This window comes from Rhizobium sp. AN68 (assembly GCF_030758035.1).
GTDB classification, from domain to species: Bacteria; Pseudomonadota; Alphaproteobacteria; order Rhizobiales; family Rhizobiaceae; genus Agrobacterium; species Agrobacterium tumefaciens.
Map to the genome: position 1 here is coordinate 1,813,697 of NZ_JARWMI010000002.1, position 57,671 is coordinate 1,871,367.

Sequence of the window (57,671 nt, forward strand, 5' to 3'; positions counted from 1 at the left end):
AGCAATTTTTAATTATTGGAACAATGTTCCATATGGACTGATGTTTCGTCAAGTGGTAATTCAGGTTGAACACGAGAATTGGAATGCAGCGGGAGGAATGCATGTTGCAGAAGAAAAATGACAGGAAGGCCTATGAGCCGGGCGTGTTGCTGGAGGGCGTCAGCAAATATTTCGGCCATGCCGATGCGCCGGTCGTGGCGCTTGAGAAGCTTGACCTGACGATCGGCGACGGGGAGTTCGTGGCCGTTGTCGGCCCTTCCGGCTGCGGCAAGTCAACAATGATGCGGCTGATCTCCCGACTTTCTCAGGCCAGCACAGGCCAGATATCCGTCTTTGGTGACGTGTCAAAGGATCCGCCGCGCGGCATGAGCATCGTCTTCCAGAATCACGTGCTTCTGGCCTGGAGAACGATTATCGACAACGTGCTTTTCCCGGCTGAAATGACCGGCAGGAACCGTGAGGAACTGAGACCCCACGCGTTGGCGCTTCTTGAATCCGTTGGCCTTAAAGACTTTGCCAACCGATATCCGCACGAACTGTCCGGCGGCATGAAGCAGCGCGCATCCATTGCGCGCGCGCTGCTGCTTCAGCCCAGGCTTTTGCTGATGGATGAGCCTTTTGGCGCGCTGGATGCACTGACGCGCGAACAGATGCGTATCGATCTCGAAGCGCTCTGGCTGAAAAATCGCATGACGGTGGTGTTCATCACCCATTCCATCGACGAGGCGGTACTTCTGGCAGACCGCGTCATCGTCATGACGCCGCGGCCTGGCCGGATTGAAAAAGTGCTGGAGATCGACATGCCGCGTCCACGCGGACTAGCGGCACGGCGCGAGCCGGAATTTATCGAAAAGTCCGAGGAGATTACCGAGATATTCCTTTCGCGCGGCATCTTGCAGCGCCATGCCTGAACCGGCAGCGTCTCTTGTCTTCCGGTAGAAGAAAGAGACGCTGCAAAAACCCATTTGCGCACAGCTCCGGATTTTCTCCGGATAGTGGCCGTGCACCTGCGACCGGAGAATGAGATGGACAGGACGATCAATGTACCAAGCGGCGGCGTCGAGCGGACGATCGCCATGCTGGAGCTTCTCGCCCTGGCCGAGGAGCCGCTGAAGCTTTCCGATGTCGCTCATCAGCTGGATATTCCCAAAAGCGCGTGCCACCGTATCCTGACGTCGCTTATCGAGAACGGCTGGGCGTGGCAGAGCCCGGAAAGCGATTGTTATGCGTTGACAATGCGCATGGCGCTCGTTGGCCAGAAACAACTGGCCCGACTGCAGGTTTCAGATCTGCGCCAGCCGATCCTCAACGATCTCGCGGAGCGCACCCGTGAACTCGTTCGCCTGACCGCCGTGCAGAACAACACACTCGTCTGGGTCGGGTCGGCGCGCGGGCGTCGTTCAGGTCTGGTCTTCGAACCCGATATGAGCGCCGGTATCGTTCCATATGCTACGGCGAACGGCAAAATATGGCTTGCAGGCCTCGACAGGGAGCGGGCGCTCAGGATCGCTCTCGACGCCGGATTGGGTCAACCCGGCCAGCAGGCCGTGAACGCCATCAACACCATCGAGGCACTGAACAAGGAACTGGATGCCGTCTCCCGCCTCGGTTACGGCCGCGCGGTTGGCGAGGCCGAGGAGGGTGTGGGGGCAATCGCGGTTGCCATCCGTCAGGGGAAGGACGTCGTCGGCACAATGAGCGTTGCCGCGCCGCTGACCCGGTTGACCGATGAACGCGTTGCGGAAATTCTGCCTCTTCTCGTCAGGGCAGCGAGCGATATGGAAATCGCCTGGTAATCGGCATGACCTGCCGAATAAAATGAATACGAAAGCTTAATAAGGATCGGGCGGCAATGCCGCCCGATAATTGTTTGACTTAGGCTACGTCCGCGTCGAACTGGATGCTGTGCAAGCGCTTGTAGAGACCATCCGTCGCTAGCAACTCGCGACGGCTTCCCTGCTCCACAACCTGACCATTATCCATGACGACGATCTTGTCGGCGCGGTTGATCGTGGAGAGCCGGTGAGCAATGACAATCGATGTCTTGTTAAACGTCAACCGCTCAAGCGCGTCCCGGACAAGCGCTTCGGATCGGAATCGAGCGCGCTCGTTGCTTCGTCGAGGATCAATATGTCCGCATCTCTCAGCATGGCGCGGGCGATGGCAACACGCTGACGCTGGCCACCGGACAGACCGGAACCGTTTTCGCCAAGCTTGCTGTCATAACCATCAGGCATGCTCATGATGAAATCATGTGCGTTGGCCGCTTTGGCCGCAGCGATGATTTCCTCATCGGTAGCGTTGTCACGACCGACAGAAATGTTGTGCTTCACCGTTCCCGAGAAGAGGAAGGTTTCCTGACCCACGTAAGAAACATGCTCGCGCAGGCTTGCGAAGGACACATCGCGCAAATCCATTCCGTTGATCTCGACCGAACCGCTTTGCGGATCATAAAGACGCATTATGAGGTTGATGATCGTCGACTTGCCGCTGCCGGAAGGCCCGACCAGCGCAGTCATCTTGCCACCCTCGAAGAGGACACTGACGTCCTTCAGAACCGGCTGGTTAGCAACATACTCGAAGCTGACGTTCTTGAGTTCCACATTGCCGCTTGCCTTGGGGAGCGGCTGGGCATCCTTCTTTTCGGCAAGTGTCAACGGAGCGTCCAGAACCTCGAACATCATACGCACGCCGATCATGCCGCCCTCGATCTGGACACGCATGCGTGCCAGACGCTTGGCTGGCTCATAGGCGAGAAGCAGGGCAGTAATGAAGGCCATCAGGTCGCCCGGCGAACCACCTTTTTCAAGAACAGTGTAACCGGATACGGCGATGACAACTGCAATGGCGAGACCGGACAGTGTCTCCATGATCGGGCTGGTCGCCGCTTCAAGCTTCGCAATGCCATTGGCGCGTTGCTCGACATCGGATACCGCCTTGTTCATGCGCTGGCGCATCAGCTTTTCAAGCGAAAACGCCTTGATAACGCGAACCCCAATGCTGGTTTCCTGCACGACGTTGACGATCTCGCCGAGCGAAGCAAGTTCCGCTTCCATGATGTGGCGCACACGCCGCAAAACCAGGCGAACACTGAAAATCGCCAGCGGTCCTATGATCATCGAGATCGCGCTCAGAAGGAAATTCTGGGCGAACATTACGATGATCAAACCGATGAGCGAAAGAAGATCGCGTATAAAGGATGTGACAATGGTATCGATGACGCTACGGGCAGCCTGCGCGTTATAGGTAACGCGAACGAGCAATTCCGACGATGGCAGGTTCTGAAAGAACGAAACGCCCTGCTTTAGAAGCCTGTCGTAGATTTTGCGCTGCTGTTCGGCAACAATACTGTTGCCTGCCTTGCTGAGATAGTAGCTCTGTACGAAGGTGGCGAGACCTTTGACAATGAAGATTGCAGCCACTGCAAACGCAATCTCCAGAACAACGTCAAAACCCTGCTTCAGATAAACACTGTTGACGATATCGCGCATGATCCATGCGCTGAGAGAGGTCGTGCCGGCAACGACAACCATCGCCACAATTGCCGCACTGTACCAACCGACATGTTTTTTGAAGTTCTCTTTGAAAAGCCGCACCAGCAACTTCTTGTCGTTTGGCGACAAAAACGATCCGATCACAGAAATATCCTTATTTGGTGTCGACGCCCACACAGATTCCAAATTGCACATTCAGCTGCATGTTATTCATGCGGGATGGCTTTCTCAGTTTCCACTCGCTGCCGTGCCAAGCTCGATAATCTCTCTCGCGCCCGAGCAAAAATGCGCGAAAGGCTCTGGTAGGTAAAGAGCCCGACTGATTTGAGACCACGCCAATAAGCCTAGCGATCTAAAGTGTCAACATTGAGCGTTGATGCGGCCATGAAAAGGCGTGACCGGAAGATAAGTAAGGATGAGCGAATATCGTTACTCAGAGCAACAGATTGGGAGGAACTGCGCCTGACGAACCCGCAATGTACGTCTACAAGGCGCTGGCAATTCCAAGTGCGGCATTTTTCCAACCGTAATGTGGCTCCGGGCGTTTGACCGGCTGCGTGATTGACAAGCTGGCTGGCTAAAATCTATATCGACGCGAAGTCGCGAAAGCTCTCGCCTGAAACGTTCTGGCTTATTGGTGAACGGTGCATTATCCCATTCACTGATTGCAGGAGAATTTTTAGTTGCATCCCCGATGACCGTCGTCGGGCCAGTTCAAAGCAGGCAGGTCAGTGAATGTCCGATGTATTTTTTGATTTATCAGAACTGTATTTGAATTCCGGTGTGAAATTCAAATATTACGGTATAGCGCGAACCGTAATGGAAGTTGCATACGAGCTTACAAAGCTTGATGCGTCCATTCGATACGTCATATACTCACCGTTGCATCGGCGTTTCCTTGAGGTTTTCCCACGCGTAGGCGATGCGTCTCCAACGGGCGTACTTGATCCGAATATTCCTTCTTCGGCAACGCCTTTGCGCCTTCGTCAAAATTTATATGATAAAAACGCCATTAAAAACGCGCTTTACCGGATTCTGCACAAGATCGTTCAGCATCGCAACAGGAAGCGCTGGGCTACCGTTCCCGTTGGGGCGGTTAAGGATGTAGACCTCGACGGGCAAATCCTGATTGCGCTTGGGCGTCCGAAGATAATGTCAGACTATCTGATGGCTCTCGCTGAAAATGGCACCAAGCCGATTTTCATCCCGCTTCTTCACGACATGATCCCCTTGCATGATTTCACCCATCGAAATCAGTTTTCGTTCCCGAGAAACTTTATTTATGACAATCAGGTTGCGATCACGGCTGCGACAATGGTTCTGACCAACTCGGAGTTTACCGCGTCAGAAGTCCGGCATTTTTCGGAAGCCGGGATTTTGCCGGCCGTGTCATCTGTTGTTGCCGTTCCCTTATGTCATGAATTGCGCCCGACTAACGAGCCGGTTGATAAACATGGCCCGGAAAAGCCATATCTCTTATGCGTGGGTATCTACAACGGACGGAAAAACCTTGAGTGCGTCGTCGAAGCGATGCTCTCCTTGCATCAACGGGGCATTCAGGTGCCTGAACTCGTCTTGGCGGGTGCGCGGCGTAAAAGAGTGGAAAAATTTCTTAAAAAAGAGAAATTTGCGCCGCTATCCGGAAAGTTTCATTTCGTTTTCAATCCCAACCAGGCGGAATTGCGCGCGCTGTATGAAAAGGCTTATGCGCTTCTTTTGCCCAGTCGAATGGAAGGCTGGGGTCTGCCGGTAAGTGAAGCATTGTGGTGTGGAACGCCGGCTCTGGCTGCAGATGTTCCTGCACTCCGAGAGGCAGGGGGAGATTTGGCGCGCTATTTCGATCCAGAAAGACCGGAAGAACTAGCGGGTCAGCTTCAGAATCTTCTGGAAAATCCTGCTGAATATTCGGAATGGAAAAAAACTATCGCGCTTTCCCGTCCACAAATGCGGACCTGGAAAGATGTTGCGCAAGGAATTCTTGAGGCAATCAAACCCGTACGCTCTTGATACAGGCAAATATGCTCAAGAATTATCAGACCCGTTTAAATGCAATGCTGCCCGGGGATATTGTTTTCCAAGGCATATGGTCGACCGTTTTTTCGATGTTCCTGATGGTTTTTTAGGCGTGACGGCCAATATGGTTGGCCTTTTGCTTTTGTAAATTTTCATTTACGACAAGCAAATGTTCGATTCATCGAGGTTGAAGGGTAGCTTTAAAAATTGTGATAATCATGCCCTTTTAAATGTCTTAAGCGCAATTGGGGCACATTGGGCAGCTAATTCGATTCAGTTGAATCGTCTCGGGGGCGATGGCAGTTCTGCAATTTGCAGAGCAGTTGAATTGGGCATTCCGTTTTGCGTGTGTTGTGGCTCACGTGTAGGACAGCGACAGGATGAATAACTGGTGATGTTGGACTATTTGAGATTTTCTGAAGTTAAGGTTCTCTGCATTGGCGATGTAATGCTGGACTGCTTTATTTCCGGCGATGTCGGCCGCATTTCCCCGGAAGGCCCGGTCCCGGTTATGTGCGCGCGATCAGAGGAATATTTTGCCGGTGGCGCAGCTAACGTCGCGCGCAACATATCTTCTCTTGGAGCAAGTTGTACATTGCTGGGAGCGGTGGGCAAAGACAACAATGGCAGCAAACTGCTTGAGTTGCTGAACAATGTCCATGGCGTTTCGGCGCCCTTCGTGACATTGGATGAGCGCCCGACAACTATCAAGACGCGTTTCCTCGGTCACGGCCAGCAAATGTTGCGCGTTGATTTTGAGGATGCCTCTCCGATTTCCCACGAGGAAGAGGATCGTGTCATCTCTACTGCGCTTTCCTTGATCTCATCTCACAGCGTTGTCATTTTGTCGGACTATGCCAAAGGTCTGTTAAGCGAAAGGGTTGTGAAAGCAATTATTGCTGCGTGCCGGACTGAGGGAAAACCGGTCATTATCGATCCAAAAACGTCTGATTTTACCCGCTATGCAGGTTCCGCGATTGTAACACCCAATCAAAAGGAAACGCAGGCCGTAACGGGTGTATGGCCGGATACCGATGAGGAAGCTGAATTGGCTGGCGAGTTGATCTTGTCGCGCTTCGACATCGAGGCGGTCCTCATAACGCGAGCGGAAAAAGGGATGACCCTTGTTGAGCGAGGCCATCCGCCTTTCCATATTCGCACGGAAGCTAAAGAAGTGTTCGATGTCGTTGGTGCCGGCGACACGGTAATTGCGACGCTCGCCGTTGGCCTGGGCTCGCAAACTTCACGTGCCGATGCAGCACGGATTGCAAATGCAGCTGCTGGCATCGTGGTTGGTAAAAAAGGCACGGCAACTGTTTCTGCTGCCGAACTCCGAGATGCCTTGTCTCACGACACCTCGTCGGGGGAAGTCAGCCCTTCGGACAAGCTTTTTGACAGGCAAGATGTTCAGGCGCTGGCAGAGGATTGGCGGGGCGATAATCTGAAGGTCGGCTTTACGAACGGTTGCTTCGATATCCTGCACGTTGGCCACATCAGGCTTTTGCAGTTTGCGAGGGATAATTGCGATCGTCTGATCGTTGGCGTTAATGCAGATAGCTCGGTAAAACGGCTTAAAGGTCCATCGAGACCGATAAATACCGAACTGGATCGCGCCGAACTTCTGGGCGCATTGGCTTTCGTCGACGCGGTTGTGGTGTTTGACGAAGACACACCGCTTGAACTCATTAAGACGATACGCCCGAATGTGCTGGTTAAGGGGGCGGACTATACGATCGACAACATTGTTGGTGCGGATGTCGTGATGGCGGATGGCGGCAAGGTCGTTACATTCGAAATAGTGCCCGGAAAAAGCACGACGGCGACGATTGCGCGCAGTAAAAAAGAGGCAGTTTGATGTATATTGTAACCGGAGCTGCTGGATTTATCGGGTCCAACATTGTCGCTGATTTGGAGGCGGCGGGTCTGGGGCCGATTACCGTCGTTGACTGGTTTGGCCGTGGCGATAAGTGGCGCAATCTCGCTAAGCGTAACATCGCAGCTTATGTGTCACCCGAAGGACTGCCCGACTATCTTCGCAGCATTAAAGTGGATGTGAAAGCCGTCATACATATGGGCGCGATTTCCGCCACCACGGAAGCTGATGTAGACAGACTGATCGAACTGAACATCAACTATTCTGTAATGTTGTGGGACTGGTGTGCTGAGCATGGCGTTCCTTTCATTTACGCGTCTTCCGCTGCGACCTATGGCGGCATCGAGGAGGGGTTTGATGACGACGAGGCTGCATCGGCACGCGCCTCTCTTGCACCGCTGAATGCCTATGGCTGGAGCAAAAAGACGACCGATGATATTTTCATCGAACGTGTTGCGCGTGGTGAGAATGCCCCTCCGCAGTGGGCTGGCCTAAAATTTTTCAATGTTTACGGGCCAAATGAATATCATAAGGATGATATGCGCAGTGTCGCCTGCAAACTCTTTGACGTCGTGCAGGCCACCAACGAGGTATCCCTGTTCAAGTCTTATCGACCTGATATCGAACATGGAGAACAGCGTCGGGATTTCGTATATGTGAAAGATTGCACATCGTTCATCTTGTGGCTTTTGAACAATCAGAAATATAGCGGGATCTTTAATTGTGGATCTGGCAAGGCACGATCTTTTGCAGACATCGTTCATGTCATGGGCGATCTTCTCGGCAAGAAGCTGAATATTAATTTCATTGAAATGCCGGAGGCGATCCGCGGTAAATATCAGTACTTTACCGAGGCAAATATGTCGAAAGTCGCGTCAATCGGATATAACGGCCCCCAATCATCGCTTGAAGAAGGGCTTGACGATTACATCAATTCGTATCTAAGCCGCGAAGACAGATATCGCTAGCAGTAGGCATAATTGATGCGAAAAGACTGTATGCGCTCACATAAAGCTGGATTGAACACCCTCAAAATCGCAACCGCTGAATGGCGTCCTTCGAAAACGGATTCGGATAGCTATCACTCATGTCAGCCAAACCAGTCTGGTTAAGGATAATTCTTGATGACACAGCCGGGCTTCGAATCCGCTCAGAATGAGTATCTGAAACTCAAAAAATGGCTTTTCGAAGCGGCGCTTCCACTATGGTCCTCGGTTGGGCGAGATGATGTGAGTGGTGGCTTTTTCGAAAAAATCGATAGAAGCGGTGCTGCCGTTGAAGTGGCGAGAAGAACGCGGGTCGTTTGCCGTCAGATCTATAGCTTTTCTGCGGCTAAGAGAATGGGTTGGGCCGGCGATGCTGAAGGGGTGGTTCAGCACGGATGGGACTTTCTTCAACAGCACTGTTTTAATGCGGACGGTTCCCTGATTACCACGGTCGATTTGGCGAGTGGGGTCAGGAATACGTCATTCGATCTATATGACCATGCCTTTGCGTTGTTCGGTCTGAGCTATGCAGCTGACACGCTTGAAAACGAGGACGCCATTGCCGAAGCCGCGCTGCATTGTCTCGAGGCGATGATCGCAGGTTGGAAGCATCCGGCCTCAGGTTTTGAAGAGGCCGCGCCGCCTATCGTGCCTCTGCGTTCCAATCCGCATATGCATCTCTTTGAGGCGTTTCTTGCATGGATGGAAAATCCTTCGGTAAAAAAGCCTGAACGCTGGCTGTCGTGCCTCAATGAAATAGGCGAATTGTGCCTGTCGGCATTTATCTCGCCTGAAAACGGGGCTCTTCGTGAATATTATAATCACGACTGGTCGGTAATGCAGCACCACACCCTGGTGCCAATCGAGCCGGGGCACCAATTCGAATGGGCATGGTTGCTCACGCGATGGGGTAAGATGGTAGGGCGGAAAGACGCTCTTATCGCTGCGCGCAAACTCGTGGAGATTGGCGAAAAAGGTGTCGATGAATCCCGTGGTCTTGCGCGCAATGGTCTGAATTTTGATCTGACACTCAACGACAAAGCATTTCGTCTGTGGCCACAGACTGAGCGGATCAAAGCTTGGCTTATGATGGCCGAGACGGCGATAACTCTCGAAGATAGAGAAGTGGCATACGCAAAGGTTGCTGAGGCGGCCGGTGCATTGCAGGGTTTTTTCAAGGGAGTTCTACCCGGCCTTTGGGTGGATCGTTTTCACGAAGATGGTACCGCAGTCGAGGAGCATGCGCCCGCGTCGTCTCTTTATCATATCGTCTGCGCTGTCGAAGAAATGCACAGATTGCTGCAGCCTTATACCGAAAGCGTACCCGCGCTTTTTTTAGATCGAGATGGCGTGATTATCGAAGACACGGGATATCCAGGTAAGATTGAGGACGTCCGACTTATCCCTGGGGCAGCGGAAGTTATAAGTTCTTTCAGAGACCGGGGATATCGGGTATTTGTCGTAACAAACCAGTCTGGCATCGGTCGCGGTTATTACGATGATCTCGACTATATTATTTTGCGGGCTCATATTGGGAAGTTGCTTCACGAACAAGGCGCATCTATTGACGATGAACGCCTCTGTCCTTTCCACGAGAATGCCACGATCGAAAAATACCGGGGTGATCACTATTGGAGAAAACCCTCTCCGGGAATGATAGAAGATATCATCATGCGATGGAACGTGAATCGGGAGCGCAGCGTTCTCATCGGCGACAAGGTGTCGGATGTTGAGGCTGCTGTTGCAGCCGGTATTCAAGGCGCGTTGTTCTCCGGAAAAAACTTGTTTGATTTTGTTTCAAGCAAAAAACTCTAACGTCTTGGTTGTGATGTTATGGAAAGTACGCGGTTGCTTAATTTGAACGGCACTGAATTCTCGAATTACCAAGACGCTTACGCGAAATGGAGGGAAACACAGACCTCTGCCGGCACTCACTATTTACCAATCTTCCAAGCCGTCGAAGCGAGCAAAAGCGGATTGTGCACTGTCCGCGTTGATGGCGTGGATGGCGTGGAGTTTTCTGGGATAAATCCCCAGATGTGGTCGCTTGTATCGGGTGGGGGAAGCTCATCCGAGAAGGCGGAAACTTCTCCAGCGACGCTGCAGTTCGACATATTTTTTAAGCGCTCGTCGACACTCGATAGCCTCGAAAACATCCACAAGTGCGTGAGCGATGTCGAGCGCAGTCTTTTGCCAAACGGTTTGTTGATATTTGAACTGAAATTAGATCGACAAACTGCTGGAAGCGACATAGACGAAGCGCTGCATCGCTGGCGCTATGTTCTAGACACGTTCAACTTACGTATTCTAGCAAAAATATTGATGCCTTATTCTGGCGGCAACGATGGGCACGCGAAGCCTGAAGGCCGTATATCCGGCTCAACTTACTTAACGATCGTTGTCTGTCGTGACTTTGACGTCGAGAACTCTTTTATCAGAGAAGTTAGAAGAGCAATCGACGACATTCGGGCCGTAACGCAATCCGAGAATTTGCAGTTCACTATCGGGTCGCCCCAAGCCACGGATGGGGCCAAGATGGCAGATCACGATCTCTCGGACATCTGGCAGATGCATTATACATTGCAGGCCCAAGCAAGCACGGCGGAAGCGATGATAGCGTCTCTGTCCGAAACCGCTGTTTCCGCAAAGGACGCGTCTCGCCGCCTTTTGAAAACTGAGCGGCGTGTTCTGGCGCTCAGAAAACAGACATCCCTATTTTTACCGATTACCTATCCATGGTCTCTTTTCGCCGGTCTGGTGCTGTCGCTAATAAAAAAAGCTAAGGCAAAACGAAAAAAAAAACATACAAGTCAGGCGCCTGATTTAGAGCCTCTTCGTTCTCCTTCGGCGCCTGAAAATGGCGTTGTGGTCGAGAATAGAACTACCTATGGGCTAACCCCTTTTGGTCAAAAACCTAAGATACTTATTCTGAAGCTTGATCATATAGGTGATTTCTTTCTGTCGCTTCCCGCCGTCGATGTGCTGAAAAGAGCGTGGCCTGATGCGGAGGTCACGTTGGTCTGTTCGCCGACGAATGGTGATCTGGCCAGGGCGAGCGGCTATTTCGATTCAGTAATCGAATATAAATTCTCTGCGGAACTCTCGCAGGATGTTCAGAAAGCCCAACTTGAAAACTACGCGAACATAAAAAGGCTAGTACCAGATCGCTACGATTTGGCTATCGATCTGAGGCATGACCCGGATACAAGGCCGCTTCTGATGTTTATTCAGGCCGCCGTAAAGGCAGGCTTTCAGGGCTTTGACAAACATTTCATGCCCCTCAATATTTCATTGCCGCCGATGGAGGTTCCCCGCGGACTGTATCAAAACGCGCATAACATCCATCGTCTCATGTTGCTGAGTAGCCATGTCGTCAACACTTTAAAGGGATTTGACAGCTCCGACGCGACCTCTGCATTGATAGCGAGTGGAAGCTTCAATAATCCCTTCGTCGGCTCTCGATATGTGGTCATTGCTCCCGGCGGAGGGACATTGGCCAAGAAATGGGCTCCTTCGAAGTTTGCGGAGCTTGCGCGCAGGCTTGTATCGGAAGACGATTTCAAGATAGTCGTTGTCGGTGGTAATGCGGAATCTGAATATCGCGATGCGATATTTAACGCGATCCCAGAGGGCATGGGGTTGGATTTGATCGCCAATCTCCCCTTAGTCGACCTTGCTTCGGTCATCTCCAATGCGCAGATTTTTGTCGGCACAGATACCGGTGCCACCCATCTTGCGGCGTTAATAGGCGTACCAACTGTTGTCGTGTTCAGCGGTGTTGCCGATCACAATATATGGCAACCAATGGGAAGGTCTGTTGCGATCGTCAGAAAACCGCTAGCCTGTTCGCCCTGCCATATAGCGCGCATCGAAGATTGTGTTGCCGCTCACAAATGCATGACTGGAATATCTGTCGACGTGGTCATTGATACGATTAGAAACACATTGTCGGCGCATGATGCTGAATGATTGCTACTAGTGTGTAAGGAAGTTTGTTTGCAGTGTCACGGTCGGTCTCATAGTGACTTGCCTTCAATGTACACGAACATATAGAGATTCTGGCGTCACGAATTCGCAAGCCAATGCGTGTCGAGGCTGAACTGTGTTGTTGCGAGATGGAAGGTGCCTCCTGTGATCGAAAAAGGTTTCTATTATGAGTTTGAAAACAGGCACAGGGGCAGTCGAAGCGAAATTCGTGGACGTCTGGAAATCTACAATCAGACCATCGAGCTTTTAGAGCTGGAGCTACTCCCCAGGAATGCGATTGATTATGGATGCGGGCGTGGCGAGTGGCTACGTTTGCTGTCCGAGCGCTCCTGGCAGGTTTTGGGCGTCGACTCAAACGACGATATGCTTTCTCCTGCTCAGGCGGATGGTTTAACTGTCGAGGTTGGTGATTGTCTTAGCCATATTGCGAGCCAGCCAGACAATAGTGTGACTTTGATAACCGGGTTTCACATCGTGGAACACCTCCCGCCAGATGTGCTGCACGACTTTGTCAAGCATGCGCATCGCGTAGTGCGGCCCGGTGGCCTCGTGATCTTCGAGACTCCCAATCCTGAAAACATACTTGTCGGTTCGAACCGCTTTTACTCGGATCCAACCCATGTTCACCCGTTGCCTCCTAAGTATCTCGAATTTGTCGTCGAGTTCTATGGCTTCTCCGAGGCAACATGTATCGGCATAAATCAGCCGAATCTCCGTTATCAAACAGGGTCAGCAGCCGCATTCTTGGAAATGATGGAACTCTTCCCCGATTATGCTGTGCTCGGGCGCAAGCCCAAGGAAGGCGCGACCTCGACCGGGTTTCTGGAGTTTGTACGCAAAACATATCCAGACAGTAATCCATATAGTTATCGGGTCATCGACGATTTCATAGATAAAACCCATCGGAATGAGATGGAATTGGCTGATCTGAAAACGCACAATGAACAGAATAGAGACGAGATTGAGCGTCTGAAGGCAGAAGTGAGGTTTTTCCGGGAGAAACTGGAACGACGTGGTCTGTCGGCCATGTGGGATCGCTTGAAAAAGAAAATCCGGTCTCAGCGATAGGCTTCGGTTACATCGGAGACATATCTGTAATCGATAGGTTTCTGGAAGTTGTCAGTTTCGAAACCAGGCCGCGCCTGGCGCAAGCAAAATCGGCCTAGTTCTCTCATTGGACGTTGGTTTAGGGTCTTAAAATATGAACATCAGCAGGCTTCGAACCTCAATCCTAAAGAGATGGCGGAAAGTCTTCAATGCCGGTGACAATACAGCCCTGTCGGACGTTAATCTAAAAGAAATTGCCGAATGGATAAGGCAAGCAAATGAAAACGCGTTCATAAATAAAGAGCTTTCAGCTATTTATTACGAAGATATGCTTTGCGAAGCTCTACTTCGCAGGTATGGCGAGAAATTTGTTGCCAAACATAACGCTCACGTTTTTTCCCAGACTTATGAAGATTCTGCGATCGCTGAAATTTTTGCCAGAATAGGTGTGATGCATAAAACGTTCATAGAATTGGGCACTGAGAACGGCAATCAAAATACGACCAGGTTTCTGCTCGAAATGGGGTGGCGAGGTGTGTGGATCGAAGGAAGCTCCCGTCACGTGGCTGAGATTAGAGAGAAATTTGCCAATGAGATTAGAGACGGACGGCTTATTGTAGAGCAAGCGTTTGTCGCCGCTGAAAACATATCGGGGATTCTGGAAGGCACTGGCATAGGCGCGGAAGTCGATTTTATGAGCGTCGATATCGATCAAAATACCTCACACGTATGGAAAGCGATACCGATTAGCGCCCGAGCTGCATGTATTGAGTACAATGCGCACATCCACCCAAGTATCGAATACGAAGTGCCTTATGATCCAAATTCGCTTTGGGATGGAACCAACCTATTTGGCGGCTCCTTAAAGACTATGGAGTTGATTGGTCGCAGCAAGGCCATGTCGCTTGTCGGGTGCGACATTATCGGAGTGAATGCCTATTTTGTTTCAGATGATTGTCTGGAGGACAAGTTTTTGTCTCCGTACACGGCAGAGTTTCACTATCAGCCACCGCGCTATCGTTTCGCCCGCGGAAACCGTGGCAACCCCCACGCATTACGCTGATATCTACCTTTAGTACGGCCAGTTCCTTCAATCTTGACGTGTTTTACCCATTGCTGGATGCGGTGTGTTACGCGGCTACGGGAGATAATAGGGGACTTGTAAGCTTGTTCTCATATCCAACGTCCTTTATGAGCCTGATATCGTGGCAGCCCTTGCCGGATAAAATGCTCGATCGAGAGGACAGTGAGTGAGAGAGTCCGAGAGATATCAGTTCATAGACGTTCTTCGCGGCATCGCGGTGCTTCTTGTTTTGATAATTCACATTTCCGAGCTTTATGTCGGCTTCGCGCAACAGGGCAAGGCCGGAGGCAGATGGATCGCAGAAATCGCGCATCAGTTCGATTTCGGTCGGATGGGTGTTACGATCTTCTTTATAATAAGTGGATTCGTGATACCAGGTAGCTTGTCGGGAGGAAGATTTGACGGGAGCGTGAAATTTTTATTGTCTCGATTTTTCAGGCTATTTCCGCTCTTTTGGCTCTCGTTGCTCTTCGCCCTCATCGCCCAGCAATGGGCATCCGGCAAGTATCCTGGTACGACAGATATCTTTCTCAACGCGACAATGGTGCCGGATCTTTTCTCCGTTGAGCCTATAAACGGAGCCTACTGGACTCTCGCTGTCGAGCTGGTTTTCTATGGAATGTGCTTGGCGCTTTTCCTGTTGAAGGGTGTAAAGAACCCCAATGTCTTGGCGCTGCTTGCGCTTGTCCTGACGGCTACTTTCATAGATCGTGAATATCTTCATAAATTTCAAATGTTTGAAGGCAAGCTCGGCGAATATCCCATGCTGTTGGGCTTCATGTTCTGGGGCGCCTTGGCGCGCGCTCGTTTTGAAAAGCAGGGGCTACAAGGATTTGCAGAGCTTGCCTACTGGATCGTAGCAATTGGATGGCTATTTGTGTTCCCAATGGCAGGCTTCAATGAAGCCTACGTCAGAACGCACGCTGAGCCAGATATGGTGCCCCGTTTATATGGCTCTTATTTTGCAGCCTTCGCCGTATTTTTCTTTTCCATTCATTTCTTCAAAATTAAATCGGCGTTTTTGTCGTTTACCGGCAGAATTAGTTATTCCATATATCTGATGCATGGCCCCGTCATGTATGCGGGGATCTATTACCTTGATAATTATGGTCAATCACTGCGTGGAAAGATTTCTGTATATCTCTCACTTTTGGTGGTAAGTCTGGCAACATTCTTATTGTCTTACTGTACTTATATCTGGATAGAGAAGCCATCCCAGCGCCTTGGCAAAAGAATATACAATCGTATAGATAATCGTTACATGCAAAAACTACCGATTGGGCGTCAGATTGGCTCTAAGAGCATGTGACTATTCTTAGGAAATTTTTGGATGAGCTTGATGCTCAGGGGTAGCATACTGACCTGGATCCGAATTTCATATTTTTCGTACGCGCAGGCACGCCGACCATAGTCGTCAGCCAGGTTTCCACCATGTTGTTGCGGTCAGTTGCTGATCGGAGACCATCCTTGGCCTGGGTTGTGCAGATAGAGAAAGACCATCATCGTCGACGGTCTTTCTGTCTATGCATTTACGGCGACTGATCCTCAGCGAAGAAGCGTTTGCGCCAGGCCATGTTTCTTGTAAATCATACTCGCTATCAAAGCCTGGGCGATGCGATCATCAGCGTTATTCACGTCCTTGCGAAAGAAGACGGCATCGCCCCATATCAGTCTCTCGCGCTTGGCGGTCTTGAACGGCACCGATGTGTACTCGTATCTATTCAAGTGCGAAAAGTCGATAAATTCAAATCCTGCTTCTGAAAGGATATGATCTATATCCCGGAAAAATGCCGTCTCGTGATACATGGGGCCGAAAAAAACTTCGCAGTGCACGACGTTGGTTTTCTGCAATACATCTTTTGCGCCCGACAGTGCGCGACCCTCGAAGCCCTGTATGTCGAATTTTAAAAAGTCGATGTGTGGCTCTCCAGCTAAAGCTTCATCTAGAGTGGAAGTTTTAACAACGTCAGTCGATACAACACGCATGTCGCCTATATCATCAAAATCTGCGTTGAACTTCAGATTGAGATCAAGCAGGGAAGAGCTGCCATCGTCATTAACAGTATGGAACAGCGCTTCTTTGCCATCCCCGATAAACGCTTCAATCAAAACTAGTCTGGGGTCTGGTTCTGCTGCTGCCCGTTCCTCTATGCGGTGCTTTTGTGGCTCAAAACCGATGGCACGCCAATCGAGAGTACCTTTTGTCAATGGCGCGTAGATGTGATCCTCTGTTGCAAGCAGACGGGCGCCGACATCCACAATAGTCAATCGTCGACGCTGTCTTTGAGAAATTTGCAAAGGATCGACTTCCTCTGCTCGCATTTTTGCTTTGTATTCGTCGCCTGCGAGAATGCTTTCGACAATATTCTTCAAGTCCTCCCCTGACTCCAAACGGTTGGAAAAATGATCCAGCCCGCTTTCGTCCGCGTCCCTATGCAAGAGCGTTTTATAAATCCAATTTACATATTCTTTATTCGACCATTCACTCATTTCAGTTTCTTTCGTACGGCCCGTCGACAGGAGCGGAGTTGCAAAGTTAATTTCTTACAGATTTTTATCCAACACATTTTTGAGACTATTCGAATGCTCTAATCTCGTGGAGGGCATCCATTTTGACGAAGTGCTGCTGCTGATGGCCTCTCAGCACGCGTTGCCAGATGACGTCGTGCGTTTCTTGCATGGCTGCGCTGCATAAAAGCCTATTTAATATGCGGTAAAACCGGGTATCTTGTTTTCATCGAAGCGATGCACCTCCTCCCGCAAAGCTTCGGATTGAGATGACCCTATCCTCCTCCCAAGGGTTGTCTTGTGAACAATGGCACTCCTCCTCCCAGCCGTTGTTCGAAATTTCGGAAAGCCTGCCGCACCTCCTCCCGCGGCGGGCTCTTTCGTTTTCGGGACAGGGGCATTACAGGCCAAGCGCGAGCTGCGCTTCCTCTTCACTCTCTTCGGTGCTCAGCGAGGAAAGGGTAATCCCCAACAGCCTTACCGGACGTTTGAATGGAAAGACGGAGGCAAGCAGGCTCTCTGACATCTCCTGGATCGTTGCGAGGTCAGACACGGCTCCCGACACTGTTTTGCTGCGTGTCGCCTGGCTGAAATCCGAATATTTGATTTTCACGGTCACCGTCTTTCCCGTGATGTCGTGGGCCTCGCAATAACGCCAGACTTTCTGAGCCAAAGGGCCAAGCTCCGCCTTCGCCAGATTGAGATCGTCGATATCCTCCACGAATGTGTCTTCTGCGCCGACAGATTTGCGGATGCGATCGGGCTTGACCTGCCGTTCATCGATGCCGCGGGCGATGTTGTAGAAATAAGGGCCGGACTTCCCGAAATGCTGTTGCAGAAAACCGAGTGATTTCGACTTGAGATCGAGTCCTGTTTCGATGCCGTGCCGTTTCATCCGCTCGGCCGTGGCGGGTCCTACGCCATGGAATTTCTTGACGGCCAGGGCTTCAACAAAGCCAGGCCCATTCTTCGGCGTAATGACGGCCTGGCCATTCGGTTTGTTCAGGTCGCTTGCCATCTTGGCCAGAAACTTGTTGTAGGAGATGCCGGCAGATGCATTGAGGCTGGTGACCGCCTTGATTTTTGCGCGGATCTCCAGCGCAATTTCGGTGGCGATCTCCATGCCTTTCAGGTTTTCGGTGACATCGAGATAGGCTTCGTCGAGCGATAGCGGCTCGATCAGAGGGGTATATTCGGCAAATATCTCGCGTATCTGTTGCGACACCTGCCGGTATACCTCGAAGCGTGGCGGTACGAAGATCAGATCCGGGCATTTCCGTTTGGCAGTGACGGACGGCATGGCTGAATGGACGCCGAAAGTTCTCGCCTCGTAACTTGCCGCAGCCACCACGCCTCGTGCGGCCGATCCGCCGACGGCGACCGGCAGGCCGCGAAGTGTGGGGTTGTCGCGTTGCTCCACCGATGCATAAAAGGCATCCATGTCGATATGGATGATCTTTCGAACAGCCGTGTTATCCATCGTTCCAGCCTGTACGATCTTCCCTATTTCCACATCGCCCGCATCCGCGCGCCTACATCGATTCGGATCTGCTGCGCGCTGCGCTCGGAGGCCGCAGCCGAAACCAGCGGCCAGGTGGCCGTTTCAAAGAACTGCAGCAAAGTTGCCGGTATGAAGCGGGTTCTAGCGGCATAGACATGCCGGTCGCCCTGCGCGTTCTGGCCATGGGTGAAGAACCGTTGCGGGGTTATCAGTGACAGACTGTCCTTGGCGCGGGTCATGGCGACATAGAGCAGCCGGCGTTCCTCCTCTACTTCATGGGTGGAGCCGACGCCCAGATCGGAGGGTATGCAGCCATCGACCACGTTCAGGATAAAGACGGAGCGCCATTCCTGGCCTTTTGCCGAATGAATGGTTGAAAGCGTCAGGTAATCCTCATCGAGCAGCGGCACGCCTGCCTGATCGCTGGTGGCGTCCGGCGGGTCGAGCGTCAGTTCGGTGAGGAAGCGTTCGCGGGAAGGATAGCCGCCGGCAATCTGCTCGAGTTGCAGCAAATCGGCCTTCCGCGTCTCGGCATCCTCATGGATGCGTTCGAGGTGGGGCTCGTACCAGAGACGCGCCTGCTCGATATCTGATGGCCAGCCGCCTTGCGATTTTCGCAGGTTCGCCAGCAACTGCACGAAGGATACCCAGTCATCACCGGTTTTGGGTGGCGACGGAATTTCGGCAAGGGCGAGCAGAGGTTCCGGGTCTGCCGCTATCGTATCGAGAATATTGCCGGCTTTCTTCGGCCCGATACCCGGCAGCATCTGAAGTAGCCTGAAACCTGCGACGCGGTCGCGCGGGTTTTGCGCGAAACGCAATACCGCCAGCATGTCCTTTACATGGGCACTGTCGAGAAACTTCAGGCCGCCAAATTTGACGAAGGGAATATTGCGGCGTGTAAGTTCAACTTCAAGCGGCCCGCTATGACTGGAGGTGCGAAACAGCACGGCCTGTTGCTTCAGCGTCATGCCGGTCTCACGATTGGCCAGCACCTGGTCAATAATGAAGTTCGCCTGCTCGGTTTCGCTTTTTACTGTCACGAGCTTCGGTCGCTCGAGCGACTGTCGTTCGGTCCAGAGGTTTTTGGTGAATCGCTCACGGGCAAGGTCGATGACACCATTGGCGGCAGCCAGTATCGGCTGTGTCGAGCGATAGTTGCGATCAAGGGTGATAATATCGGCAGCCGGGCTGAAAGACGCCGGAAAATCAAGGATATTGCGCACCGTTGCTGCCCGGAACGAATAGATCGGCTGGGCATCGTCACCCACCACGGTCAACCCGCGACCGCCCGGCTTCAGTGCCATCAGCACCGCGGCCTGCAGCCGGTTGGTATCCTGATATTCGTCGACCATCACGTGGTCGAAACGATTGCCGATATCGCCTGCAAGGTCGGGATCGCTGACCATCTGGGCCCAGTAGAGCAGAAGGTCGTCGTAATCGAGAACGTTCTGGGCCTGCTTGGCCTCGACATAGGCGGCGAATAATTGCTTGAGCTCTTCTTCCCAGCTGGACACCCATGGATAGTGCTGGCGCAGGATTTCTTTCAGCGGCGTTTGTGAATTGACGGCGCGCGAATAGATCGCAAGGCAGGTGCCCTTTGTCGGAAAACGGCTCTCGGTCTTGGAGAAACCCAGTTCGTGTCGGGCAAGGTTCATCAGATCAGCGCTGTCTTCGCGGTCGTGGATCGTGAAATCCACGTCCAGTCCAATCTGTTCCGCATAGATTCGCAAGAGGCGCGCGCCGATCCCGTGAAACGTGCCGGACCAGGCCATCGCATCCGTGAGGGCTCCGGCGTTAGCGCCGATGACCTGCTTGCAGATACGCTCGACACGGCGCGACATTTCGGAGGCGGCACGCCGTGAAAACGTCATCAGCAGGATACGGCGAGGATCGGCGCCATTGACGATCAGATGCGCCACCCGGTGCGCCAGCGTATTGGTCTTGCCGGAACCGGCACCGGCGATAATCAGCAACGGTCCAGCCGTGTGTCCGCCTGAAGGCCCAACGCCATGTTCCACGGCCTTGCGTTGCTGCTCGTTCAGTTTGTCCAGATAGGCAACCGCCATGCCTGCATCCTTGATATTTGCCTATCCGCACGACGACGGCATTTTTCAAAAGCACTCTTGTTGCAATGATTAGCAAAAACTCAAACAGCAGGCCAGAACAAATAATGAACGCATGTCTCTGTCCTCCACACTGCGGTGGACAAACCTGGCTGATCGATATTCGCAGCCTCAATCGGGTTCCGCATGGCGTGTTGACCGGCATGCTTTTCAAACCACTGAACCAACCCGGCGGCTGATGAGTTCACCAGTCGCGTCTTGGAAGACGTGTTTGTTGGGAGAACAAAAGCATGAAGCATCTGAAACTATGCCTGATCGCTGTTGCGGCACTGGCCACATCGACATTTGCCTTTGCCGAGCAGAAGGCCATGAGGTCTGACGCCACGATCGCGTCGGATATCAATTATCTGCTTTATACGCCCAAAGACTATGCCGGTTCGGACAAAACCTATCCTCTCGTGATCTGGCTGCATGGCGGCGATCAGGGCGGGAGCGACGTCGAAAAGCTGCGCCGCAGCGGTCTGCCAAAATTGATCGAAGGGGGCCGTGATTTTCCTTTCATGGTGTTTTCGCCACAAAATCCGAGCGAGGAACTGCTTTATCCGATCGAACGTGTCGCAAGCGTCTTGGCTTCCGTTGTGGCGGATCATCGGGTGGACCGCAGCCGTATCTATCTGATCGGATATAGCCGGGGAGGGTTCGGCGCCTGGTCAATGGCCGAGCAGTTTCCGCAAACTTTTGCTGCGGTCGTCCCAATTGCCGGTGGCGGCATCCGCCATTACCTCAACCGCACCAATGAAAAGACCGCCTTCTGGGCCTTTCACGGCTCAAGGGACGAGGTGATTCCTTTGTCCGATACTGTTGTCCTCGTCCAGCGTCTCCAGGAACTGAAACGCAACGTGCGGCTGACGGTTTTTGAAGATACGAACCATGAAGAGGTGGAGGCAAAAGTGCTCGGCGATGAGGCGATGTGGACCTGGCTTCTCCAGCAAAAGCTTGCCGACGCAAAGACGCCTTCGGCACCCTGAACCCGCAGCGGGCACCATTTTACCGCTGGTATGAAAGCCCATAACCCAGCGCGGCCGTCATAAGGCCGGGCTGGCCGCATCATAAGCCTTCGTCAAAACATCTCTCCGCAAGCGTGTCTTTCGCCTCTTGACACAGATTAGGGAAGTCGTGCTAATACGCATTAACAGCTAATACGTATTAGCAGTCAACGAGTGTCGGGGAGGGCATTGCGTGACCAGCCATAAACGCCTTACTCAGAACGATATTGCGAAGCTTGCCGGCGTCAGTCAGGCAACAGTATCGCTTGTTCTGAACGGCGCGCCGACCGCGATTGCGCGTATCCCGGCTGAAACACGCGAACGCGTACAGGCGGTCATTCGCAAGACGGGTTATGTCGCGGACCCGATCGCGCGCCGCATGGCCAAGGGGCTTAATCGCATCCTCGGCGTCTTCACCTACGAGCCTGCTTTTCCAAGCGCACAGGCGGACTTCTTCACGCCGTTCCTGTTGGGCATCGAGGAAGAGGCGCAACAGCAGGCGTACGATCTTCTGCTGCTGACCAGTGCCGGCGTCGGCAACAACCGCAAGATTTTTTCCGAGGGCAACAGGCTCCGGATCGCCGATGGCTGCCTTGTCCTGGGCCGTGAATTCGACCGCAAGGAGCTTACCCGGCTGGTCTCGGAAGATTATCCATTCGTGGCGATCGGCCGACGCGACGATGCTGGCGGGCCCGTGCCCTATGTCGGCGGCGACTATGCCGCGGGCACACGGCAGCTTGTTGAGGATGCCATGATGCTCGGGCATTCCAAACTCGCCTATATCGGCCCTGCGGGTCCGGCGGAATCGATTGCCGACCGCTGGCGAGGTTTCAGTGATGCGCTCGGCACGGCGGCGACGCTTGCATTGCACATAAAGGCGGTAAACCGGCCTGCCGAAAAGATCCTCGACGCGATCATCGAAAGCGGCGCGACGGTGGCATTTTTCATAGAACTGGCGGATGCGGTGCGCGTCGAGACTTTGGCACGGGAGCGCGGAATTGGGGTGCCCGACGTGTTTTCGATGGTCGTGCTTGGCAGCCATATTCGTGCCGGCCGCAGCCCGGTGCGTTTCACATCCTATGAAATTCCCCGTGAAGAGATGGGCCGGCAGGCGACTGCAATGCTGGTGAACCGCATCGAGACCGGCAGCCCGGGAAGTCAAATTCTACTCAAGTGCCAACCCGTCAAGGGTGAAACATTGGGACCGGCTCCAGTGGCCTCCCCAGATAAGTCCCCAGTCAACAAAACGGATGAGACGACGTGAAAGAGATGCAAGCAGACATTCTTGTGGTCGGTGGTGGCCTTGGCGGCGTGGCGGCGGCGCTCGGTGCCGCACGCGCCGGAAAGCGCGTGATCATGACCGAGGAATATGACTGGATCGGCGGTCAGTTGACCAGCCAGGCCGTGCCATCGGACGAACATAGCTGGGTCGAGCAGTTCGGTATCACCCGCTCTTATCGCGCACTACGCAACGGCGTGCGCCAATATTACCGCGACCATTATCCGTTGACGGAAGGCGCCCGCTCCTGGAGTGACCTCAATCCGGGTGGCGGCTGGGTCAGCCGCATCTGCGCCGAGCCGCGCGTCAGCCTTGCGGTGATGGAAAGCATGCTTATGCCCTATATCGGCGCCGACCGGCTGACGGTGCTCAAGCCCTATCGGCCGGTTGCTGCCGATGTGGACGGCGATAGGGTCCGCGCGGTCACCGTGCGCCATCGCGACAGCGGAGCGGAGATCGTCATTTCCGCCGACTACATTCTTGATGCCACCGAGCTTGGCGATCTGTTGCCGATGACGGGCACGGAATATGCCAAGGGGTTCGAGGCGCAATCGGACACGGGTGAGCCCAGTGCGCCGGCCAGCGCCCAGCCTGATAATGTGCAGGCCGTGTCGATCTGCTTTGCAATCGATCATGTCGACGGCGATCAGACGATCGACAAGCCTGATAATTACGACTACTGGCGCAAGTACCAGCCGCATTTCTGGGGTGGGCCGATGCTCGGTTTCACCGCGCCGCATCCGCGCACGCTGGAACACACGACCCGCTCCTTCACGCCCAATCCGGACGACGATCCGTTGCTGGTTGATGCCGACCAGCGCAAGGGCGGTGGCGATGAAAACCTCTGGATTTTCCGTCGCATCGCGGCACGCAAGAACTTTGCGCCAGGTTTTTATAAATCCGACATCTGCCTCGTGAACTGGCCGATGATCGACTATATGGACGGCACCATCATCGATGTGTCGGAAGAAGAAAAGGCGCGGCATCTGAAGGCGGCGGCCGAACTTTCCTATTCGGTGTTTTACTGGTTGCAGACCGAAGCGCCGCGCCTTGATGGCGGACAGGGTTTTCGCGGCCTGCGCCTCAGAGGCGATATTACCGGCACCGAACACGGCCTTGCCATGGCGCCCTATATCCGGGAAAGCCGCCGCATCAAGCCGGTCACGCGCATCGTCGAACAGGATCTTTCCTACACGGTTCGCGGTGACAGGGGGGCTGTCCGCTATCGCGACAGCATCGGCATCGGCATGTACCGCATCGATCTGCACCCATCGACCGGTGGCGACAACTATATCGATGTGCCTTCCTGCCCGTTCGAGATTCCGCTTGGCGCACTCATACCCGAGCGCGTGAAGAACCTTATTCCGGCGGGCAAGAACATCGGCACGACGCATATCACCAATGGCTGCTACCGCCTGCATCCAGTCGAATGGAATATCGGCGAAGTGGCTGGAATGCTGGCGGCCTATTGCCTGGAAAAAGGTCTCACACCGCATCAGGTGCAGGAAGACGATGACCATCTTCATGCCTTCCAGACGGCGCTGACCCGCGAAGGCATCGAAATACGCTGGCCGGATATCGCGGCCTATTAGGACGGCGGACTGTCGTTCGATCAAACCCATCTTTGGAGGAGGACTGGGAATGAATAGTCATTGGAGAATGCAAACCACGGCCTGCGCGCTGGCCCTTATCGGCTCGTTTGCGCTGGCAGGGGCAGCGGCGGCACAGGATGCGGTCAAGCTGCGCATGACGATCTGGAGTGCCAACGAGGCGCATCTAAAGCTGTTCAACGACATCGCAGCTGGCTTCAAAAAGGACCATCCGAATGTCAGCGTGACCTATGAGTCCCTGCCTTTCGACACCTATACCACAGCGTTGACGACCCAGATCGCCGGTGGCAACGCCCCTGACATGGCCTGGATTTTCGAGACCTCGGCCTATGATTTCGTGAAGTCAGGCGCGCTCTATCCGCTTACCGACACGCTGAAGGCCGCACAGGGTTACAATCTCGACGAAGTCAGCGCCGGGGCCACGGAACGCTGGTCGCAGGACGGAAAGCTCTTCGCCTATCCGTTCTCGACCTCGCCCTTTGCGGTCTTCGTCAACAATGATCTCATCAACGCCGCAGGTGCAAAGACCCCGGCGGAGATGATCGCTGCCGGCGAATGGACCTGGGAAAACGCCATCGCCACCGCCTCGGCGGTCGCGAAATCCGGCAAGGGCGGGCTTGTCGTCCGCGACTTCAATTACCAAAACTGGCAATATCTGACCTCCGTGTGGAACGGCTGGGGCGCATCGCCCTGGAGCGCGGATGGCGCAACCTGCACCATGTCGGAAAAGCCGATGGCGGATGCGGTGTCGTTCATCCATGATGCCATCTTCAGCAAGAAGGCCATGCCCGGCCCCGGCGAGACGGTCGATTTCTTTGCCGGTAATGCCGCGATGACCATTACCCAGATCAGCCGGGCCTCGCTTTTGCCGAAGGACAAGCCTTTCGGCTGGGACCTCGTGCCGCTGCCGAAAGGACCTGCCGGTGAATACGCGCTGATCGGGCAGGCCGGCATCGGCGTCATGCAGTCTGGCAAGAATGCGCAGACGGCGGCCGAATTCGTTGCTTACATGACCAATCCGGAAAATTCGGCAAAGCTCAGCCAGTTCTTCCCCTCGGCACGCAAGTCGCTGTTGAATGCGGAGGTTTTGAAAAAACCAATCCGCTGCTCAGCCAGGAACAGATCGAAAAGGTCGTCATATCAGGCATCGCCACAGGCAAGGTCATGCCCGGCCACACCGGCTTTGCCCAGATCCAGCAGATCGTGCGCTCAAACCTCGACGCGGTCTGGCGGCCGGAGGCCGATGTCGCGGGAGCGCTTCAAAAAATCTGCGGCCAGATCGCGCCGCTCCTGAAGCGCTGAGGAGAAAGCCATGGCTGTCGCGCAGGAGATTACCCGTCCCCGGCATCGCCCTGCATCGGCGTTCTGGACCATCGCGCGGCGCGACAGTCTCGCTGGCTTTCTGTTCATCGCCCCGCAGCTGATCGGGATCATCATCTTCGTGCTGATCCCGCTCGGGCTGGTGTTCTGGTATTCGCTGCATGAGTGGAACGTGCTCGCCAATACCTTCACCTATACCGGTGCGCAGAACTACCGGATGCTCATCGAAGACGGCAATCTTCTGGAGGTGCTGGGCGCGACCGGGATATTCTCCGCCGGCCTCGTCGTGTTCAACCTGTCGCTGGCGCTGCTGCTTGCCGTGCTGCTTAACCAGAAGCTTGCCGGCATAGCGATATTCAGAACGCTGTTCTTCTCGCCCGTCGTCGTGTCTCTGGTTGCCTGGACGATCGTCTGGGGTTTCCTGCTGCAGAAGAACGGCGGCATCAACGGCATGTTGCTGATGGTCGGCATCGAAGGCCCCAACTGGCTGCGCGAGGAGACGACAGCGATGATTTCGGTCATCGTCGTACAGGTCTTCAAGAATGTCGGGCTCAACATGATCCTGTTTCTGGCGGCACTTCAGGGCGTGCCGAAGGAACTCTACGAGGCCGCCCGCATCGACGGCGCGCCAGCCTTCAAACAGTTCCGTCGCATTACCCTGCCGCTGATCAGCCCGACGATCCTGTTGACCTCGATCATCACCATTGTCGGCTCGTTACAGGTTTTTGCTCAGATCGCTGTTTTGACCCAGGGCGGGCCGGGTCTGTCGACCACGGTGCTGGTCTACTACCTCTATCAGCAGGCCTTCCAGTTCCATTTCTTCGGTTACGGCTCGACGCTGTCCATCCTGCTGTTTCTGATCGTTGCCGTGCTGACCTTTGCCCAATGGCAGATGCGCAAGAGGATCGTCTTTTATGAAAGCTGACCTTTCCCCCCGCATGCAGGTGGCGCTCTACGGGTTGCTGTGCGTGCTGCTTGTCCCCTTCGTCTTTCCAACCTGGTGGATGGTTACCTCCTCCATCAAGCCCATAAGCGACATCTTCGCCTTCCCACCGCAGCTCATACCGCAGAGCCACGACTGGACGACCTATGCGAAGGTGTTCGAGTTGCAGCCCTTCGTGCGGCAATATTGGAACTCCGCCTACATTGCCGCTGTGGTGACGATCGGCACGATGATCATCTCCTCAATGGCAGGCTATGCCTTCGCACGGATCCGGTTTCCGGGCGCCAATGTGATCTTCATGATCGTGCTGCTTGGCCTGCTGATCCCGTCCGAAGTGACGATCGTGCCGCTCTTCCAGATGTTCCTGAAGGCAGGCATGGTCAACACCCACTGGCCGCTGATCCTAGTGCCGATTTTCGGGGCGCCAAGCGTGTTTGCCACCTTCGTCATGCGGCAGTTTTTTGTGACGCTGCCGGGCGAGCTGGAAGAGGCGGCGCGTGTCGACGGTCTCGGGCGTTTCAAGATTTTCCGCAAGATCGCGCTGCCGCTCGCCAAACCGGCGCTGGCGTCGGTCGCAATCTTCACCTTCCTGCATTCCTGGAACCTGTTCCTCGAACCCATCGTCTTTCTCTCCAGCGCCGAGATGTTCACGCTGCCGCAGGCGCTGACGCAATATACCGACGCCTATGGCGGGCCGATGTGGAACATCCAGCTTGCCGCAGCGACGCTGACTGCGCTGCCCGTGCTCATCGTCTTCGTGATTGCCCAGAAGCAGTTTGTCGAAGGCCTCGCCCATACCGGCCTCAAGGGCTGAAGAACCGGAAACCGATTGATGGCTCACGTTACTCTCTCCGACATCCGCAAAAGCTATGGCGCGGTGAAAACCATTCACGGCATCGATCTCGCCATTAAGGACGGCGAGTTTGTTGTGCTTGTCGGGCCTTCCGGCTGCGGCAAGTCGACCCTGTTGCGGATGATAGCCGGTCTCGAAACGATTACCGGCGGAGAGCTCAGGATCGGCGAACGGGTCGTCAACAATCTCGATCCCAAGGACCGCGATATTGCCATGGTGTTCCAGTCTTATGCCCTATATCCGCATATGACGGTGGCCAGCAATATGGGCTTTTCGCTGGAGCACCGCGGCTCGAGCAAGCAGGAAATTTCTGAAAAGGTGAACTGGGCAGCGGATATTCTTGGCCTTGCGCAGCTGCTCGACCGTTATCCGCGCCAGCTCTCCGGCGGCCAGCGCCAGCGTGTCGCGATGGGCCGCGCCATTGTTCGCAATCCACAGGTGTTCCTGTTCGATGAGCCCCTGTCAAACCTTGATGCGAAGTTGCGCGTCGTCATGCGCGGCGAGATCAAGGCGCTGCACCAGAAGCTGAAGACCACCACGATCTATGTGACGCACGACCAGGTCGAGGCGATGACGATGGCCGACAGGGTCGTGGTTCTCAATGGCGGCAGGGTCGAGCAGATCGGCACGCCGCTCGAACTTTACGACCGCCCGGCAAATCAGTTCGTTGCGGGCTTCATCGGTTCGCCATCGATGAACTTCCTGACCGGCGCGATAACTGAAAGAGGTTTTGAAACCGCAGGTATCGTGTTGCCCTTGCCAGTTTCCGCGGCCGGCTTTGCCGGCAAACAGGCCGTTTACGGCATCCGCCCAGAACACTTCCTGCTTGATGCCGGCGGCGTGCCTGCCGAGATAATGCTGGTTGAACCATTAGGATCGGAAACGCAGGTCACCATGAAACTCGGCGATACCAAGGTACTCGGCGTCTTTCGGGAACGCATAGGGCAGGCAGTCGGCGACAGCATCATGGTCTCGCCGACACTTAACTGCGTCCATCTGTTTTCGAGTGAAGACGGAGCACGGCTGAACTGATCACGGGGCCATCTGCCTCTTGCGCGGCCCGACGGCCTGATCGACTACTGGACTGCCAGGGAAAACCTCGCAGTCCAGCTGTTCCCATGGCTCACCCCATGACGGCTTTCAAAGAAAGCTGCTCTCGAAGAGCTCGCCTGAATACGCCGCGTGGGTGATGCCCGCTTCAAGATCGGCCTTGGTCAACTCATCGACAAAAACACCATTCTGCATGACCAGAACGCGGTCGCACATATGGGCTATAACCGACAGGTCGTGGCTGACGAGAACGAAGGTGAGGTTCTGCTCGTCGCGCTGATCGGCCAGCAGGTTCAGGATTTCCGCCTGAATGGAGACGTCGAGAGCGGATGTCGGCTCGTCGAGAAGCAGGATCGGCGGCTCGAGGATAAGCGCGCGGGCGATCGCCACACGCTGACGCTGGCCTCCGGACAGTTCGTGCGGGAAGCGCTCGGCAAAATGCGCGGGCAGGCCAACCTGCTGCAGCGCGGCCGGAACCTTCGACCAGCCGTCACCAAGCCCCATGGAGCGGATCGGTTCGGCAAGAGCCCGGCCGATGCGGTGGCGTGGGTGCAGGGAACCATAGGGGTCCTGGAACACCATCTGCGCCAGCTTCAGCTCGTCGCGGCTACGGACTTTGCCTACAGGCTTTCCTTCGAAAGAGATCGATCCGGTCCAGCCGGATTCAAGGCCGGCAAGCGATCGCAGCAATGTCGACTTGCCGCAACCGCTTTCGCCAACGATGCCGAGTGTCTCGCCTCGGTTGACCCGAAAGCTGACGTCGCGCACGACGTGATTGCGGGTTTCCTTCGTGCCGTAGACGACATCCAGCTTGTCTACCGTGATCATCGCATCACCTCTGCATCGATTGCCTGGCGATCCAGCACCTTGAGGCGCCGGACCGGATTGCGGGGATCGGGCATGGCCGCGATCAGGCCCCGTGTATAGGGGTGTTGCGCATCTTCGAGCTTGGAAAGCGTCTCCACGACGCGTCCGCCATACATGACCAGCACGCGTTCGCAAAAGGCCGCGACCATGCGGATATCGTGACTGATGAGGATGAGGCCCGAATTGTTTTCGCGCACCATCTCGTCCAGAAGCAGAAGGACATCCTTGCGGACGCTAACATCGAGTGCTGAGGTCGGTTCGTCGGCGATGACCAGCTTTGGTTTGGCAAGCAGCATCATGGCGATCATCACGCGCTGTCCCATGCCACCTGAAATCTGGTGGGGATAAAGCCCCATCACGCGGTCAGGATCGTTTATGCGCACGCGCAGCAGCATGTCGCGCGCGGCATTTCTGGCGGCGTTGCCCTTGAGGGCCAGATGCAGCTCGGCCGCTTCCGCCACCTGCTTTCCGATCGGCAGGACCGGATTGAGGGAATAACGCGGGTCCTGCATGATGAGCGCCATCTCGCTGCCGCGGATCGCACCCATCTGGCGCTCGGATTTTTCAAGCAGGGGTTCGGAGAGGAAATCCATCCGTTCTGCCGTCACCGTGGCGCTCTTGGGCAGAAGGCGCATGGCGGCACGACCGGTCGTGGACTTTCCGGACCCGGATTCGCCGACGATACCGACACGCTCGCGTCCGACGTCGAAGTTGACATTGGAGACGGCGGGGATGGCGTTGCGGCCAAAGCGAACGTTAAGATCGCGGACCGAAAGAATGGGAGAGCTATCAGGAACGGGCATGACGCGGATCCAGTAGGTCGCGCAGCGTATCGCCAGCGATGTTGAAGGCAAGGCTCGTCAAAAGGATCGCGATGCCGGGCATGACGGCGACCCACCAGTAATCGAGCATGAATTTACGGCCGCTGGAAATCATCGCCCCCCATTCAGGAAGCGGCGGCTGAGCGCCAAGACCGAGGAAGCCAAGCGAGGCGGCCGTCAGGATGATACCGGCCATATTCAATGTCAGTCTGACGATGACCGAAGGAATGCACATCGGCGCGATATAAAGAAACAGGATGCGCATCGGCGAGGCCCCGTAGAGGCGTGCGGCCGCAACATAGTCGGTGTTGCGCACGACCAGCGCTTCGGCCCGCGCCAGACGCGCGATGGGCGGCCAGGCGGTCAGCGAGATCGCGATGATTGCGGTGCCGAGACCGGCTCCCATTGCAGCAGCAAAGGCAAGTGCCAGAACGAGCGAAGGGAAGGAAAGGACAATATCGGTCGCGCGCATCAGAATGGCGTCGGTTCTGCCGCCGAAGAAACCGGCCATGACACCGATTGCAAGGCCGATAGGGCCGACGATGACCGAGACCGACAAGACGGTCTGGATCGTGATGCGGGTGCCATAGACGAGGCGGCTGAAAATGTCTCGGCCAAATTCGTCGGTTCCCGCCAGATGCGCCCAGCTGGGAGGCTGGAGCGCATTGTCTAGCACCTGGCGCACCGGATCATATGGCGCAATCAGGGGAGCGAAAATGGCGACCACGACCAGAATGGCGAGAATGGCAAAGCCGAACATTCCAAGCGGCTCGTCGCCAAGCTTCCGCAGCGTCCGCGCCGTCGTTGTGGATATCCGAGACAATGCGCTGCGGCTCCGCACGGGAGTGTTCTGAGTTATATCGGTCATCGAGCGACCTCCCGTGTCCGCGGGTCAAGCGTGGTGTAGGCCACGTCTGCGAGGAAGTTGAGCATCATGAAGATGAAGCCGATGACGATCGTGGCTGCGAGGATCGCATTCATGTCACCGATAAGCAGTGCATTCGTCATGTATTGTCCGATGCCGGGCCAGGAAAAGACGATTTCGGTCACAACGGCGCCTTCCAGCAGGTTGCCATAGGAGATGGCGAGAACGGTGATCAGCTGCACCGCGATATTCGGCAGTACATGGCGGGTTACGGTGCGCGCCGGGCTGACGCCTTTCGCACGCGCCGCAATCACGTAATCCTGGCTAAGCTGTTCGAGGGTGAAGGCGCGGGTCATGCGGGTAATGTAGGCCATTGCCATATAGGCAAGGATAATCGCCGGCAGCATGATATGCGCGAGCGCGTTCCAGAAAATCTCTGTCTCACCTGCGAGAAGAGTGTCGACCAGCATCAGCCCTGTTCTCGGCTCCACGAGGCCTTCGTAAAAGACGTCCACGCGGCCGGGCCCGGCGACAAGGTTGAGATTCGCATAAAAAATCACGAGCCCGACGATACCGAACCAGAATACGGGTATCGAATGCCCCACCAGCGCAAAGACACGTGCGAACTTGTCGATGAACGTGTCGCGAAACAGGGCCGCGGCGAGACCGAGCGGGACGCCGATGACGGTGGAGATGATGATGGCCAGCGTTGCAAGCTCAAGCGTCGCCGGGAAGGCTTGCGCCAGGTCCCGCGTTACCGGGTTTCCGGTCAGAATAGCTATACCGAAATCGCCGTGCAGCAGGCCGCGGAGATAGATGAAAAACTGCTGGTAAAGAGGGAGATCAAGCCCAAGCCGAGCCCGCATGGCTTCATAGGCCTTGGGATCTGCAAGCTCACCGACGATTGCCCCGACCGGATCGGTCGGCATCACCCGGCCAATGATGAAGGTGATGCAGAGCAGGATGAAGAGGCTGACGACAAGTTGCAGGAAGCGATGTCCAAGCCCGCGCAATGAAATTTCAGTCATCGCAAATCGCACTTCCACGAGAAAACGCTGTCAGCGATGCCACTTTTTGACCGGCTCGCCGCAGACGAGCAATTCTACCCTGCAAAAACTTTTGATGGTACTTCATCCCAACTCCTCCCTGAGCTAACATGAAAACATATGACGTAACGCCACGTCATCATATGAGTAACGAAGGGATTCGTTTTCTGCAAGAGGGAAGAGTGGCATGATGGGCGATAGGGAAAAGCCGCGGGAGCGGCGGGCACAACAGATCATCGATAATCTCAGTGCAGAAATTCGCAGTGGAAAACTGAAGAACGGCGATCAGCTTCCCACGGAACCGCAGCTTGAGCGCACCTACGGCGTGAGCCGCACGGTGGTTCGCGAGGCGATCGCGGATCTGCGCTCTTCCGGCTATGTCATTCCCATCCATGGCAAGGGCGTGTTCGTCAGCAATGTCAGCGAGTGGGCGGGTGTGAAGCTGACGCAATCCGAAGTTGGCACAATTGCAGAAACGCTGGAAATGCTTGAGTTTCGGCTCGCAACCGAAGGCGAAGCAGCGGCAATTGCCGCCTATCGCCGCACAGCCCAGCAAGAAGCGGCGATTTCCGCAGCCCATCGGAAAATGGGCCGGGCCATCGATGCGGGCGAAAGCACCGTCAGTGCCGATTACGAGTTTCACACGGCCATTGCGATAGCGACCAACAACCGGTTCTATCTCGAGGCACTGCGCCAGTTCGGGTCACGCTCGATACCGCGCGGTCAGTTTCCAACCCTGCCGGAGACGGGCGACGCGGATTATCTGCGCAAAGTGCAGGCCGAGCATGAGGCAATCCTGCGCGCCATCGTAGAGCAGGATCCGGATGCCGCGCGGAAAGCCATGCGCGATCATATGCTTGCGAGCCAGCGTCGATACAGGTTGCTTTCCGAGGCGCAATAGCATCTCGACACTCATCTTATTTCGTGCGATGTCATATGATGACTAGCATGGAGTGAGGAGAGAATCGATGTATGTCGGCACCCAGGTGACAGCGCGCGATGACGAGGATTTCAAGGTTTGGGCGCAGCTTGGCGTCAAGAATATCAACGCAGATCCGCCTGGTGCACCCGCAAGCTGGACCTTTGAGGATTTTGAGCGCCACCGTGACAAGGTCGAGAGCTTTGGCCTCGTGCTCGACATGGTGCAATTGCCGTTGCCATCAAGGCCGATCGAACAGGCATCGTTTCCCGATATCCTGCTTGCCGGGCCAGAACGCGACCGGCAGATCGATGCCGTCTGCAGAATGATTGAGGATATCGCCAGGGCCGGCATCCCGGCGGCGAAGTACAACCTCAATCTCATCGGCATCCCGCGCACTGAAATGGAGCGTGGGCGCGGTGGTTCGCTCAATGAAGCCTGGCGATGGGACAAGGCTGACCATGACGCGGCTCCGGGCCTTGCCGGTGTTCTATCCGAGGACGAAAACTGGGAACGCATCGACTATTTCCTCGAACGCGTGGTGCCGGTTGCCGAAAGCAACAAGGTCCGGCTCGCCTGCCATCCGCATGACCCCTACACCCCGCCCGGCTACAAGGGTGTCACCCGGGTGCTCGGCACGGTCGAGGGCCTGAAGAAATTCGTGCAGATGCGGGAAAGCCCCTATCATGGCCTGAATTTCTGCCAGGGATCGATCGGCGAGATGCTCGACAATCCGCGCGAGGAGATCGACGAGATCATCCGCTGGTTTGGCAGCCGCGACAAGATATTCAATGTCCATTTCCGCAACATCAGCGGCGGCAAGCTGTCGTTCATGGAAACGTTTCCCGACGAGGGTGACATGGACATGGTCCGTTCGCTGAAGCTCTACCATGAACTCGGCTATCGCTACATGATCATGCCCGATCATGTGCCGACGATTGCGGGCCGCGATCCCGTCGGTGTCGCCTTTGCGTTTTGCTACGGCTACATCGCCGCGCTCATCGAGGCGCTCAACAACAACCATCTTTGACTGTTTCAGGCCGGTTGGCGCATGTGGCGCTGCCGGCTTGCAATTACCGATCTGTAGGAGGAGCAGGTATGAAAAAATCAATGATCCGTCTCGCATTCACCACCGTTCTGGGCGCCATGCTGGTGCAGGCGTCGCCGGTGGCGGCCAAGACCCCCAACGACCAGCTCGTCGTCGGGACGTCGCTTGCCCAGGTGCTGTCGCTAGACCCCCATCAGGCTACCGAAGCGAAAGCCAACGAAATCATGGCCAATCTTTACGATCGGCTGATCTCGGTCGATGGCTCGGGAAAGGTTTCGCCGCAGCTGGCAGAGCGCTGGGAGACAGATGACAAGGGCATCACGTTTCATCTTCGCGCCGCCAACTTTGCGTCGGGTAATCCCGTTACCTCCGCAGATGTGGTTTATTCGTTCAGCCGCCTTTTGAAGATGAATCAGGCGGCGGCCGCCAACCTCAAGCGCGTTGGTTACAACGCGGAAAATGTCGACAAGCTGGTGAGCGCCCCGGACGAAAAGACCGTCCGCATCGAACTGTCGGGGCAAACGACATCCGAACTGCTGCTCTATCGTCTGGCGATGGTCATTGCCAGCGTTGTCGACAGCAAGGAGCTCAAGTCCCATGAAGTTGACGGCGACTGGGGCAATGCGTGGCTGAGAACAAATTCCGCCGGTTCAGGACCCTTCACCCTCAATCGCTGGTCGCCGAACGAAATCATCATTCTTGAGGCCAACAAGGACTATGTGGCTGGCAGCCCGAAAATGCGTCGCGTGATCGTCCGGCATGTACCGGAAAGTCAGGTGGAGCGCCTGATGCTGGAGCGAGGCGACATCGACATTGCCAGCGCGCTGACGGCATCCGACCTTGCGACCTTCAACAACAAGGAAGGTTTTCAGATCCAGCGCGTGCCGACGGGTGGTTTCTACGTCCTGTCCATGAATGCGGGCAAGGAGCCTCTTTCCAACCCCAAGGTTCGCGAAGCAATTGCTTACGGCATCGACTACAAGGGAATGGAAAAGACCATCATGGGACCCTATGGCAGGGCGCGCACGGTGCCGGTTCCGGAGAATTTCGAATATGCCATTCCAAGCCCCGACTGGAAGCTTGATGTCGAGAAAGCGAAATCTCTTCTGAAGGAAGCCGGTTATGAGAATGGCTTCACGCTTAATCTGAAGACAATTGCCCAAACGCCGCGTATCGATCTTGCTACGGCCATCCAGGCATCGCTCAGCCAGGTCGGTATCAAGGTGAACATTCAGCAGGGTAACGGTTCGGATGTGATTGCCGCTCACCGTGCGCGAGACTTCGATCTGCTCATTCCGCAGACGGGCGCCTATATGCCCAACGTCCTAGGCTCGATGGAGCAGTTCTCCAGTAACCCCGACAACTCGCTTGCTGCCAACAATGCCGGCAATTTCGTCTGGCGCTCTGCCTGGGACATTCCGGAACTGACGGCTCTGACCGCAAAGGCTTCCCTTGAGCCCGATGCCAAGAAACGTGGGGAAATCTACACCCAGATGCAGGAAATGTTCGTCGCGCAGAAGCCAGCGGTTCTGCCTCTCTTCGAGAGATACGAGCCGATCGTTTTGACGTCGCGCGTCAAGGATTATGTCGGTCACCCCAGTCAGACGACACGACTGGAAAACGTGACGAAGCAGTGACTGCAAACCACTAGACGGAAAACATGTGACGGGCGGTGACTTTACCGCCCGTTTTTTTGTGGGTCCCCCGACCGCTTGCTGGCCAATTAAGACAGGGCCGCCGTGCGAACTATTACGCCCGCATCCTTGAATTCTTGGGGTTTTCGCGATGGCTCTAGCGGGTTAGACCGTGCAGCGATCGACCCTTTCCCAGAGCGGGATTCCCAAACCCCGCTCGCTCACATTCCACTAAATGCGTTGGCACCATGAGCTTCCCACAAATAAAACTTCCCGCAAGGCCGCTCAGTTTGAAGCGCGGTGTCATTTCGGTACCGGCGGCCTATTATTTCTCCATCCCCGTGCTGCTGGTGATTACAGTCGTCCTGCTCGTGGCCGAAGGCCCGGGTGTGTTGCGCGACTATCAGATCAGCCGCGACCCGCTGGAGATCGAAAGCGGCGACATCAACGGCAGTTGCAAGACCCGCAAGGCGATCTTCACGAATTGCGAAGCTGAGCTTTCCTACGAGCATGGCGGTGTGAGCTACAAGAAGGATGTCGAGGTCATGTTCGTCGATTTCCATTCCGGCGACTATGAAACCGGTCTGGTCATTTCGGCGAAGAATCCAGAACTTGCAACGATTTCACTTGGCCTCGATATGCTCTGGAACCGGATCATAACCCTGGGCGTGTTCGTTGCCCTGCTCGGTTTCGGCTGTTTCGCACTGCTGCTTACACTTATCCGCACCTTGCGGGCTCGTCTGCGTCTGCGGCACCCGGCGCCATTGACTGTTATTCCGGTGGCGCTGACGGCGGTCGCCGAAAAACGCAGCCGTCTCTTCGTGACCTATGCCGATACGGTCAGGGAAGGGAAGACGAAGAGGCAATCCTTTACCTACCTGGAGAGAGGGCGAATCCCGGTCGTCATCGGCCACACCGGCAAACACGATGTCGCACTGGCGGTCTGGCACGGTGAAACCCCGCTGCCTGTTCTGCTTGACGATCAGCTAGAGCGAATTGACCTATCGGAACAGGAAAGAGCGGAAGCACTTGCTTCGCTCGAACCGGCGCTTGCGAACCGTGGTCAGGAGGGCGTATCCGCCCCCGGCGCGGCGGTGACAAAAGCCCCGAGCCTTGCGCGACGGCTGGCAACGTTCGTTGCAATTGTCGCCTTTATCGTCGTTGCAACCTTGGGGTACTGGCTGTGGTACGTCACCAGCGCGCCTTCGCAATTCAACTCTCCGGGCATGGACCTCAACAACATGATGCCCGCGGCGCTCAACGAGTGGGGCTGCGCGCGTCTGCAGGAGCGTTTTGCTGATGGTCCGGCACCTTTCGGTTGTGCCGGGAACGATTTTCGAAGCTGGAAATAAAGGCTTTTTCTCTTGGCGTTTGTTGGGCCGGTCGCAAGAGCTTTATGGGCTGGCGCGTCGGCCTGGCGTCCCCTGGCTCTTTGTCGATGAGATCGATCAATTATCCAAAGTTGCATTAGAGATTTATAAATAAACCAACTCCATAGTGCGATCGTGGGCGGTTCTCGAGGCTGGGAGAGTGCATCATGTTCACGGTTCTGGAATGCGTTGCGGTACAACACGATCATGCGATCGTGCTGCTTGCAGCGGTTATTTGCCTGCTTGGCATGCATGCTTTTTTCCATTTGTTGTTGCGTGCGGAAGAAAGCCCGGCTGGCCGCAAGCCTTACTGGGTGCTGGTTGCCGCCTTTGCAGCGGGGCTCAGCGTCTGGGCCACGCATTTCGTGGCCATGCTTGCTTATAAGGGTTCAGTCCCGATCGGCTTTGATTTCCAGTTCACGGCTCTGTCGGCGGTTCTGGCCGTTCTGGGGTTCTGGCTGGCGCTCAGGGCGCGCTCGAAATCGAGCTACAGTCCCGTTATCGTTGGAACGCTGGTTACCCTTTCGGTTGCCGTCATGCATTTCGTCGGCATGGCGGGCATGGATGTGGCCGCCACGATCAGCTATCGCTGGGGCCCCGTTTTTGGTGGCTTTGCTGTTGCCTGGGTATTTTTTCTGCTGGCCTTTTTCCTGTTCCTTCGTTCCGCCGCATGGAAACGCATCGTCATTCCGGCCGGATGTTCGATCTTGGCAATCTGCGCTTTGCATTTCACCGCCATGTCGGCCACGATCCTGTCGCCGGATCCGTCCGTCGCTGGCCCGGATCCCGACAATCTGGCCAGAGTAATCATGATTGCTGCCGTTTCGGGCGTGACTTTCCTGGTCCTCGCAGCCACTGCCACCGCCGCTCTCGTTGACCGTTACCTTGTCGATCTCAAGGGGCTTGTGGATGCGACGCTGGATGGTCTTGCCGTGGTCCGTGATGGCCGCATTGTTGAGCTGAATACCCGTTTTGCCGGGCTTGTCGGCAGCGATGAGGCATCGCTGATGGGTAAAAATCCAGATGATCTCTTCAAGGCCATGGACGGACAGCCCACCTATCTGCCGCGCCTCGCGCCGGTTGAGGCAATCCGCGAACGCAGCGACCGGCCGCAGGTGTTCGAGCTTGCCGTGCGCACCATCGAGTATCGCGGCCATCCTTGCGAAGTGCTGGCGATCCGCGACCTGACGGAAAAGCGGGAGGCGCAAAGGGAGATCGAATATCTGGCCCGCCACGATGTGCTGACCGGCCTTTCGAACCGCACCATGTTCCAGACGCGGCTGCACCAGCAGATCGAACATTGCGACGCGGAGGATGAGTTTGCCTTGCTGGCGCTCGATCTCGACCGGTTCAAGGCGGTCAACGACATTTTCGGCCATGCCGAGGGCGACCGGGTGCTGAAAAAAGTTGCGACCATCCTCGATGAATGCGCAAGGCCGGGAGATATCGTCGCCCGTCTCGGCGGCGATGAATTCGTTATCCTGACTGCCCGGCATACCAAATCGGAGGAGGCACGTCTGCTTGCGGAGACAATCCTTGCCATGTTCGGGTTGAAAATGAATGCGGCCAACGACCCGACCGCTGTCGGCGTCAGCATCGGCATCGCCGTCTTTCCGCGGGACGGGAACAGCAACGAAAGCATCTTGCACGCCGCTGATCTGGCGCTTTACCGCGCCAAGATGGGTGGGCGCGGAATATTGTCCTTTTATGATCCCCTGATGGATCAGGAGGCCCGCGAGCGCCGCCAGCTCGAAACTGATCTGCGGCTCGCCATCAACCGCAACGAATTGGTGTTGAACTATCAACCTGTCCTTTCCGTCGAATGTGGTCAGGTCGTCGGTTATGAGGCGCTGGTACGTTGGCAGCATCCGACAAGGGGTGTCGTACCTCCGGATGTCTTCATTCCGATTGCAGAGGAAAGCGGGATCATCATCTCGCTCGGCGAATGGGTGCTGCGCGAGGCCTGCCGCCAGGCGAGCACCTGGGCGCCGCACCTGAAAATCGCTGTCAATGTTTCACCATTGCAGTTTTCGCTCGCAAATCTCGGCCATGTCGTCTGCACGGTTCTCATGCAGTCCGGCCTTTCGCCGAACCGGCTGGAACTCGAGATCACCGAAGCCGCGTTGCTGAAGGACCGCAAGGCGACGCTGATCATCCTCAACCAGTTGAAGGCGCTGGGTGTGGCCATCGTCATGGATGATTTCGGGACCGGTTATTCCTCGCTCAGCAACTTGCAGAGCTTCCCCTTCGACAAGATCAAGATCGACCGCAGCTTCATCGCCGCCATGAGCGAGGATGATAATGCCCGCGCCATCGTGCGCGCGGTGATCGGCCTCGGTCGCAGCCTCGATCTGCCAGTGACGGCGGAGGGTATCGAAACCGACGCGCAATATCGCATGGTTGTCGATGAAGGTTGCGCGCAGGCGCAGGGTTATCTCTTCGGCAGGCCGGATGTGGCTCCTGCCGCGGCGGCAAGCACTGGCAAGCGGAAGAAACATTCCGTCTGAAAGAGGAGTGCGGCGGCGTGATGCCGTCGTAATTCCATTCTCCTACGCCGATGGAACGAGAGCGAACGCAGATCGTTAGGATTGTGTGTGGTGCGTCCGTGTCGCCACCGCCGCAGCCGGCGGCATACGACAGCCCTGACCTTCCGATGATGAATTCGCTGGTCATGAGACGCACCAAGGATGGAATTCTATCTCTGGGAGAAACCAATGACAGACCGCCTTGAGCCGCAGGACCCGCGCAACCAGTATCCGCGCCCGCCCTTTTCAACGCCGACTCAGGAAATGCCGGGGCTGGTCACGAACATGATGCCTTTCCCTGATCATGGTGAAAAGACCTATCGCGGGAGCGGCAAGCTTGCCGGGCGCAAGGCGCTTATAACCGGCGGTGATTCCGGCATCGGTCGCGCCGTGGCAATCGCCTTTGCGCGAGAGGGTGCAGATATCGCGATATCCTATCTGCCGGAGGAAGAATCGGACGCCGAAGAGGTGGTAGCACTTATCGAAGCGGAAGGCCGCGTGGCGGTCGCCTTACCCGGAGATATTACCGACGAGGCATGGTGCCGCGAACTGGTTGAAAAAGCGGTAGGTGATCTCAACGGCCTCGATATTCTGGTGATCAATGCCGCAAGACAACAATATCGCGAGGGTATCGCCGAGCTGTCGACTGAAGATTTCGACCGCACGATGAAGACCAATCTCTACGCGCTGCACTGGATTGCGCAGGCCGCCGTTCCTTATCTTGAGCCCGGATCGTCGGTGATTACCACCGCATCTATACAGGCCTATGAGCCGTCTCCCATTCTTCTTGATTATGCCACTACGAAAGCCGGCATCGTTGCCTATACGAAAGCGCTCGCCAAACAGCTTATCGAAAAAGGCGTGCGGGCAAATGTCGTCGCGCCTGGTCCCTTCTGGACGGTTTTGCAGCCAAGCGGCGGGCAGCCGGACGAAAAGGTCAGGAATTTCGGTAAGGACAGCGATTTTGGCCGTCCAGGCCAGCCTGTGGAACTGGCACCGGTCTACGTGCTGCTGGCTTCGCAGGATGGCAGCTTCATCAACGGCGAGGTCTATGGTGTGACCGGAGGCCGGGGCATTGCCTGATCGGCTTTGAGGACTTGACATGAAACGACAGACAGAACGTCCAGACAGAGATGTGAAGCCCTTCGATGTCCGCGACCGGCTGATACTGGCCCTTTATGCGCAACTGAAGGCCGAGCGGCAAACGCGCGAAGCCATGGAATGGGTCATCCGCAATGGCGGGCTTTCGCCAGAGGTGCTGGAGGCGATGGCATCCGACCCTGTTCCGGTGCTGGCCGATGTGGACGTTCCCGCTATCGAGCGCATCCTTGCTGCGGACTGGGGCAGAGGTCAATCCTCTCAAGACGACAATGGGCGGCGATCATGAACCGGAGAGCGAGCTGGAAGGGTCATCTGACATTCGGCGATTTCAACTGTGAAATCGGTCTCTATTCCGCGCTCACTTCATCGGAAAAGATCTCCTTCAACATCGTCAACCGAAAGACCGGCCATCGCGTCGAAAGGCAATATGTCGATAGCGATACGGGCGACGCTGTCGACCGCGAGGATCAGGTTAAGGGATATGAACTCGACAATGGCGACCATATCGTCATCGAGGGAGATGAGATCGCAACGCTGATGCCGGAAAACGACAAGGTCATCCGCATCAGGCATTTTCTGAGCCACGACGAGATCGACAAGCTCTATTTCGATAAATCCTATTATCTGGCGCCGACACAGGAGGGTGGCGAAGAGGCTTTGACGCTGCTGGCAAAAGCCATGGACGACGAGAAGGTCTCGGCACTTGGCGAAGCGGTACTCTTTCGCCGAAACCGCGTGCTGTTGATCCGTCCAAGCGGCAAGGCGCTCGTGGCGACGACTTTGAATTTCGGCTACGAGGTTCGCTCGCAAACCACCGTTTTCAAGTCCATTCCCGATATTCAGTTCGATGAAGAGATGCTTGAACTCGCCCGTCACATCATCGGGAAACGGGCAGGCACATTCGATCCGGCGGAATATACCGATCGTTACAATGATGCGCTGGCGGAACTGGTGAAGGCGAAGATCGAGGGCAGGGAAATCAGCAAACAGCCGCCGCGCAAGCAAGATAACATCATCGACCTGAAGGAGGCTTTGCGACGCAGCGCCGGTGACGGCGAAAGCGGAAAATCTACCGCTGGTGCGGGGCGCAAATCCTCCCGGAAAGCGAGCTGATCCATGGGTTTGCAGAGCTATAACGCCAAGCGCAGTTTCGACAAGACGCCGGAGCCGAAGGGCGACAAGGTCGATACGCAGGGATCGAGTTTCGTCATACAGAAGCACGATGCCCGCCGGCTGCATTACGATTTCCGGCTGGAGATGGACGGCGTCCTTAAAAGCTGGGCGGTAACCCGCGGGCCGAGCCTTGACCCGGAGGACAAGCGCCTTGCGGTCCACGTCGAGGACCACCCTCTAAGCTACGGCGACTTCGAAGGCGTAATCCCGAAAGGTCAATATGGCGGCGGCACCGTCATTCTTTGGGATCGTGGTGTCTGGCGCCCGATTGGCGACGCGAAGAAAGGCTACCGCAAAGGCCATCTCGAATTTGAACTGGAGGGCGAAAAGCTTAAAGGCCGCTGGCATCTTGTACGTATGCATGGAAAACCCGGTGAAAGCCGTGAAAACTGGCTGCTGATCAAGGGCGACGACGAAGAGGCAAGGCATGATGGCGGCGCCGATATTCTGGAGGAGCGGCCGGAATCCGTGAAGACTGGCCGAAGTGTTGAAGAAGTTGCCGCCAAGCCGAAAGACACCTGGAATTCGAAGCCCGTATCGAAAAAGACCGTTAGTTCCTCCTCGGGCCAAAAACAGGCGCATGCCCTTCCGAAAGGTGCCCGCAAACAGGCGCTGCCATCCTTTGTGCCGCCGGCACTTGCGACGCTGAAACCTAAGCCACCGGAAGGCTCCCGCTGGCTGCATGAGATCAAGTTCGACGGCTATCGCCTGCAGGTCCGTATCGACCACGGCAAACTCCAGCTTCTGACCCGTAGCGGACTGGACTGGACCGAAAAGTTCGGCGATGCCGTGTCGGGAGCGCTCAAGTCGCTGCCGGCAGAAACACTGATGATCGACGGTGAAATCGTGGTGGAACGGGACAGCGGCGCCTCGGATTTCTCTGCCTTGCAAAAGGACTTGAGCGAAGGGCGCAGCGACCGCTTCGTTTTTTATGCCTTCGATCTCCTGTATCTGGATGGCACGGATTTGCGCGGGGCGGCGCTGACGGACCGCAAGGCGCTACTGGAAAAGCTGCTGCCCGCCAGCAACCCGCATCTTCGCTACAGCGAACATTTCGAGGAAAGCGGCGGGCTTGTTCTCGATCATGCCTGCCGCCTCAGCCTCGAGGGCGTTATCTCCAAGGTCAAGGACAGCAAATACGTCTCTGGCCGCAAGGGTAACTGGGTGAAATCCAAGTGCTCGATGCGGCAGGAATTCGTCATCGGCGGCTATACGCTTTCCTCCGCGTCGGACCATGCCATCGGCTCGCTGGCGCTCGGCGTTTATGAGGAAGGCAAGCTGCGTCATGTCGGCCGCGTCGGCACCGGCTATACCGCTGACATTGCCGAAATGCTGCTTGGCCGCCTGAAGCCGCTGGGCATCGATGACAGCCCTTTCGGCGAAAAGCTCACGGCACTTGCGCGCCGCGACCTGCATTTCGTCAAGCCGGAACTGGTTGCAGAAGTGGAGTTTCGTGCCTGGTCCGGAGATGGCAATCTGCGCCATGCATCATTCCGCGGCTTGCGGGAAGACAAGCCGGCGGGCGAAATCGAACGCGAGGATAAAGCCGTGTCGGAACAAGGGACGCCGCAGTCAAAGATCAAGTTCACCCATCCGGAACGACTTTATTGGCCGGACAATGGCGTGACCAAGGAAGGGCTTGCCGATTATTACACCCAGGTCTGGCGCTATATGGCCCCCTTTGTCGTCAACCGGCCTCTGGCGCTGCTGCGTTGTCCTGAGGGGATCGATGGGCAGCGTTTCTTCCAGAAACACGCCTGGCGCGGTGTGAACAAGGCGATAGAACAGATCAAGGATCCGAAGGACAAGGGCGGGGAACCACTGATCAGGATTACGGATTTCGATGGCATGATGGCCCTGGTCCAGTCCGCTGCGCTTGAAATTCACCCATGGGGGGCGACAACCGCGAACTGGGAAAAGCCTGACATGATCACCATGGATATAGACCCCGGCGAGGACGTGTCATGGCAGGAGGTAATCGGCGCGGCACTGGAACTGAAGCGGCGTTTCGAAGATGCCGGTCTGGCCGCTTTCGTGAAAACCTCCGGCGGCAAGGGGTTGCATGTCGTGGCACCTTTGAAACCGGAAGCGGGATGGCCGGCCTTGAAGGCCTTTGCAAAGACCATGGCGGATGACATGGCCAAGGCGGAGCCGGAGAAATATCTTGCGGTGGCAACCAAAGCGAAACGCCAGGGCCGCATCTTCCTCGACTATCTGCGTAATGGCAGGGGCAATACGGCTGTTGCGCCCTATTCGACACGTGCCCGACCGGGAGCCGCCATTTCAGCGCCAATCGAATGGGCGGAACTCTCAGATGAGATAGGTCCGGCACACTTCACGGTCAGCAATATCGGCGCGCGCCTTTCTGCCCTGAAGAAGGATCCATGGGACGGCTTTTTCGCTGCCGCGCGACCCCTGCCGAAAAAGGCCCGATGAGCGTCAGCCTTTCTTGTCCGAGGCAAGGCTTTTCTTCAAGGCATCCATGATGTTGATGACATTGCCGCCGGTCCGGGTTTTCGTGCCGGTCTTCTTTTCCGGGGAAGAGACGGTCTTGCTCTTGGTTTTTAGCAAAGCGCTGATCTTTTTCTGGATCGGATCCTGCACCAGCGCCGGTTTCCATCCCGTCATCTGTTTGCCGATGCGTTTTTCCATCGCGTCCAGCAGCGGCTTTTCGAATTTCATCTTCGGATCCAGCGCGTCGATGCTTTCGCGCACTTCCTCGCCATAGTGCAGGGTCCACAGAATGATGCCCTTGCCTGACGGTTCCAGGAGAACCGCTCTTTCGCGGCGATAGAGAACAAGCCGCGCAATGCCGACAACGCCGTTTGCCCGCATGGCTTCCCGTATCACGCTGAAGGCTTCCGTGCCGATCTTGTCTTCCGGTCGCAGGAAGTGCGGCCGGTCGTACCATATCCAGTCGATAGAGCCTGTGGGCACGAAGGTCTGGATGTCGATGGTGCGGGTGCTTTCGAGCGCGACCGCATCGATCTCGACATCCTCCAGCAACACATAATCGTCTTCGGCGCGGGGAAACCCCTTTACCTGGTTTTTTGCGGCCACCGGCTTGTGGGTAACGCTGTCGACATAGCGGCTTTCGACGCGATTGCCGGTTTTGCGGTTGAGAACGTGGAAGCGGTATTTGTTGCTTTCTGTTGTGGCAGGCGTCAGCGAAACTGCGGCCGTCACCAGCGACAGCTTCAGATAGCCCTTCCAGAAAACCTGCCGTGCCATGATCCGCGATCCGCCTTGTCGCCTGTTGTCTCCCGGATCAACAACCACAGGGTGGCTTTTGTTCCGGGAGCTTTGGCAGAGAGGGCGGGTCTCTGTCTCAGCCGAACAACGATGTAAGACCATAGACAGATGCGGATATCAGGGCAGCGGCCGGCATGGTCACGACCCAGGCAATGACGATATTGCCCGCAAGGCCCCAACGCACCGCCGAGACGCGACGTGCGGCACCGACGCCGATGATGGCGCCGGTGATCGTATGGGTGGTGGACACCGGAATGCCGAGCCACGTCGCGCCGAAAAGTGTCAGCGCACCGCCGGTTTCGGCGCAGAACCCCTGCATCGGGTTCAGCCTGGTGATTTTCGACCCCATGGTGTGCACGATGCGCCAGCCGCCGAACAGTGTGCCGAGCGCCATGGCCGACTGGCACGAGATCACCACCCAGAACGGCACGTAGAAGCTCTCTCCAAGATGGCCCTGGCTGAACAGCAGCACAGCGATGATGCCCATGGTCTTCTGTGCGTCATTGCCGCCGTGGCCGAGCGAATAGAGTGAGGCGGAAATGAACTGCATGATGCGGAAGGTACGATCCACGGCGAAGGGCGTCTGGCGCACGAACAGCCAGGAGACGGCAAGCACCAGCAGCAGTGCCAGGAAAAAGCCGATGGCCGGCGACATGAAGATCGCGCCCACGGTTTTCAGAAGACCCGACCAGACGATGGAATTGAAACCGACCTTCGCAAAGCCCGCACCGACGAGACCGCCGATCAAGGCATGTGACGAGCTGGAGGGAATGCCGAAAATCCAGGTGACGATATTCCAGACGATGGCGCCCATCAATGCCGCGAAGATGACCTGCGGGGAGACGATGGCCGGATCGATGATGCCGGTGCCGAGCGTTTCGGCCACATGCAGGCCGAAGAACAGGAAGGCGATGAAATTGAAGAAGGCCGCCCATGCCACCGCATATTGCGGGCGCAATACACGGGTGGAAACGATGGTGGCGATGGAATTTGCGGCGTCGTGGAGACCGTTCAGAAAATCGAAGAACAGCGCGATGGCGATAAGGCCGACAAGCAGTGGCAGTGCAAGCGCGACATCCATCAGACGTTCTCGATAACGATGCCGCTGATCTCGTTCGCCACGTCCTCGAAGCGGTCAACGACCTTTTCGAGTTCGCTGTAGATCTCGCTGCCGATCATATAGGCCATGGCATTGCCGGTCGCACCATGGCGCCGGAAGAGGTCCTTCAGGCCCTGGTCATGAAGCTCGTCGGAGCGCCCTTCAACGCGGGTGACCTCTTCGGCAATCACCGACAGGCGCTGGGCATTGGTGCCGACCTTTTCCAGAAGCGGGATGGCTTCGGCGACGAGGCTTGCCGCACGTACGATCTCGTGGCCCATCTCGCGCATCAGCGGGTCGAATTCGGTTTGCTCGAACAGCCGGATCGTCTTGACGGTCTTGTGCATCATGTCGATGGCGTCATCCATGGACTGGATGAGGTCCTTGATATCGCCACGATCAAATGGCGTTATGAAGCTGCGGCGCACCGCAAGCAGAACGTCGCGGGTAATATCATCCGCCTGGTCTTCGAGGGCGACGATAAGGTCGCAGTTTTTCTCGACGTCGACGCCGCTGAGAAGTTGGTCCAGAGCTGCGGCGGCTTTGACGACCGTTTCCGAATGTTTGCTAAACATTTCGAAGAAACGGTCCTCGCGCGGCATCAGCTTGCGAAAAATGCTCATCATGCGAATTGGCCCTCAATGGCGCTTTATTAGTTGTGGGGGGTGATTGTCATAAAACTGTCATAAATGCACGCGGGGCATTGATGCAACCCGGAAAATCGGCAGTATCAACGGATATGAAATCCACGAAGAAAAGCCGGAAAGCCCGTCCGGCGCGTTCCCTGACATTGCTCCAGCAACTTGCTGCTGTTCCTGAAAAGCTGTTCACCGGCTCTTTCCGGCAGCAATATGCCGCCTTATGCTTCCGTTATACCGGAAGCGGCGAAGAGATCGAAATCCTCGTCGTCACCTCCCGCACCAGCGCACGCTGGATCATTCCGCGCGGCTGGCCGATGAAACGCAAGAAGCCGCATGAGGCTGCCGCGATCGAGGCGTGGGAGGAAGCGGGCGTTCGTGGCCGCGTGAGGAAGGACGCCGTTGGCCGCTACACCTATCTCAAGATGCTCGACAACGGCGATGTCGTTCCCTGCGTTGTCGATGTCTTCCAGATCGAGATCACCGGGGAGGAAACGAGTTTCAAGGAGCGCGGCGAACGCCTTCTGGAATGGGTTCGCCCGGACGAGGCAGCAAGGCGCGTCCGGGAAATCGAACTGAAATCGCTTCTGGTCGACTTCCGCCCGAGGGGGAAGAGGAAACGCCTGACCGAGGAAAAGTCCTGACGGCAAACACCACCAGCGAACCTAGGATGGTGAAGATGGACGTTCGGTCGATCCCGTCTCCCCCATCTCGTCCGGTGCCTTCGGTAGCAGGCGGGCGAAACGCCGGGTGATGCTGTCGATGTAAGACAGGATTGTCGGCACGACGATCAGGGTGAGTAGGGTGGAGCTGATGAGGCCGCCGATTACTGCGTGCGCCATCGGCGCGCGCTGCGCCCCGCCACCGCCCACGGCCAGCCCGAGCGGAATCATCCCGAAAATCATCGCAAGTGTCGTCATGATGATCGGGCGGAAGCGGATGATGCCGGCGCTTGCCAGCGCTTCGTTGAGCGAAAGTCCACGCTTCCTTTCGCGGTTAGCGAAATCGACAAGCAGGATGCCGTTCTTTGTAACGAGGCCCATCAGCATGATGAAGCCGATCAGCGAGAACATGTTGATCGTGCTGCCGGCAACCAAGAGCCCGACGAGGACGCCGATGAGAGACAGCGGCAGCGACGCCATGATGGCGAGCGGTTGCAGGAAGCTGCCGAATTGCGAGGCGAGCACGATGTAGATGAAGATGACCGCCATTGCGAGCGCGATTACCATGTGGCCAACCGTCTCCTCCATGGTTTCGGCGTCGCCGCCGAAACGGATACGGTAGCCGTCCGGCAGGTCGCGGGCGGCGGTAAGGTTTTTCAACACATCTGTCACTTCGCCAAGCGCTCGTCCGGATATGTTGGCCGAAACCAGCACCTCGCGGCGATTGTCGATGCGGCGGATTTCGGCGGGTGCTTCCACGGTGGTGATATCGGCGACCTGATCCAGACGTACCATCAGGGGCGAGCCGTTGGATGCCGTGCGGCTGGCGGCGATCATCAACTCGCTGATCCTCGCCGTGTCGGCACGGCGCTCGCCGGGCAGGCGCACGACGATGTCGTAGCTGTTACCGCCCGCATCCGTCCATTTCGACAGGTCCTCACCGGCGATGAGCGGCGAGAGCGCTGCGGCAAGATCGGATCGGGAAATGCCGAGATCGCTTGCCGCCTCGCGTTTCAGGCGTACCGAAAGGATGGAGGTCACGTCGCGGGTGCTCGAGGTCACATCCACCAGGCCGGGGATTTTTTTCATGTCTTCCATCAGACCGTCCGCGATCTTTTCGAGGATCGCCCGGTCGTCGCCAAGAATGCTGAGCTGGACGGGGCTTTCGCCACCGCCAAGACCGTTTTGCAGGATCGCGACCTCTATGCCCGATATGGCCGACAGGCGTTTGCGGATCGGATCGGCCAGCGTGACCGGAGTTCGGGTGCGCATCTCCGGCGGCACCAGTCCCACCAGAACGGCGGCGCGATGTTTACCGACGGTGCCGCCGGTATTGACGGTGGAATAGAGCATCTCGACTTCCGGGAATTCCTGGAGTGCCTTCTCGACCTGCCGCACCTTCGCCGTGGTGTAATCCAGCGAGGAGCCGACCGGTGCCGTGACGTTGATCTGGAAGCGGCCTTCATCCGTATTCGGGACGAATTCCGCACCGACCAACGGCACCATGAGCAGGCTGCCGACAAAAATGCCTGATGTGACGAGCAGGGTGACGAGCCGGTGGTGCAATGTCCAGCCGATCACGTGCCGATATTGATCGGCGAGCCATTCGAAGCCGTGATCGAAACGGGCGATCAGCCGGCCCACCGGCCCGCGCGGGGCGTTGGGTTGCGCATCCGGATCGTACCAGACGCTCGACAGCATCGGATCGAGCGTGAAGGCGACGAAAAGCGAGATCAGCACGGCAGCTGAAACGGTGATGCCGAATTCATAGAAGAACCGACCGACGATGCCGTCCATGAAAGCGACAGGCAGGAAGACCGCCACGATTGTCGCCGTTGTCGCGATAACCGCAAGTCCTATTTCGTTCGTGCCGTCGAGTGCTGCGCGGATATGGGATTTCCCCATGTGAAGGTGACGGGTGATGTTTTCGCGCACGACGATGGCGTCATCCACCAGAATGCCGATGGAAAGCGTCAGCGCCAGGAGGCTCAGTGTATTGAGCGTGAAGCCCATAACATCAATGACCGCAAGCGTGCCGATGATCGCGATCGGCAGCGTCAGTCCGGTGATGACGGTGCTGCGCCAGGAATTGAGGAACAGGAAGACGATGGCCACGGCAAGTGCCGCCCCTTCTATCAACGTCGTCTGCACCTGCGTGACGGATTCCCGAATGGGAATGGATGTGTCCGTAATGACTCGCAACTGCACGTTTTGCGGAACAAGGTCGGCATTGAGGGCGTCCAGGCGCTTTCTCACATCCGCGACAACCTGAACCGTGTTGGCACCCTGAACCTTGACGATGTCGATCGCCAGCGCAGTCTGGCTATTATAGAGGGCACGGTTTTCGGGGTCGGCAGCCCCCTCGGAGAGTGCGGCGATGTCGCGAAGATAAATGGCTGCGCCACCGCGCCGGGCGACGACCATGTCCAGCAGCGCCTGCGGTTCTGCGATGCGGCCCTGCACCTGGATCGTGCGTTCGGAAACGGTATCGACAAGGCTTCCAGCCGGGCTGTTGCTATTGCCGGTGCGTAGCGCGCTCACCACCTCGTTAATCCCGATCCCAAGCGCGCGCATGCGGGTGTCGTCGATCACGATGTCGATCTGCCGCTTGCGGGCGCCGACCAGCGTTGCCTGCCCGACGCCGGGAACAGTCGTCAGTTGCCGCACCACCTTCTGGTCGGCAAGGGTGGTGAGTGCGGGTACGTCGAGCGACGTCGAGCTTATCGCCACCGACAGGATAGGCTCGGCGGCGGGATCGAACCTGGATATGACCGGCTTTTTGGCCTCTTGCGGGAAATTCGCGTCGATGGCGGCGATCTTGTCGCGCACGTCCTGTGCCGCGGTCGCGCTCTTAACCTCGAGCTTGAATTTTGCGACGACGACAGAGCGTCCCTCGTAGGAGGTTGACGTGATCTCGTCCAGACCGCCGATGGCGTTCAGCGCATCCTCGACCGGGCGCGTCAATTCTGTCTCCACCGTTTCCGGCGTGGCGCCCGGATAAGCGGTGGACACCACAACGACCGGAACGTCGACATTGGGGTAAAGGTCGAGCCCCAGCCGCTGCAACGAGAAAAGACCCATGACCAGAAGCGCCACCATCATCATGCTGGCGAAAACGGGGTGGGAGACGGATATGCGGGTCAGAAACATCTCAGCCTGCCTTGTCGACCGTAACAGCCATGTCGGGCTGCAATTCGGGAAGCGGTGCGGTCAGGATCGTCTCACCGTCCTGTAGACCGGCGCCTATCTCGATCAGGCTGCCATCGTTCCAGCGCGATCCCACCGCCACCGTCTGGCGGCGAAGGTGGCCGTTCAGGACTTTAAGGACGTGATAGCCGGTTTCGTCTTCGCGAAGCGCGATTGCAGGAACGACAAGCGCATCGTTTTTTTCGCGCACGAGGATGGACCCGCTGGCGAACATTCCTCCCCACAGCCGGCCGTCGCGGTTGGCAAGCCGCAGATAGATGGCGACAAAGCGCGTCCCGTCTTCGGCAACCGGGCTGATGCGCTCAACGGTGCTTCTGAGAGGCTGTCCGCCGATGCCGTCAATATCGAGTTCGGCGGTCTGGCCAACGGCGACACGTGGGATGTCGCGCGTGGCAACGAGAACCTTCGCCTCAAGCATACTTGTATCGACCAGCGTCATGAGTTCACCATCGACACTGACGCGGGAGCCGGTTTCTGCCTGCCGGCGAGTAATGGTGCCATCAAAAGGCGCGCGGATTTCGGCATTGCGAAGGGCAAGGCGGGCGATATCCACCTGCGCCGAAAGGCTCTGAAGCCTTGCCGTTTTCACAACGACATCGCTCTTCGCCTTGTCGAGCTGTTCAGCCGATGCGATGTTTTTTGACGCTAGCTGTTCGGTTCGGGTGAGGGCCTGCATCGCCAGTGTCAGTTCGGCCTCGGCCGCATCCCGATCACTCTGCCGCAGCAGGAGAGTCGATTGCAGTTCCTCGGTTTCGAACCGTACCAGCAGGTCGCCCGCCCGCACCGCCTGTCCGTCCCGGACGTTCATCTCGAGAATTTTTCCAGCCTCGCGGGCGCGGATCACGACACGGCTGACCGGCTGAAGTTCGCCACTGATGCTGAGCCGCTCCGCCATCGCTCGTGTGCCGATCCTTGCGATTTCCGCAGCCGTCAGTTCGAACGGGATACCGGCCGGGCTCATCGAGGTTGACGCCACGATCCCCTTGACGCGCTCGTTCGCATCGACGCTTCCGCGCGCCGGATCAAGAGCCGTGACGACGAGAGCGCAGCCCGCAAGCGCGATCCCCGCCTTGATCGTTCTTTTCACCCACATGACATAATCCTTCCAGGCAAAACTCATCCTGTGACCGCCGATCGAGCGGTCATGTCGCCTGTCTTCCAGGCTGATGGCTTCTGGATAAGTGTTCATAATTGCAGCAGCATTACCCGCCCGCATCTTCTGCGCCGCAATACTGCCGCAACCTTTCTGGCAGACAAGGAGGGGGCGAAGGGACGGTGGCAAATGAGACTTCTGTTGATTGAGGACGAAAAGGAAATGGCGGATGCGCTGTCGACGACGCTCGGCAAGCAGGGGATCGTCATCGACCATACGATGCGGCTCGGCGATGCGATGGAGCTGGCGCGCCAGCATGTCTATGATGCCATTCTGCTCGACCGTCGTCTGCCGGACGGGGAGGGGCTGACCTTCATTCCAAAGCTGCGCCGCGCCGGTATCGATACGCCGATCATTTTATTGACGGCGATGAACGAACCGGAGGAGCGGATCGAGGGGCTGAATGGCGGTGCCGACGACTATCTCGGCAAGCCGTTTCTCGTCGGCGAACTGCTGGCGCGGCTGCGCGCGGTTTTGAGAAGGCCGGCAAGCATCGCCCCGTCGCAGATCGCTGCAGGCCGCATCGTGATCGATCCGCTTCATCTCAGCGTCACGATCAACTCGCTTCCCTTCGATCTGCCAAGGCGCGAGCTGATGGTCCTCATCACGCTGGCGAAACGAAAAGGCAAATCCGTGCTGCGCTCGACGCTTGAGGCGGCCGTGTACAATTACGAGGAGGAAATCCAGTCCAATGCGCTCGATGCGCATATATCGAGACTGCGCAAACGCCTGCTCGACGCTTCGGCCGGGGTCAGCGTGCATAATATTCGCGGCATCGGTTATCTGCTCAGGGAAGACACATGAAAGCGCAGGGCAAGTCCAATCCGTCCTTGTGGTGGCAATTGAGCTGGCAGCTCAGCATTGTCGTCTCCTCCATGATCGCTGTCGTCATCGTCGGGCTTTGCGTTTACGGGGTGATGAAGCTCTCGCCCAATATCGGGCTCTGGAACGATTTGTCGGCGACGCTTGACGAGTCGCTTTCGCTTGATCCGCAAAAGGGTCTGGTCGTTACCGAAGGACCGGCATTACGCGCCTTGAAAGCGAAGAATGAGACGTTGTGGTTCGTGGTCTCGACACCTGACGGTCACGCGGCGACCTTCGGAACCGTACCGGCTGTTTATGCCGAACTGGCACGCTACGTTCATCTGATGACGGACGCCGATATTCGCGGCGGCAGCGGCATATCCGAGGTTGCTTCGGCTGAAAGTATCGAGACGACGTCGGGACCCGTCAGGATCATGTTCGGCGGAACCTCTAATGCACGAGCGTCGTTTCTGACGCTTCTTGCCGGCACCTATCCGATTTACGTCCCCCTCCTGGCGGTTCTTTTGCCTGCGGTGTTTTTCTCCGTGCCACACATCGTGCGCCGGGCGCTTGCTGGCCTGAGCTCCGTCGTCAAAAAAGCACCGGAGATCGACCCGCGACGACCGGGTTCGAAGCTTCCCGTCGAAGATGTGCCGCGCGAAGTCGTTCCGTTGATCGTTTCCTTCAACAGCGTTCTCGAGCGGCTCGAAGAGCAGTTCCAGGCGCGGCAACGTTTTCTGATCGATGCCGCGCACGAATTGAGGACGCCGATTGCAATCATGCAGACCCGGATAGAGGGCCTGCCCGGACCTGACCAGCAGCGCCTGATGGAGGATGTCGCGCGGCTCGGTGAAACCGCCGAACAGCTTCTTGCCTTTGAGCGAAACGATCAGGTGAACGACCGGCGCGAGGCGGTGGACCTTGTCGATATCGCCAAAACGGTTGTGGCAGAGCTCGCGCCGCTTGCGCTTTCGGCAGGTTACGACATCTCCTTCGAAACGCAGATCGAAAAATACGACATGCAAGGCAACCCCTTCGCCCTGCCGCGCGCCATCAGCAATATCGTGCGCAACGCCATCGACCATGGTGGAAACAAGGGGCTGATCCATGTCTCGGTTCTCGCAAACGGCGAAATCGCGATTTCCGACGAGGGGCAGGGCATACCCGAGGACCAGCAGGAGCGGATATTCGAACCTTTCTATCGGGTCACGCCGAAAAGCACGGGTGCCGGACTTGGCCTCAGCCTCGTCAAGAAGATCGTCGCCAATCATAACGGCCGTATCGTGCTGGAAAGCAACCCCTCTGGAAGCACGTTCCGGGTTCGATTCTGATTGCGCTTTGCGCGCTGTAGACCGGTCGCGGCGATTGTAATGCTGCCGCAACGTTCGCGGTCATAATGTGTGGGCACGGGATCAACCGTGCCAACCGGAGTACACACAGTGACACACCCACCGGATCGTTTTCTTCCGGATTTCCGGCGAGAAGACGGCGCGTAGAAAGCGCGTCGCCGGCCCGGAACCTCGCGCAATGCTGCAGCGCCAATAATCGCAGCAGAGCACCAATCCGATTTCATATTCGGTTCATCCTGGGCGCGCACAGTCCCGGCCAAATCACTCCACGCCCCAGTCCAAACAGTCATACTCCCCGGAATTTTACGATGTCGCATACTGAAATCGCCGCATTCGCTGCGGAAAAAAACTCGGCGAAACCCGAGCCGGTCATCGCTGCGCAAACCATGACTGGCGATGGGCTGGAACTCCTCCGTTTTCCCCTGGCCTGGAGCGTTGCGACCTTCGTTATGCGCGCTCATTGGAAACGGGGCTTCCTTTTCTGGATGCGTTTTTTGGCTCATCCGCTTGTAACCCTGCGGTGGTGGCGGTTTCTGTCACGATTCTCGGCGACGCAAAAACTGCCACCGCCGCATGACGAGCTTCTTCAGAAACCCCTGTCGAAATTCCTCGTCGGCAAAATCTCCTATGGAAGACGGCTGGATTTTCTCATGAAGAATTTCGTCATCGCCAGCGATTGTTTTTCCAGAGAGGTTATGGCTGCGCTCTGGAGTGGAAAAACGATCGAAATCGGCACCCTAGGCGGCCGTGCTGACGAATATCGCTGCACGCTTGCTCTTGCGGATTTATGTGGCGGCCGCCACGAAGGCGCTCTCGCGGTTCGGCTGATCAGAACCCGTGACGACGTCACCTTGTGGACGACGAAGTTTATCTTCGTGACGCAGGATGGGGGGAGGGTACAGGACGATTGCCGTTGGCGGCATGCAGGGGCCACGCGCCGCAAAGCAGGAGATGGTGGCAGTAACGCGCGACCTTGCGGGTCTTCGCCCGAAGGATGCCGTTTTGATGCTGCTGCAAGGTCTAATAGAGACGGAAGCGGGTTCCTATTTCGCAGTCTCCCACGCCAGACATCCGATCAATTATCGTCGCGCGCGGCGGCAGAGAATGTTGCTTTCCGACATAGACGCATTCTGGCGGGAACGTTCCGCCGAGCCGGACGACGTGTTCGGTTTTCAGGTACCGGTTTCAACCCTCGAGGGCGCGGACAAACGCAGCAAGATGAAGCTTGCCTTTTTTGCCATGGCCGACCGGCTTTGCGAGGGTAAAGCTGGGAGTGCTGCGAAGAGTTGAGGCCACAGATCCGAGTTGGTCGTCGACACCGTCATGCCGCTGCATCGGCAGCACGGCCGAGTTTTTGCAGGCCGCATTCGCGGACGATCTCGGCAATGTGGGTAAACTGCGCCGAGAGCGGATTGCTCTTGCGCCACACCATGCCGATGGTGCGGGATGGTCTTGGCTCTGCCAGCCGAAATACCGAGACGGTGGATTGCCGCGTTTCCATATCGACAGCCATCTGCGGAATGAGCGTGACGCCGATGCCGGCGCCGACCATCTGGACCAGCGTCGAGAGCGAACTGCCCTCCATCAGCACGCGCGGCGGCGCGTTCGTTGTACTGCAGAAAGACAGTGCCTGATTGCGGAAACAATGGCCTTCCTCGAGCAGCAGCAGGCGCATTTCACCGAGCTTGCCAGCGCTCGGCACCGGCATCCCCGCATCCTCCATCGGCCGGACCAGAATGAATTCCTCGGAAAACAGCGGAACCTCTTCCAGCGACGCTTCGGACACCGGAAGCGCGACGATTGCCATGTCCAGCCGGGCTTCCAGGAGGTCCTCGATCAGTTTCTGTGTCACCGCTTCGCGCGGACGCGTTTCCAGTCCCGGATAATGCCGGGTGAGCGTCTTGATGACCTGCGGTAAAAGATAGGGCGCGACCGTTGGAATGACGCCGATGCGCAGGCGGCCGCTGAGCGGGCCGTGCCTTGCCCTCGCCAAATCCTGCAATTCATCCACTGAACGCAGGATCAGGCGGGTGCGTTCGGCGAATTCATCGCCGAGAGCGGTCAGCCTGATCTGGCGGCTGCCCCGTTCGACGAGCGGCGCGCCGATCAGCTCTTCCAGTTCCCTGATCTGTAGCGAAAGTGCTGGCTGGGAAATGGAGCACGCCTCCGCTGCCCGCCCGAAATGGCCGATCTTCGCCAAGGCGTCGAAATAACGCAGGTGTTTCATCGATAGTCCAATCATAAGCTGAGCATATCGCAGCCTTTAGAATATACAATTGGAAATTATGGAACCCGGCTGTTAGTCATCGTCATGACAGAAAGAGGATGTAGCTGTTCGGTATCACCAGCGTCACTGCGCGCTTTCCGTAAGGATGACCTGCTGTGGGCTGTGGTTCCAACATGCTGCGCATGTCGAATTGACTATGTCGTTTAATTACTAAACCCATCGGAGGGCGAAATGGACGCAACTTCAAAACCGGCTGGCAAGTGTCCCGTCATGCATGGAGGCAATACGGCCTCCGGTAAATCGGTTACCGAATGGTGGCCGAACGCGCTGAACCTCGATATCCTGCATCAGCACGACACCAAGACCAATCCGCTCGGCACCTCCTTCAATTACCGCGAAGCGCTAAAGACGCTCGACGTGGAAGCCCTGAAGGCCGATCTGCGCGCCCTGATGACGGAAAGCCAGGACTGGTGGCCGGCCGACTGGGGCAGCTATGTGGGCATGATGGCCCGCGTGACCTGGCATGCGGCCGGTTCTTACCGCGTGACGGACGGACGCGGCGGCGCCAACACCGGCAACCAGCGCTTTGCACCGCTCAATTCCTGGCCTGATAATGTGAACACCGATAAGGGCCGCCGCCTGCTGTGGCCGATCAAGAAAAAATACGGCAACAAGATTTCCTGGGCCGATCTCATCGCGCTCGCCGGAACGATCGCTTATGACGTTGCGGGTCTGAAGACATTCGGTTTCGCCTTCGGCCGCGAAGATATCTGGGCTCCCGAAAAGGACACCTATTGGGGTGACGAAAAGGAATGGCTGGCACCGAGCGATGGTCGTTACGGTGACGTGACCAAGCCCGAGACGCTGGAAAATCCGCTTGCCGCCGTGCAGATGGGTCTCATCTACGTCAATCCGGAAGGCGTCAACGGCAAGTCCGATCCGCTGGCGACAGCCGCGCAGATGCGCGAAACCTTTGCCCGTATGGGCATGGATGACGAAGAAACCGTCGCGCTCACCGCAGGCGGCCACACCATCGGCAAGTCGCACGGCAATGGCAGCGCCGCCAACCTCAGCCCCGATCCGGAAGCAGCAGGCCCCGAATATCAGGGTCTAGGCTGGATCAACACCAAGGGTCGCGGCATCGGCCGTGACACCGTGGTGTCCGGTATTGAAGGTGCCTGGACAAGCGAACCGACCAAGTGGGACAACGGCTTCTTCGAGATGCTGTTCAAGCATGAGTGGACATTGACG

At 56.6% G+C, this 57,671-nt stretch carries 42 protein-coding genes and 4 pseudogenes (1 of these 46 cut by a window edge); 32 read left to right on the plus strand and 14 right to left on the minus strand.

Going from position 1 to position 57,671, the window contains the following annotated elements; all coding sequences use genetic code 11:
• Positions 1 to 101 precede the first annotated feature (101 nt).
• Positions 102 to 911 (plus strand): ABC transporter ATP-binding protein, encoded by an 810-nt coding sequence (locus tag RBH71_RS11705; RefSeq protein ID WP_111800770.1) that lies wholly within the window; start codon positions 102 to 104, stop codon positions 909 to 911.
• A gap of 114 nt (positions 912 to 1,025) precedes the next feature.
• Positions 1,026 to 1,796, plus strand: coding sequence for an IclR family transcriptional regulator (locus tag RBH71_RS11710; RefSeq protein ID WP_111800771.1), 771 nt, complete (start codon positions 1,026 to 1,028; stop codon positions 1,794 to 1,796).
• A gap of 79 nt (positions 1,797 to 1,875) precedes the next feature.
• On the opposite strand, the pseudogene RBH71_RS11715 reads toward RBH71_RS11710, so the two are convergent.
• Positions 1,876 to 3,638: pseudogene (locus tag RBH71_RS11715) on the minus strand (ABC transporter ATP-binding protein).
• Between the two features lie 591 nt (positions 3,639 to 4,229).
• Here RBH71_RS11715 and RBH71_RS11720 point away from each other — a divergent pair.
• From RBH71_RS11720 to RBH71_RS11755, 8 genes are all read left to right on the plus strand, one after another.
• Positions 4,230 to 5,501, plus strand: coding sequence for a glycosyltransferase family 4 protein (locus tag RBH71_RS11720; RefSeq protein WP_111803172.1), 1,272 nt, complete (start codon positions 4,230 to 4,232; stop codon positions 5,499 to 5,501).
• A gap of 400 nt (positions 5,502 to 5,901) precedes the next feature.
• Positions 5,902 to 7,362, plus strand: coding sequence for a D-glycero-beta-D-manno-heptose-7-phosphate kinase (rfaE1, locus tag RBH71_RS11725; protein ID WP_025594985.1), 1,461 nt, complete (start codon positions 5,902 to 5,904; stop codon positions 7,360 to 7,362).
• On the plus strand, positions 7,362 to 8,348 hold the full coding sequence (rfaD, locus tag RBH71_RS11730; protein WP_019566637.1) for an ADP-glyceromanno-heptose 6-epimerase: 987 nt from the start codon (positions 7,362 to 7,364) through the stop codon (positions 8,346 to 8,348). The genes rfaE1 and rfaD overlap by 1 nt, the downstream gene beginning before the upstream one ends.
• Before the next feature lie 156 nt (positions 8,349 to 8,504).
• Positions 8,505 to 10,181 carry an HAD-IIIA family hydrolase gene (locus RBH71_RS11735; RefSeq protein WP_111803171.1) on the plus strand — a complete coding sequence of 559 codons (1,677 nt, stop codon included), beginning with the start codon at positions 8,505 to 8,507 and terminating at the stop codon, positions 10,179 to 10,181.
• A 33-nt stretch (positions 10,182 to 10,214) separates the two neighbouring features.
• The gene (locus RBH71_RS11740; protein WP_162695827.1) at positions 10,215 to 12,335 is read left to right on the plus strand and encodes a glycosyltransferase family 9 protein; all 2,121 of its coding nucleotides are present in this window, start codon (positions 10,215 to 10,217) and stop codon (positions 12,333 to 12,335) included.
• Between the two features lie 162 nt (positions 12,336 to 12,497).
• A complete protein-coding gene (locus RBH71_RS11745; protein WP_051365531.1) occupies positions 12,498 to 13,421 on the plus strand; it encodes a class I SAM-dependent methyltransferase in 924 nt (307 codons plus the stop codon).
• A 133-nt stretch (positions 13,422 to 13,554) separates the two neighbouring features.
• Positions 13,555 to 14,463 carry a hypothetical protein gene (locus tag RBH71_RS11750; RefSeq protein ID WP_111827924.1) on the plus strand — a complete coding sequence of 303 codons (909 nt, stop codon included), beginning with the start codon at positions 13,555 to 13,557 and terminating at the stop codon, positions 14,461 to 14,463.
• 187 nt (positions 14,464 to 14,650) lie between these two features.
• Positions 14,651 to 15,793, plus strand: coding sequence for an acyltransferase (locus RBH71_RS11755; protein ID WP_323687303.1), 1,143 nt, complete (start codon positions 14,651 to 14,653; stop codon positions 15,791 to 15,793).
• 236 nt (positions 15,794 to 16,029) lie between these two features.
• Here the strand turns inward: RBH71_RS11755 and RBH71_RS11760 are convergent, their stop codons facing one another.
• The 3 genes from RBH71_RS11760 to RBH71_RS11770 all read right to left on the minus strand — a co-directional run bounded on the left by RBH71_RS11760 (position 16,030) and on the right by RBH71_RS11770 (position 20,562).
• Positions 16,030 to 16,974: an FkbM family methyltransferase gene (locus RBH71_RS11760; RefSeq protein WP_065663333.1), complete on the minus strand. Its 945-nt coding sequence runs from the start codon at positions 16,972 to 16,974 to the stop codon at positions 16,030 to 16,032.
• 418 nt (positions 16,975 to 17,392) lie between these two features.
• Entirely contained in the window at positions 17,393 to 18,472 is a 1,080-nt protein-coding gene (gene dinB, locus RBH71_RS11765; protein WP_112236107.1) for a DNA polymerase IV, read from the minus strand.
• Between the two features lie 23 nt (positions 18,473 to 18,495).
• Positions 18,496 to 20,562: an ATP-dependent helicase gene (locus RBH71_RS11770; protein WP_323687304.1), complete on the minus strand. Its 2,067-nt coding sequence runs from the start codon at positions 20,560 to 20,562 to the stop codon at positions 18,496 to 18,498.
• Positions 20,563 to 20,849: 287 nt separating this feature from the next.
• On the opposite strand from RBH71_RS11770, the gene RBH71_RS11775 reads away from it, so the two are divergent.
• The 7 genes and pseudogenes from RBH71_RS11775 (at position 20,850) to RBH71_RS11805 (ending at position 28,642) form a co-directional block, all read left to right on the plus strand.
• Positions 20,850 to 21,587, plus strand: a complete 738-nt coding sequence (locus RBH71_RS11775; protein WP_038495274.1) for a prolyl oligopeptidase family serine peptidase — start codon at positions 20,850 to 20,852, stop codon at positions 21,585 to 21,587.
• Positions 21,588 to 21,798: 211 nt separating this feature from the next.
• The gene (locus RBH71_RS11780; protein ID WP_025594973.1) at positions 21,799 to 22,869 is read left to right on the plus strand and encodes a LacI family DNA-binding transcriptional regulator; all 1,071 of its coding nucleotides are present in this window, start codon (positions 21,799 to 21,801) and stop codon (positions 22,867 to 22,869) included.
• 5 nt (positions 22,870 to 22,874) lie between these two features.
• Positions 22,875 to 24,476 carry an FAD-dependent oxidoreductase gene (locus RBH71_RS11785; RefSeq protein WP_038495277.1) on the plus strand — a complete coding sequence of 534 codons (1,602 nt, stop codon included), beginning with the start codon at positions 22,875 to 22,877 and terminating at the stop codon, positions 24,474 to 24,476.
• A 49-nt stretch (positions 24,477 to 24,525) separates the two neighbouring features.
• A pseudogene (locus tag RBH71_RS11790) lies at positions 24,526 to 25,796 on the plus strand (ABC transporter substrate-binding protein).
• Positions 25,797 to 25,806: 10 nt separating this feature from the next.
• Entirely contained in the window at positions 25,807 to 26,739 is a 933-nt protein-coding gene (locus RBH71_RS11795) for a carbohydrate ABC transporter permease (RefSeq protein WP_004431155.1), read from the plus strand.
• Entirely contained in the window at positions 26,729 to 27,571 is an 843-nt protein-coding gene (locus RBH71_RS11800; protein WP_035200343.1) for a carbohydrate ABC transporter permease, read from the plus strand. Before RBH71_RS11795 ends, RBH71_RS11800 begins: the two co-directional genes overlap by 11 nt.
• Before the next feature lie 18 nt (positions 27,572 to 27,589).
• Positions 27,590 to 28,642 (plus strand): sn-glycerol-3-phosphate ABC transporter ATP-binding protein UgpC, encoded by a 1,053-nt coding sequence (locus RBH71_RS11805; protein WP_323687305.1) that lies wholly within the window; start codon positions 27,590 to 27,592, stop codon positions 28,640 to 28,642.
• A 108-nt stretch (positions 28,643 to 28,750) separates the two neighbouring features.
• Here the strand turns inward: RBH71_RS11805 and RBH71_RS11810 are convergent, their stop codons facing one another.
• From RBH71_RS11810 to RBH71_RS11825, 4 genes are read right to left on the minus strand one after another with little or no spacing between them, the layout of a single operon-like run.
• The gene (locus RBH71_RS11810; protein ID WP_111800783.1) at positions 28,751 to 29,488 is read right to left on the minus strand and encodes an ABC transporter ATP-binding protein; all 738 of its coding nucleotides are present in this window, start codon (positions 29,486 to 29,488) and stop codon (positions 28,751 to 28,753) included.
• A complete protein-coding gene (locus RBH71_RS11815; RefSeq protein WP_013761141.1) occupies positions 29,485 to 30,330 on the minus strand; it encodes an ABC transporter ATP-binding protein in 846 nt (281 codons plus the stop codon). Before RBH71_RS11815 ends, RBH71_RS11810 begins: the two co-directional genes overlap by 4 nt.
• Complete coding sequence (locus RBH71_RS11820) at positions 30,317 to 31,216, minus strand: ABC transporter permease (protein ID WP_013761140.1); 900 nt, start codon at positions 31,214 to 31,216, stop codon at positions 30,317 to 30,319. Before RBH71_RS11820 ends, RBH71_RS11815 begins: the two co-directional genes overlap by 14 nt.
• On the minus strand, positions 31,213 to 32,241 hold the full coding sequence (locus tag RBH71_RS11825; protein WP_004431168.1) for an ABC transporter permease: 1,029 nt from the start codon (positions 32,239 to 32,241) through the stop codon (positions 31,213 to 31,215). Before RBH71_RS11825 ends, RBH71_RS11820 begins: the two co-directional genes overlap by 4 nt.
• A 205-nt stretch (positions 32,242 to 32,446) precedes the next feature.
• Between RBH71_RS11825 and RBH71_RS11830 the strand changes: the two genes are divergently transcribed.
• The 9 genes from RBH71_RS11830 to ligD all read left to right on the plus strand — a co-directional run bounded on the left by RBH71_RS11830 (position 32,447) and on the right by ligD (position 44,465).
• Entirely contained in the window at positions 32,447 to 33,160 is a 714-nt protein-coding gene (locus RBH71_RS11830; protein ID WP_004431172.1) for a FadR/GntR family transcriptional regulator, read from the plus strand.
• A 67-nt stretch (positions 33,161 to 33,227) separates the two neighbouring features.
• Complete coding sequence (locus RBH71_RS11835; RefSeq protein WP_013761138.1) at positions 33,228 to 34,208, plus strand: mannonate dehydratase; 981 nt, start codon at positions 33,228 to 33,230, stop codon at positions 34,206 to 34,208.
• 116 nt (positions 34,209 to 34,324) lie between these two features.
• Entirely contained in the window at positions 34,325 to 35,863 is a 1,539-nt protein-coding gene (locus tag RBH71_RS11840) for an ABC transporter substrate-binding protein (protein WP_370953851.1), read from the plus strand.
• A 245-nt stretch (positions 35,864 to 36,108) separates the two neighbouring features.
• Complete coding sequence (locus tag RBH71_RS11845; protein ID WP_112161253.1) at positions 36,109 to 37,212, plus strand: hypothetical protein; 1,104 nt, start codon at positions 36,109 to 36,111, stop codon at positions 37,210 to 37,212.
• A gap of 185 nt (positions 37,213 to 37,397) precedes the next feature.
• Positions 37,398 to 39,737 carry an EAL domain-containing protein gene (locus RBH71_RS11850; RefSeq protein WP_065660282.1) on the plus strand — a complete coding sequence of 780 codons (2,340 nt, stop codon included), beginning with the start codon at positions 37,398 to 37,400 and terminating at the stop codon, positions 39,735 to 39,737.
• Positions 39,738 to 39,944: 207 nt separating this feature from the next.
• Positions 39,945 to 40,838, plus strand: coding sequence for an SDR family oxidoreductase (locus RBH71_RS11855; protein WP_038495923.1), 894 nt, complete (start codon positions 39,945 to 39,947; stop codon positions 40,836 to 40,838).
• A 19-nt stretch (positions 40,839 to 40,857) separates the two neighbouring features.
• Positions 40,858 to 41,142 carry a hypothetical protein gene (locus RBH71_RS11860; protein WP_111803161.1) on the plus strand — a complete coding sequence of 95 codons (285 nt, stop codon included), beginning with the start codon at positions 40,858 to 40,860 and terminating at the stop codon, positions 41,140 to 41,142.
• A complete protein-coding gene (locus RBH71_RS11865) occupies positions 41,139 to 41,969 on the plus strand; it encodes a Ku protein (protein WP_111803160.1) in 831 nt (276 codons plus the stop codon). Before RBH71_RS11860 ends, RBH71_RS11865 begins: the two co-directional genes overlap by 4 nt.
• Before the next feature lie 3 nt (positions 41,970 to 41,972).
• Positions 41,973 to 44,465 (plus strand): DNA ligase D, encoded by a 2,493-nt coding sequence (gene ligD / locus RBH71_RS11870; protein WP_112236111.1) that lies wholly within the window; start codon positions 41,973 to 41,975, stop codon positions 44,463 to 44,465.
• Between the two features lie 3 nt (positions 44,466 to 44,468).
• On the opposite strand, the gene RBH71_RS11875 is transcribed toward ligD, so the two are convergent.
• From RBH71_RS11875 to RBH71_RS11885, 3 genes are all read right to left on the minus strand, one after another.
• A complete protein-coding gene (locus RBH71_RS11875) occupies positions 44,469 to 45,260 on the minus strand; it encodes a Ku protein (RefSeq protein WP_113138426.1) in 792 nt (263 codons plus the stop codon).
• A 97-nt stretch (positions 45,261 to 45,357) separates the two neighbouring features.
• The gene (locus RBH71_RS11880; protein WP_004431194.1) at positions 45,358 to 46,362 is read right to left on the minus strand and encodes an inorganic phosphate transporter; all 1,005 of its coding nucleotides are present in this window, start codon (positions 46,360 to 46,362) and stop codon (positions 45,358 to 45,360) included.
• The gene (locus RBH71_RS11885) at positions 46,362 to 47,006 is read right to left on the minus strand and encodes a DUF47 family protein (protein WP_111803157.1); all 645 of its coding nucleotides are present in this window, start codon (positions 47,004 to 47,006) and stop codon (positions 46,362 to 46,364) included. Before RBH71_RS11885 ends, RBH71_RS11880 begins: the two co-directional genes overlap by 1 nt.
• 113 nt (positions 47,007 to 47,119) lie before the next feature.
• On the opposite strand from RBH71_RS11885, the gene RBH71_RS11890 reads away from it, so the two are divergent.
• Positions 47,120 to 47,662 (plus strand): NUDIX hydrolase, encoded by a 543-nt coding sequence (locus RBH71_RS11890; RefSeq protein WP_038495316.1) that lies wholly within the window; start codon positions 47,120 to 47,122, stop codon positions 47,660 to 47,662.
• Between the two features lie 21 nt (positions 47,663 to 47,683).
• On the opposite strand, the gene RBH71_RS11895 is transcribed toward RBH71_RS11890, so the two are convergent.
• Both RBH71_RS11895 and RBH71_RS11900 read right to left on the minus strand, forming a co-directional pair.
• Entirely contained in the window at positions 47,684 to 50,830 is a 3,147-nt protein-coding gene (locus tag RBH71_RS11895; RefSeq protein WP_323687306.1) for an efflux RND transporter permease subunit, read from the minus strand.
• 1 nt (position 50,831) lies between these two features.
• Positions 50,832 to 51,980, minus strand: coding sequence for an efflux RND transporter periplasmic adaptor subunit (locus RBH71_RS11900; protein WP_111803209.1), 1,149 nt, complete (start codon positions 51,978 to 51,980; stop codon positions 50,832 to 50,834).
• A 189-nt stretch (positions 51,981 to 52,169) separates the two neighbouring features.
• Here RBH71_RS11900 and RBH71_RS11905 point away from each other — a divergent pair, with 189 nt between their 5' ends.
• The 4 genes and pseudogenes from RBH71_RS11905 (at position 52,170) to RBH71_RS11920 (ending at position 55,483) form a co-directional block, all read left to right on the plus strand.
• Positions 52,170 to 52,844 (plus strand): response regulator transcription factor, encoded by a 675-nt coding sequence (locus RBH71_RS11905; protein WP_004431205.1) that lies wholly within the window; start codon positions 52,170 to 52,172, stop codon positions 52,842 to 52,844.
• Positions 52,841 to 54,175, plus strand: a complete 1,335-nt coding sequence (locus RBH71_RS11910; protein WP_112236113.1) for a sensor histidine kinase — start codon at positions 52,841 to 52,843, stop codon at positions 54,173 to 54,175. The genes RBH71_RS11905 and RBH71_RS11910 overlap by 4 nt, the downstream gene beginning before the upstream one ends.
• A gap of 503 nt (positions 54,176 to 54,678) precedes the next feature.
• Positions 54,679 to 55,026: pseudogene (locus RBH71_RS11915) on the plus strand (DUF535 family protein); the annotation flags it as partial.
• Between the two features lie 118 nt (positions 55,027 to 55,144).
• Positions 55,145 to 55,483, plus strand: coding sequence for a DUF535 family protein (locus tag RBH71_RS11920; protein WP_323687388.1), 339 nt, complete (start codon positions 55,145 to 55,147; stop codon positions 55,481 to 55,483).
• A gap of 31 nt (positions 55,484 to 55,514) precedes the next feature.
• Here RBH71_RS11920 and RBH71_RS11925 read toward each other — a convergent pair whose 3' ends face one another.
• Positions 55,515 to 56,435, minus strand: a complete 921-nt coding sequence (locus tag RBH71_RS11925) for a hydrogen peroxide-inducible genes activator (RefSeq protein ID WP_026330999.1) — start codon at positions 56,433 to 56,435, stop codon at positions 55,515 to 55,517.
• A gap of 216 nt (positions 56,436 to 56,651) precedes the next feature.
• Here RBH71_RS11925 and katG point away from each other — a divergent pair.
• Positions 56,652 to 57,671 (plus strand): annotated as a pseudogene (katG, locus tag RBH71_RS11930) (catalase/peroxidase HPI); it runs 1,153 nt beyond the window's last position.

Excerpts from the sequence above, each read along its gene's own strand:
- RBH71_RS11910 (WP_112236113.1), top strand. The coding sequence starts at position 52,841 with ATGAAAGCGCAGGGCAAGTCCAATCCGTCCTTGTGGTGGCAATTGAGC.
- RBH71_RS11875 (WP_113138426.1), bottom strand. The coding sequence starts at position 45,260 with ATGGCACGGCAGGTTTTCTGGAAGGGCTATCTGAAGCTGTCGCTGGTG.
- rfaE1 (WP_025594985.1), top strand. The coding sequence starts at position 5,902 with ATGTTGGACTATTTGAGATTTTCTGAAGTTAAGGTTCTCTGCATTGGC.
- RBH71_RS11710 (WP_111800771.1), top strand. The coding sequence starts at position 1,026 with ATGGACAGGACGATCAATGTACCAAGCGGCGGCGTCGAGCGGACGATC.
- RBH71_RS11735 (WP_111803171.1), top strand. The coding sequence starts at position 8,505 with ATGACACAGCCGGGCTTCGAATCCGCTCAGAATGAGTATCTGAAACTC.
- RBH71_RS11920 (WP_323687388.1), top strand. The coding sequence starts at position 55,145 with ATGGTGGCAGTAACGCGCGACCTTGCGGGTCTTCGCCCGAAGGATGCC.
- RBH71_RS11775 (WP_038495274.1), top strand. The coding sequence starts at position 20,850 with ATGAAGCATCTGAAACTATGCCTGATCGCTGTTGCGGCACTGGCCACA.
- RBH71_RS11835 (WP_013761138.1), top strand. The coding sequence starts at position 33,228 with ATGTATGTCGGCACCCAGGTGACAGCGCGCGATGACGAGGATTTCAAG.
- rfaD (WP_019566637.1), top strand. The coding sequence starts at position 7,362 with ATGTATATTGTAACCGGAGCTGCTGGATTTATCGGGTCCAACATTGTC.
- dinB (WP_112236107.1), bottom strand. The coding sequence starts at position 18,472 with ATGGATAACACGGCTGTTCGAAAGATCATCCATATCGACATGGATGCC.
- RBH71_RS11830 (WP_004431172.1), top strand. The coding sequence starts at position 32,447 with ATGATGGGCGATAGGGAAAAGCCGCGGGAGCGGCGGGCACAACAGATC.
- RBH71_RS11825 (WP_004431168.1), bottom strand. The coding sequence starts at position 32,241 with ATGACTGAAATTTCATTGCGCGGGCTTGGACATCGCTTCCTGCAACTT.
- RBH71_RS11905 (WP_004431205.1), top strand. The coding sequence starts at position 52,170 with ATGAGACTTCTGTTGATTGAGGACGAAAAGGAAATGGCGGATGCGCTG.
- RBH71_RS11850 (WP_065660282.1), top strand. The coding sequence starts at position 37,398 with ATGTTCACGGTTCTGGAATGCGTTGCGGTACAACACGATCATGCGATC.
- RBH71_RS11800 (WP_035200343.1), top strand. The coding sequence starts at position 26,729 with ATGAAAGCTGACCTTTCCCCCCGCATGCAGGTGGCGCTCTACGGGTTG.
- RBH71_RS11770 (WP_323687304.1), bottom strand. The coding sequence starts at position 20,562 with ATGGCGGTTGCCTATCTGGACAAACTGAACGAGCAGCAACGCAAGGCC.
- RBH71_RS11785 (WP_038495277.1), top strand. The coding sequence starts at position 22,875 with ATGCAAGCAGACATTCTTGTGGTCGGTGGTGGCCTTGGCGGCGTGGCG.
- RBH71_RS11840 (WP_370953851.1), top strand. The coding sequence starts at position 34,325 with ATGCTGGTGCAGGCGTCGCCGGTGGCGGCCAAGACCCCCAACGACCAG.
- RBH71_RS11795 (WP_004431155.1), top strand. The coding sequence starts at position 25,807 with ATGGCTGTCGCGCAGGAGATTACCCGTCCCCGGCATCGCCCTGCATCG.
- RBH71_RS11880 (WP_004431194.1), bottom strand. The coding sequence starts at position 46,362 with ATGGATGTCGCGCTTGCACTGCCACTGCTTGTCGGCCTTATCGCCATC.
- RBH71_RS11845 (WP_112161253.1), top strand. The coding sequence starts at position 36,109 with ATGAGCTTCCCACAAATAAAACTTCCCGCAAGGCCGCTCAGTTTGAAG.
- RBH71_RS11855 (WP_038495923.1), top strand. The coding sequence starts at position 39,945 with ATGACAGACCGCCTTGAGCCGCAGGACCCGCGCAACCAGTATCCGCGC.
- RBH71_RS11925 (WP_026330999.1), bottom strand. The coding sequence starts at position 56,435 with ATGATTGGACTATCGATGAAACACCTGCGTTATTTCGACGCCTTGGCG.
- RBH71_RS11810 (WP_111800783.1), bottom strand. The coding sequence starts at position 29,488 with ATGATCACGGTAGACAAGCTGGATGTCGTCTACGGCACGAAGGAAACC.
- RBH71_RS11895 (WP_323687306.1), bottom strand. The coding sequence starts at position 50,830 with ATGTTTCTGACCCGCATATCCGTCTCCCACCCCGTTTTCGCCAGCATG.
- RBH71_RS11890 (WP_038495316.1), top strand. The coding sequence starts at position 47,120 with ATGAAATCCACGAAGAAAAGCCGGAAAGCCCGTCCGGCGCGTTCCCTG.
- RBH71_RS11820 (WP_013761140.1), bottom strand. The coding sequence starts at position 31,216 with ATGACCGATATAACTCAGAACACTCCCGTGCGGAGCCGCAGCGCATTG.
- RBH71_RS11900 (WP_111803209.1), bottom strand. The coding sequence starts at position 51,980 with ATGTGGGTGAAAAGAACGATCAAGGCGGGGATCGCGCTTGCGGGCTGC.
- RBH71_RS11720 (WP_111803172.1), top strand. The coding sequence starts at position 4,230 with ATGTCCGATGTATTTTTTGATTTATCAGAACTGTATTTGAATTCCGGT.
- RBH71_RS11750 (WP_111827924.1), top strand. The coding sequence starts at position 13,555 with ATGAACATCAGCAGGCTTCGAACCTCAATCCTAAAGAGATGGCGGAAA.
- RBH71_RS11760 (WP_065663333.1), bottom strand. The coding sequence starts at position 16,974 with ATGAGTGAATGGTCGAATAAAGAATATGTAAATTGGATTTATAAAACG.
- RBH71_RS11705 (WP_111800770.1), top strand. The coding sequence starts at position 102 with ATGTTGCAGAAGAAAAATGACAGGAAGGCCTATGAGCCGGGCGTGTTG.
- RBH71_RS11885 (WP_111803157.1), bottom strand. The coding sequence starts at position 47,006 with ATGATGAGCATTTTTCGCAAGCTGATGCCGCGCGAGGACCGTTTCTTC.
- RBH71_RS11805 (WP_323687305.1), top strand. The coding sequence starts at position 27,590 with ATGGCTCACGTTACTCTCTCCGACATCCGCAAAAGCTATGGCGCGGTG.
- RBH71_RS11815 (WP_013761141.1), bottom strand. The coding sequence starts at position 30,330 with ATGCCCGTTCCTGATAGCTCTCCCATTCTTTCGGTCCGCGATCTTAAC.
- RBH71_RS11865 (WP_111803160.1), top strand. The coding sequence starts at position 41,139 with ATGAACCGGAGAGCGAGCTGGAAGGGTCATCTGACATTCGGCGATTTC.
- RBH71_RS11860 (WP_111803161.1), top strand. The coding sequence starts at position 40,858 with ATGAAACGACAGACAGAACGTCCAGACAGAGATGTGAAGCCCTTCGAT.
- ligD (WP_112236111.1), top strand. The coding sequence starts at position 41,973 with ATGGGTTTGCAGAGCTATAACGCCAAGCGCAGTTTCGACAAGACGCCG.